A 57,263-nucleotide genomic window follows, 5' to 3' on the forward strand; every position below is an offset into this window, starting at 1 on the left:
CGGTCTGTACTGCGCTAACAGTCAGAAGCTGGCTTTGTCCCTCCTCCTCCCTTCAAGTCTAACCATACAAGCTGGCTTGCCGGCGATAGGGCCGGTAAGTCCGGCACATGACTTGGCGAGAATGATTTTCGCTACCCCGATTTTAATTTGCAGCGCCCCGCAACTTGGCTATGGTCGGGGTTTGCCCCCAGGCCCTGAGCCTGACCGCGCCATCGCAAGGACCCCGTATGAGCCTGTCACTTCTCAGCCGCTATGCCTTCTTCGCCGCCTGTGTGCTGTTCACCCTGGCGAGCCTGCCCTTCACCCACCACGAATGGTTATGGCCGTTCACCCTGACCACGGGCATCCTCAGCCTGATCGGCCTGTTCGACCTGCTGCAGCAACGCCATGCGGTCCGTCGCAACTACCCGATCCTGGGTAACATCCGCTACCTGGTAGAGGCCATCCGCCCGGAAATCCGCCAGTACCTGCTGGAATCGGACAGCGATGCCCTGCCGTTCTCCCGTGCCCAACGTTCACTGGTGTATGCGCGGGCAAAGAACGAGGCGTCGGACAAACCGTTCGGCACCCTGATCGATGTGTATGAATCCGGCTTCGAATTCATCGGCCATTCCATGCGCCCTGCGCCGCTGGCCGACCCGGCCAGCTTCCGCATCATCGTCGGCGGGCCGCAGTGCAGCCAGCCGTACTCGGCATCGATCTTCAACATTTCGGCCATGAGCTTCGGGTCGCTCAGCGCCAATGCCATCCGCGCCCTCAACCAGGGCGCCAAGCTGGGCAACTTCCACCATGACACCGGCGAAGGCAGTATCAGCCCGTATCACCGTGAGCACGGCGGCGACCTGGTCTGGGAACTGGGCAGTGGCTACTTCGGCTGCCGCACGCCGGACGGGCGCTTCGACCCCGAACGCTTCGCCACCCAGGCGCGCAGCCCGCAGGTGCGGATGATCGAAATCAAGATGAGCCAAGGTGCCAAACCCGGCCATGGCGGCATCCTGCCGAAACACAAGGTCACTCAGGAAATTGCCGAAACCCGTGGTGTGCTGATGGGCGAAGACTGCATCTCGCCTTCGCGCCACAGCGCATTCTCCACCCCGATCGAGATGATGCAGTTCATTGCCCAGTTGCGTGAGCTGTCCGGCGGCAAACCGGTAGGCTTCAAGTTCTGCCTGGGCCACCCCTGGGAGTTCATGGGCATTGCCAAGGCCATGCTGGAAACCGGCATTCTGCCCGACTTCATCGTCGTCGATGGCAAGGAAGGCGGTACCGGCGCGGCACCGGTGGAGTTCACCGACCATATCGGTGTACCGCTGCGTGAAGGCCTGCTGTTCGTACACAACACCCTGGTCGGCCTGAACCTGCGCGACAAGATCAAGCTGGGCGCCAGCGGCAAGATCGTCAGCGCCTTCGACATCGCCAGCGTGCTGGCCATTGGCGCTGACTGGGCCAACTCGGCGCGCGGCTTCATGTTCGCCATCGGCTGCATTCAGTCGCAGAGCTGCCACACCAACAAGTGCCCGACCGGCGTGGCAACGCAAGACCCGCTACGCCAGCGTGCGCTGGTAGTGCCGGACAAGGCCCAGCGGGTGCTTAACTTCCACCACAACACGTTGCGAGCCTTGGCTGAAATGCTCGCCGCGGCAGGCCTGGAGCACCCGGCACAACTGGAAGCCAAGCATCTGGTGCGGCGCATCTCGGCCACCGAGATCAAGCTGTTCTCGCAGATGCATGTGTTCTTGAAACCGGGAGAGTTACTGACCGGTGAGGTGAATGGCCAGTTCTATTCGCGTATGTGGCAACTGGCGCGGGCGGACAGCTTTGAGCCGCACAGTGAGGTGGCTGCCTGATCGAACCATGGGGCTGCTGCGCAGCCCGATCGCGACACAAGGCCGCTCCTACAGAAATACGCGGTCTCCTGTAGGAGCGGCCTGTGTCGCGATGGGCCGCAAAGCGGCCCCGGCAATTTCAGATCAGGAAGCGGTACTGGCTACGCCCTGCGCCTCTTTCGGCGCCAACCGGAACGCGTAATACAACACCGTCAGCAACACCAGGAACGCCGGGCCAATGTAAAGGGCCACGCGGGTATCCTCGAAGTACGCCATGAGGCCGACCACCAGCACCAGGAACGCCAGGGCAAGGTAGGAACTCAGCGGCCACAGCCACATGCGGTACTTCAGCGCCTTGCGCTCAGCGGTGGTAAGGCCTGCGCGGAACTTGAGCTGCGCCAGCAGAATCATTACCCAGGTCCAGATCGCGCCGAAGGTGGCGATCGAAGTGACCCAGACAAACACCTTTTCCGGCACCAGATAGTTGGCCAGCACGCCCAGCAGCAGTGCGCCAATCGACAACAACAGCGCATTGCGCGGTACACCGTTCTTCGAGGTACGGGCGAAGGCCGCCGGCGCCTGGCCGTTCTGCGCCAGGCTGTAAAGCATGCGCCCGGTGCTGAAAATGCCACCGTTGCACGACGACAATGCCGCGGTAATGACCACGAAGTTGATGATACCCGCCGCGGTCTTGATACCAAGGCGCTCGAAGGTCATGACAAACGGGCTACCCTGGCTGCCGATTTCGTTCCACGGGTAGATCGACAGGATCACGAACAATGCGCCGACGTAGAACAGCAGGATGCGCCAGAACACCGAGCCAATGGCCTGCGGGATGGTCTTTTGCGGGTTGCGTGCCTCGCCGGCCGTCAAACCGATCATTTCCACGCCCAGGTAGGCGAACATCACCATCTGCAGCGACATCAACACACCGGTCATGCCATTAGGCATGAAACCACCGTTGCTCCACAGGTTGGAAATGCCCAAAGCCACGCCGTCATTGCCAAAGCCGAAGGCAATGACGCCGATACCGCCCAGGACCATGGCGATGATGGTGACGATCTTGATCAGCGCAAACCAGAACTCGAACTCACCAAAGGCCTTCACCGCCACCAGGTTGACCGCGCCCATGCTGCCCAGCGCCGCGAGGGCCCAGATCCAGCGTGGTACATCGGGGAACCAGATGCCCATATAGATGGCCACCGCGGTGATTTCGGCAACGCAGGTCACCAACCAGAGGAACCAGTAGTTCCAGCCGGTAAGGAAGCCCGCCAGCGGGCCGAGGTAGTCTTGTGCATAGCGGCTGAACGAGCCGGCGACAGGGTTGTGCACGGCCATTTCACCAAGGGCGCGCATGATGACCAGGATGGCCAGGCCGCCGATGATGTAGGAAAGCATGATGGCAGGGCCGGCCATTTCGATGGCCTTGGCCGAACCCAGGAAGAGACCGACGCCGATACAGGCGCCCAGCGCCATCAGGCGGATGTGCCGTTCGCCCAGTTCACGCTTGAGCGGGCCGCCTTCGGTGGCAGGGCCGTGGGCAGGGTGGTTGCCGACTGGCATAGCAATACAACCTCATTTTGTTATTGGATTTGACCTTCGTGCAGCACCGGCCATGCCGATAGGCGTGGCGTTGGCTTGCCAGGCTGGCCTTGTGGGCCGGCCCGTGTGCCGGGTTAGAGCGCCCGGCAGGGCGAAGGGGGCGAGCAGTATAGGAAGACCGTTGTAGGGGTTTTCACTGTATATGTGCAGAAATTTGGCGAGAAATCCGGAGGCGTGAAGTTGTCCCCCCGCTCTCCCAGGCACCATAGCAACATCGTTGTACGAATAAACCCACACCAAAGCCGCATAGCCCTACGCTACTTTTCTCCGCGTCCTACAAATTTTTCACCTCAGCCGCTCAACGTCTAAGCTTCAGACAAGCAACACGAAAATACCTGGCCGGATAGAAGACTATGGGCGCACTGTGGCAATCGGAACCAAGCAGAACGGAAGCACCCGAGATACCTCCGGCCGAGACGCCACAGCCCAAGTCACCCCGTCAGCGTCGGCTATGGTGGCGACTGATCATTCTCATCCTGCTGGTGGCGCTGGTGGCTATCGGCTTTGCTGCGTATGACGAATTCCGCACGTCCGAACTGCAATCGCGAGAATTCAGCAAACTGGCCGGCACGCTGACTTACTCGCTGCAGCCCGGCCCCAGCGACGCCATCGTGTACCCCGGTGAAGGCCCCTTCGACAAACGCCTGGGCTACAGCGCCCTGGGCGAATTCCTGCCACGCCTGCTCAAACGCGACTACATGATCAGCGAGCAGGTGAAATTCTCACCAGCGTTGATGAACTACGTTGATCACGGGCTGTTCGTGCCCTACATCGAGAAAATCCAGGCCGGCCTGTCGATCACCGACTGCCGTGGCGACATGCTGTACCAGTACAACTACCCGCAGCACCTGTACCCGGACTTTGCAGCGATTCCGCCCGTGATGGTCAACAGCTTGCTGTTCATCGAGAACCGCGACCTGCTCGATACCCAGGACCCTCGCAACAACCCGGCGGTGGACTGGCCACGCTTTGCCAAGGCTGCCTACAGCCAGGTGGCCAAGTACCTTGCCCTGCCTGGCCAGTCTGCCGGGGGCAGTACCTTGGCCACGCAGCTGGAAAAGTACCGCCACTCACCGGACGGCCTGACCGTTTCAGGCGCCGAGAAAATACGGCAGATGATTTCCGCCAGCGTGCGCGCCTACCAGGGGGGGCCAGACACCACTGAAGCGCGCCAGCGCATCGTGCGTGACTACCTCAACAGCGTGCCGCTGTCTGCGGTGCCTGGGCATGGCGAAGTGCATGGCATGGCGGAAGGTTTGCGGGTGTGGTACGGCGCCGACTTCGACCAGGTCAACCAGGCCCTGACCTCCACCGCCAGCGACCCCGAGAGCATGGCTGCACGCGGCCTGGCCCTGCGCCAGGTACTGTCGCTGATGATTGCCCAGCGCCGCCCTTCACACTACCTGTCCAAGGGCCGCGTCGAGTTGGCCGAACTCACCGACTCGCATATCCGCGTGCTCGCCGCCAACAAGGTGATCGAGCAGTCGCTGGCCGATGCCGCGCTTGCCAGCAAAGCGGTGTACCGCGACTGGGTGGCACAACCGACCATCGTACCAATCGTCACCAACAAGGGCATCAGCCTGGCGCGCAACCGCATGGCTGCCATGCTCAACCGCCCACTGTACGACCTCGACCGCCTTGACGTGTCTGCCACGAGCACACTGCAGGCAGATTTGCAGTTGCAGGTGAGCCAGTACCTGAAGAACCTTGCCGACCCCGCGTTCGCTGCGCAAATGGGCCTGATCGGCGAGCGCCTGCTGACCAGCAAGACCACCGACCAGGTGAGCTACAGCTTTACCCTGTTCGAGCGCACTGCCGACGGCTCCCGGGTGCGAGTACAGACCGATAGCACCAACCAGCCCTTCGATATTAATGAAGGCAGCAAGCTGGAGTTGGGTTCCACCGCCAAACTGCGGGTGCTCACCACGTATCTGGAGATCATCGCCGAACTGCACGACAAATACGCCGGCAAACCCGCTGCCGAACTGAAAAAGGTCGAGGTGGCGGAGCTGGACCGCATCACCCAGTGGTCGCTGGAATGGCTGGCGCAAAACAGCAAGAACCAGAGCCTGGATGCCATGCTCGACGCCGCGCTGGAACGCAAATACTCCGCCAACACCGGCGAAGCCTTCTTCACCGGCGGTGGCATGCATGTGTTCAACAACTTCCGCAAAGAAGACAACAACCGCAACCCGACCCTGAAGGATGCCCTGCGCGAATCGATCAACCTGCCGTTCATCCGCCTGATGCGCGACCTGGTGCGTTACGTGACCTATCAGCAGCCGTTCAACCGCGTGCCGCTGCTCAAGGACGACGCCGACCCGCGCCGCCAGGAGTACCTGGCCCGTTTCGCCGACAAGGAAGGCACCAATTACCTGATGCGCTTCTGGAAGAAATACCAGCGCAAGACCTCGCAACAACGGCTGGACACGTTCCTCGACAGCATGCGCGTGACCCCGCAGCGCCTGGCTGCGGTGCATCGCTACCTGTTCCCGGATGCCGGGCAGGAAACCTTCAATGCCTTCGTGCGAGCCCACCTCAAGGGTGACAAGATTGCCTTGGGCAAGCTGACCGATGGGCGCCTGTCGGAGATGTACGACGCTTACGGCCCAGGCAAGTACGACCTGCCCGACCAAGGCTACATCGCCAAGGTTCACCCACTGGACCTGTGGCTGCTCGGCTACCTGCTGAAAAACCCCAGTTCAAGCCTGACCGAGATGGTCAACGCCAGCCGCTTCGAGCGCCAGGAGGTCTACGGCTGGCTGTTCAAGAGCCGCTACCAAGGCGCCCGCGACAGCCGCATCCGAACCATGGTCGAAATCGAAGCCTTCCTCGACATCCACCAACGCTGGAAACGCGTGGGCTATCCATTCGACCACCTGGTGCCCTCGCTCGCCACCGCCATCGGCAGTTCGGGCGACCGCCCTGCCGCCCTCTCGGAGCTGGTCGGTATCATCCAGAACGACGGCATTCGCCTGCCAACCCTGCGCATCGATACCCTGCACTTTGCTGCCGACACACCTTACGAAACCAAGTTGATCACCGACCCGGACCGGGGTGTGCGGATCCTGCCGGTTGAGGTGGCGCGTGCGCTCAAAGGCGCCATGTCGCAAGTGGTGGATGCAGGCACTGCGCGGCGTATTTCCGGCAGCTTCAAGCTGCAAGATGGCACCCCACTGGTGATGGGCGGCAAGACCGGTACCGGTGACAACCGCATCGAAAGCTTCGGCGCCGGCGGTCGGCTGATCGGTTCGCGCTCGCTCAACCGTACCGCCACTTTCGTGTTCTTCCTGGGCGACAACCACTTCGGCACCCTCACCGCCTTTGTGCCGGGGCGCTCGGCAGAGGCATTCAAATTCACCTCGGCACTGCCGGTACAGGTGCTCAAAGGCATGGCTCCGATACTCATGCCGTACCTGCAGCCGGGCAATCCGAATGAATGCAAGCCGCCACAGGTAGCGGTGAGCACCACCGCACCAAAAGGGGATGTATCGAAAGAGTAGATGATAATCATCCGCATATAAGGGCTTGTCTTTAGATATATCTTGAGTAATATCTTACGATATATCGCAAACGACGGAGCCCTGCCCCCATGCGCGAACACACCCACCATGACCCCTTTGAGCGGCGCCCCGGCCGTGGCGAACGCGGCCCGCGCGTGTTTGCCCCCGGTGACCTCAAGCTGCTGATGCTGGCCATGCTTGCCGAGCAGCCTGGCCACGGCTATGACCTTATCCGCCAGATCGAAAACCTGTTCGACGGCAGCTACAGCCCAAGCCCCGGGGTGATCTACCCCACGCTGAACTTTCTTGAGGAAGCCGAGTTGATCAGCGGCCAGGTGCAGGGCAGCAAACGCCTTTACGCCATTACCGATGCCGGCCGCACAGCCCTGGCTGAACAGGCCGTCGCGCTGGACGGCGTGCGCATGCGCATTGAAGTCAGCAAACGCGCCCTGCGCGGCCATGACCGCCCGCCAGAGATTCATGAAGCCGTCGGCAACCTGCGCCACGCGCTGCACATGCACAGCGGCCGCTGGACACCGGAAGAAATCGAACGGGTTCGCGACTTGCTCAACCAAACTGCCAAGGCCATCGCCTCAGGGCCGGCTGAACCTGCAAGGGAGACTTCCCATGAGTGACACCATCCACCGCGTCAACCACGAGATCCGCCAGCGCCGCCTGCAGGTACTGCGGGTCACCGACCTCACCCCGCGCATGCGCCGTATCACCCTCGGCGGTGATGAACTGCAAGGTTTCACCAGCGTAGGCAGCGACGACCATATCAAGCTGCTGTTCGCCGAAACGCCGGAGCAACAGCAGGCCATCGAGGCCCGGAACATGGGCCGGGACGGTGGTGCACGGCCCACCATGCGCGAGTACACGCCACGGCGCATCGACCTGGTGGCCAATGAACTGGATATCGACTTTGTACTGCACGGCGATGGCCCCGCCTCCACCTGGGCTGCGCAGGCCGCGCCGGGGCAAACCCTGAACATCGCCGGGCCACGGGCATCGCTGGTGGTGCCGGATATGTTCGACAGCTACCTGCTGATCGGTGACGAAACGGCCATACCGGCGATTGGTCGCCGACTGGAAGAACTGCCGGCAGGCCGCCAGGTGCTGGCAGTGATCCAGATCGAAGACGAACAGGAGCGCCAGCCACTGCCGAGCAAGGCACAAGTCGAAGTGATCTGGGTGCGCCGCCAGCAGGAAGATTTGTTGGCGCTGGTGAAAAACCTGACGTTGCCGCAAGGCCGGCTGTATGGTTGGGTGGCGCTGGAAAAGGCACTCACGCGCCAGGCCAAGGCGTTGTTGCTTGAGAAAGGCGTGCCGGAAGATGCGCTGAAGGCTGCGGCCTATTGGCGGGCCGACGGGACTGCGGACGACGAGTGATTGTTTTCTGCCTGTGCTGGCCTCTTCGCGGGCACGCCCGCTCCCACAGGTACTCCACTGCCCTCGGGATATGTGCAGTACCTGTGGGAGCGGGCGTGCCCGCGAAGAGGCCAGCACAGGCTAAGCAAATTTCCGCACCCCGCGCCACCGGTCCAGCCCCAGCAACACCAGCCCTATCCCCCAGAACCCCGCCAGCACCCCAAGGGCATTGAGCATCACCTGCCCATACCCCAGGCTCGCCACATCGATGAACGGGTAGGCATACACACCAATCTCGCTGCCCCGCCACAGCGCATAGCCGAAGTACAGCGCCGGGTAAATCGCCCAGACCGCCAGGTGCCATAACCGCAACGTGCCCTTGGGCACCGCGCACCACCAGTACAAGGCGTACAGCACCGGCATCACATCGTGTAGCAGTTCATCCGCCAGCCACTGCAAGCCTTGCGGCTGCCACAAATGGCGCAACAACAAGCTGTACGCCAACGCAACCAGCAGGATGCTGGCAGCAATTGCTGAACTCACCGAGGGCGACAGGAAGAACCGCTTACCACGCCCCTCCCGCCCAAACGCCGCGTAGCTGAGCACCGTCGCCACCAGGGTATTGCTCAGTACGGTGAAATAGCCGAACACATTGATCAGGCCGCCAATCAGGCTGGCCTGCTCCTGCCAGCGAGCCACAAGCACCAGGTAGATTTGAACGGTCAAACCGAACCAGCCCAGCACGGCCACGCCAGTCAGCCAGGGACGTTGCGGCATTTCAGGCCTGACGCTGCAGCTTCACATACAGCTGCTCGACCTTTTCCCGCGCCCACGGTGTTTTACGCAAGAAGGTCAGGCTCGACTTGATGGTCGGGTTGCTCTTGAAGCAGCGCACATCCACGCGCTCGGCCAGGCCTTGCCATTGGTAGTGCGCTACCAGCTCGGTGAGGATCTGTTCAAGGGTCTTGCCGTGCAGCGCGTTGTGTTGGGCCGTGCTCATGCTGTGCTCCGTAGGAAAGATGCGCACCTTACACGAGTGTAGTGGCGGGTGGGATCAGTGGTGTCGACAGAAAAACCACTGGCCATGGGCAAAACCTCTGTGCTGAAATAGATATGTTATGTTGTAACATTACAAAAGCATCTGCCAAGGAACGCCCCATCCCCATGTTGTACGCACCGCTTCGCCTCTCCCCCCTTGCCGTCGCGCTCTGGCTGGCCGCCTCACCCAGCCAGGCCGTGGAACTCCAACCCCAGGTCATCACCGCCAACCCGCTGGGCAACCAACAGCTGGCGGCTCCCAGTACCGTGCTTGAAGGCGACAGCCTGTTGCAGCAACAGCACGGCAGCCTCGGTGAAACCCTGAACAAGCAGCCCGGTGTCAGCTCCACCTGGTTCGGCCCTGGCGCCAGCCGCCCGGTAATCCGCGGCCTGGACGGCGACCGTATTCGCATTCTGCGCAATGGCGTCGGCGCCCTGGATGCCTCGTCGCTGTCCTACGACCACGCCGTGCCGCTGGACCCGGTAACGGTCGAGCGCGTCGAGATCGTTCGCGGCCCGGCCGCCCTGCTGTATGGCGGCAACGCCATCGGTGGCGTGGTCAATACCTTCGACAACCGCATCCCGGATGCGCCCATCGAAGGCATCCACGGTGCCGGCGAACTGCGCTACGGCGGCGCCGACACCACCCGCAGCAGTGCGGGCAAGCTCGAGGCCGGTAACGGCACCTTCGCACTGCACCTGGATGCCAACAGCCGCCAGTTCAACGACCTGCGCATACCCGGTTACGCGCGCAGCTCCAAGGTGCGTGACGCCGATGAGCCCGGCAGCAAACACCGCCTGGAAAACAGCGACGGTCGCCAGGACGGCGGTGCAATCGGTGGCGCCTACCATTGGGATCACGGCTACGCCGGCCTGTCGTACAGCGGCTACGACAGCAACTACGGCTCGGTGGCCGAATCCGGTGTACGCCTGGACATGAAACAGGACCATTACGCCTTCGCCTCCGAGGTGCGTGACCTCGACGGCCCGTTCAGCTCGGTCAAGGTCGATGCCGGCTATACCGATTACGAACACCGTGAGATCGAACAAGGCGAGGTGCACACCACCTTCAAGAACAAGGGCTACGAAGCCCGCATCGAAGCCCGCCATCAACCGCTCGGGCCGGTGGAAGGGGTGATCGGTGCGCAGGTCAGCCGCAACGAATTCTCCGCCCTGGGCGAGGAAGCCTTCGTCCCGCACACCAATACCGACAGCCTGGCCCTGTTCATGCTGGAGCAGTGGCAGGCCACCGAGCGCCTGAACCTGAGCCTGGGTGCACGCCTGGAGCACACGCGGGTCGACCCGGATGCCAAAGGCAACGAAAATTTCGTCGACGCCGACAGCGCCAGCAGCTTCAACGCCTTCAGCCTGTCTTCCGGGGCGGTGTACCAACTCGACCCGGTCTGGTCGCTGGCTGCCAACCTCGGCTACACCGAACGCGCCCCGACCTTCTACGAGCTGTACGCCAATGGCGCCCATGTGGCTACCGGTGCATTTGAAGTCGGTGATGCCAGCCTGAACAAGGAAAAAGCCATTTCCGCCGACCTGGCGCTGCGCTTCGACAATGGCACCCACAAAGGCAGTGTCGGGGTGTTCTACAGCCACTTCCGCAACTACATCGGGCTGATTGGCACCGGTAACATCCGCGAAGGCGGGCATGACCACGACCATGACGAAGAAGACCACGACCACGATCATGACCACGACGGGTTCCCGGAGTACCAGTACCAGGGCGTACGGGCGCGCTTCTACGGCATCGAAGCCCAGGACCGCTGGCAACTGGTCGAGAACCGTTACGGCAGCTTCGCGCTGGAACTGTCCGGTGACTACACCCGCGCCAAGAACCTCGACAGTGGCGAGCCGCTGCCACGCATTGCCCCACTGCGCCTTAACAGCGGCCTGGTGTGGGAGCTGGACCGCTGGCAGGCGCGGGTGGATGTGCAGCATGCGGCATCGCAGCACCGCAAGCCAGCCAACGAAACCAGCACCGATGGCTATACCACGCTGGGTGCAAGCGTTGGCTACCGCTTCGACATTGGCCAGAGCCAGTGGCTGGCGTTTGTGCGCGGCGAGAACCTGACCGACCAGACCGTACGCTACGCCAGCTCGATCCTGCGCGATATCGCACCGGCGCCGGGGCGTAGTGTGGAAGTGGGCTTGCGTACCACTTTCTAATTGCGAACCTGCATCTGTGGGAGCGGGCATGCCCGCGAAGAATCCAATGCGGTAGATGGCACCGGCTCCGCCGGTGTTCGCGGGCATGCCCGCTCCCACAGAGTCCTGGCAAGCTTTCAGGTTTTGATCGCCGGCATTGACTGTTGCCAGATCAGCAACAATCAACTGCGACAATTTGTCTTTTTTTCTTACAACTTCCGCTATATCCTCCCCGCCTCAAGCTGAAACGCTTCATCGAAACCATTTAGTCGCCATATCCATTGAAGGGCCCGCCCTTCGATGCGCTTGCCGTTTTTTCAATAATCAAAAGATAGCGCTATCTCATGCTCCAACTGCCCAAAACCTGTTACATCGGCCTTGCCCTCAGTGCCTTGGCCACCCCCGTCGGCGCCAGCGAAATGTTCGCCAGCGACTCCCCATGGATGCTTGGCGACTGGGGCGGCACCCGCAGCGAATTGCTGGAAAAAGGCTACGACTTCACCCTCGGCTACACCGGCGAGATGGGCAGCAACCTGCACGGCGGCTACGACCACGACCGCACTGCGCGCTACAGCGACCAGTTCACCTTTGGCAGCCACCTGGATCTGGACAAGATCCTCGGCTGGCACGACACCGAAATCCAGCTGACCATCACCGAACGTCACGGCGACAACATCAGCAACGACCGCATCAACGACCCACGCGTCGGCGGCTTCACCTCGGCCCAGGAAGTATGGGGCCGTGGCGAAACCTGGCGGCTGACGCAAATGTGGATCAAGCAGAAGTATTTCGATGGCGCGCTGGACGTGAAATTCGGCCGGTTCGGCGAAGGCGAAGACTTCAACAGCTTCCCTTGCGACTTCCAGAACCTGGCCTTCTGCGGCTCGCAGGTGGGCAACTGGGTCGGCGGCATCTGGTACAACTGGCCCGTCAGCCAGTGGGCCCTGCGCGTGCGCTACAACCTCACCCCCGAACTGTACGCACAGGTCGGCGTGTTCGAGCAGAACCCTTCCAACCTCGAATCCGGCAACGGCTTCAAGCTCAGCGGCAGCGGCACCCAGGGCGCGGTAATGCCAGTCGAACTGGTATGGACCCCACGTATCCAAGGCCTGAAAGGGGAATATCGCGCCGGCTACTACTACAGTAATGCCAAGGCACAAGATGTTCTCAAGGACAGCAACGGTCAGCCGGCAGCCCTCAGCGGCGCCGCCTACCGCAGCAGCTCGAGCAAGCACGGCATGTGGCTCGGCGCCCAGCAGCAGGTGACCTCGCTGGCGTCAGACCAGTCGCGCGGCCTGAGCCTGTTCGCCAACGCCACGGTGCACGACAAGAAGACCAATGCCATCGACAACTATGTGCAGGCAGGACTGGTATACAAAGGGCCTTTCGACGCCCGCGCCAAGGACGACATCGGTTTCGCCCTGGCCCGCGTGCACGTCAACCCTGCCTACCGCAAGAACGCCCGCCTGGCCAACCAGGCCGCCGGCCTCGACGACTACGACAACCCCGGTTACCTGCCCGTGCAGGACACCGAGTACAGCGCCGAGCTGTACTACGGCATCCATCTGGCCGACTGGCTCACGGTACGCCCCAACCTGCAGTACATCCGCCACCCGGGCGGGGTGTCGCAGGTCGATGGCGCCCTGGTCGGTGGCCTGAAGATCCAGAGCAGTTTCTAACCCCTTTTTGACCTGACGGAGAACCTACGATGAGCACTGAAAGTGCCAACAATGGAAGCCGCTGGCTACCGCGCCTGGTCGGCGCGTTGCTGTTGCTGATGGGCCTGGCCCTGCTGGCCGGCGGCATCAAGTTGAGCCAGCTGGGCGGATCGCTGTACTACCTGATCGCCGGTATCGGCTTTGCCGTTTCGGGCATCCTGCTGCTGGCCCAGCGTCGCATTGCCCTGGGCCTGTACGGCCTGGTGCTGCTGGGCAGCACGGTATGGGCCTTGCTTGAGGTGGGCCTGGACTGGTGGCAACTGGTGCCACGCCTGGCCATCTGGTTTGCCATCGGCGTAGTGCTGTTGCTGCCATGGGCACGTCGCCCGCTGATCGGCCCTGCTGTCAAAGCCAATACCGCTTTGCTCAGCGTTGCAGTGGTCGCTTCGGGTGCTTGCGCAATCGCCAGCCAGTTCACCCACCCCGGTGAAGTGTTCGGCGAACTGGGCCGCGAAAGCAGCGAAATGGCCAGCGCCGCCCCGGCCATGCCAGATGGCGAATGGCAGGCCTATGGCCGCACCGAGCATGGCGACCGCTATTCGCCACTGCGCCAGATCACCCCGCAGAACGCTTACCGCCTGGAAGAAGCCTGGCGTATTCGTACCGGTGACCTGCCAACCGAAAACGACCCGGTGGAGCTGACCAACCAGAACACCCCGCTGAAGGTCAACGGCATGCTCTATGCCTGCACCGCGCACAGCCGCCTACTGGCCCTGGACCCGGACACGGGTGCGGAAATCTGGCGCTACGACCCTCAGGTCAAAAGCCCGGTCGGCACCTTCAAAGGCTTTGCCCACATGACCTGCCGTGGCGTTTCGTATTATGACGAAAACCGCTACGTCAGCCGCGACGGCAGCCCGGTACCGAAAATCACCGACGCAGGCCAGGCCGTGGCTCAGGCCTGCCCGCGTCGCCTCTACCTGCCAACCGCCGATGCCCGCCTGATTGCCATCAACGCCGACAACGGCAAAGTCTGCGAAGGCTTCGCCAACCAGGGCGTGATCGACCTGACCACCGGCATCGGCCCGTTCACTGCCGGCGGCTACTACTCCACCTCGCCGGCTGCGGTCACCCGCGACCTGGTGATCATCGGTGGCCACGTCACCGATAACGAGTCGACCAACGAGCCGTCCGGCGTGATCCGCGCCTACGACGTGCACGACGGCCACCTGGTGTGGAACTGGGACAGCAACAACCCGGACGACACCAAGCCATTGGCCCCCGGCAAGCAGTACAGCCGTAATTCGGCCAACATGTGGTCGATCGCCAGCGTTGATGAAGACCTTGGCATGATCTACCTGCCACTGGGCAACCAGACCCCGGACCAGTGGGGCGCCGACCGCACCCCAGGCGCGGAGAAGTACAGCGCTGGCGTAGTGGCCCTGGACCTGGCCACTGGCAAGGCCCGCTGGAACTACCAGTTCACCCATCACGACCTGTGGGACATGGACGTCGGCAGCCAGCCCACCCTGGTCCACCTGAAGACTGACGATGGCGTGAAACCGGCAATCATCGTACCGACCAAGCAAGGCAGCCTGTATGTGCTCGACCGCCGCGACGGTACGCCGATCGTGCCGATCCGCGAAATCCCCACCCCGCAAGGCGCAGTGAAGGGCGATCACACCTCGCCGACCCAGGCCCGCTCCGACCTCAACCTGCTCGGCCCTGAACTGACCGAACAGGCCATGTGGGGCGCCACGCCGTTCGACCAGATGCTGTGCCGTATCCAGTTCCGCGAACTGCGCTACGAAGGCCAGTACACCCCGCCGTCCGAGCAGGGCTCGCTGATCTACCCAGGCAACGTCGGCGTGTTCAACTGGGGCAGCGTGTCGGTAGACCCGGTACGCCAGTTGCTGTTCACCTCGCCCAACTACATGGCCTTCGTGTCGAAGATGGTGCCGCGTGAGCAGGTTGCCGAAGGCAGCAAGCGCGAAAGCGAGACCAGCGGCGTGCAGCCGAACACCGGCGCCCCCTATGCAGTGACCATGCACCCGTTCATGTCGCCACTGGGCGTACCGTGCCAGGCTCCGGCCTGGGGTTACGTTGCTGCCATCGACCTGTTCACCAACAAGGTGGTGTGGAAGCACAAGAACGGTACCACCCGCGACAGCACCCCGGTGCCAATCGGCCTGCCAGTTGGCGTGCCGAGCATGGGCGGCTCGATTGTCACCGCCGGTGGCGTGGGCTTCCTCAGCGGCACCCTGGACCAGTACCTGCGCGCCTATGACGTGAACAACGGCAAGGAGCTGTGGAGTGCCCGCCTGCCAGCAGGTGGCCAGGCCACGCCAATGACCTACACCGGCAAGGATGGCAAGCAATATGTGCTGGTGACTGCCGGCGGCCATGGCTCGCTGGGTACAAAGATGGGCGATTACATCATCGCTTACAAATTGGCTGAATAAAGCTGCCGAGCCCCTCCTCAGGGGCTCATTCACCTGTACCGGCCCCATCGCCGGCAAGCCAGCTCCCACAGGTAACCCACTGCTTTCAAGGCCTGTGCAGTACCTGTGGGAGCTGGCTTGCCGGCGATGAGGCCAGTACAGGCACCCAAAGATGAAGCCTCTCCCCTGCTGCCTTGGTCTACCATTGAAACCCATCCCCCCCCGCCCCATCTAAGCACCATAGCCATTCACGCAGGTGCCCCATGAGCGACCAGCAGGATTTCCCGGAACACCCCGACGAACACAGCGAAGTCGAGCACACCACCACTCAGGCCGAAACCGGTCACGCCCTCGCCCTGCCCGGCCAGCAGTTGCCGGACAAGGTCTACGTCATCCCGATCCACAACCGCCCGTTCTTCCCGGCCCAGGTACTACCGGTCATCGTCAATGAAGAACCCTGGGCCGAAACCCTCGACCTGGTGGCCAAGTCACCGGACCACTGCCTGGCACTGTTCTTCATGGACACCCCGCCAGAAGACCATCGCCATTTCGATACCTCGGCGCTGCCGCAGTACGGCACGCTGGTCAAGGTGCACCACGCCAGCCGCGAAAACGGCAAGCTGCAATTCGTCGCCCAAGGCCTGACCCGGGTACGCATCCGCAGCTGGCTCAAGCACCACCGCCCGCCCTACCTGGTCGAAGTGGAGTACCCTCGCCAGCCCGCCGAACCCACCGACGAGGTCAAGGCCTACGGCATGGCGCTGATCAACGCGATCAAAGAGCTGCTGCCGCTCAACCCGCTGTACAGCGAAGAGCTGAAGAACTACCTCAACCGCTTCAGCCCCAACGACCCCTCGCCGCTCACCGACTTTGCCGCCGCACTTACCTCGGCCACCGGCAACCAGTTGCAGGAAGTACTCGACTGCGTGCCCATGCTCAAACGCATGGAAAAGGTCCTGCCGATGCTGCGCAAAGAGGTGGAAGTCGCGCGGCTTCAGAACGAGATCTCGGCCGAGGTCAACCGGCAGATCGGTGAACACCAGCGCGAGTTCTTTCTCAAGGAACAGCTTAAAGTCATCCAGCAGGAGCTGGGCCTGACCAAGGACGACCGCAGCGCCGACCTGGAACAGTTCGAACAACGCCTCGAAGGCAAGACCCTGCCACCCCAGGCACGCAAGCGCATCGATGAAGAGATGGGCAAACTGGGCATTCTCGAAACCGGTTCGCCCGAATACGCCGTAACCCGCAACTACCTCGAATGGGCCACTGCCCTGCCGTGGGGCGTTTATGGCAAGGACAAGCTCGACCTGAAGCATGCGCGCAAAGTACTCGACCAGTACCACGCCGGCCTCGACGACATCAAGGAACGCATCCTCGAATTCCTCGCCGTGGGCGCCTGGAAAGGCGAGATCAGCGGCTCGATCGTGCTGCTGGTAGGCCCGCCCGGGGTGGGCAAGACCAGCATCGGCAAGTCCATTGCCGAGTCGCTGGGCCGGCCGTTCTACCGCTTCAGCGTTGGCGGCATGCGTGACGAAGCCGAGATCAAGGGCCACCGGCGTACCTACATCGGCGCCCAGCCCGGCAAGCTGGTGCAGGCACTGAAAGACGTCGAAGTGATGAACCCGGTGATCATGCTCGACGAGATCGACAAGATGGGCCAGAGCTACCAGGGCGACCCGGCTTCCGCGTTGCTGGAAACCCTCGACCCGGAACAGAACGTCGACTTCCTCGACCACTACCTCGACTTGCGCCTGGACCTGTCCAAAGTGCTGTTCGTGTGCACCGCCAACACCCTCGACTCGATCCCCGGGCCGTTGCTCGACCGCATGGAAGTGATCCGCCTGTCCGGTTACATCACCGAAGAAAAGCTGGCCATCGCCAAGCGCCACCTGTGGCCCAAGCAGCTGGAAAAGGCTGGCGTGGCCAAGACCAGCCTCAGCATCAGCGACAGTGCCTTGCGCATGGTGATCGAAGGCTATGCCCGCGAAGCCGGCGTGCGCCAGCTTGAGAAGCAATTGGGCAAGCTGGTGCGCAAGGCCGTAATCAGGCTGCTGGAAGACCCTGAAGCCAAACTGAAGATCGGCACCAAGGACCTGGAGGCCGCGCTCGGTACGCCGGTGTTCCGCAGCGAGCAGGTACTGGCTGGCAAAGGCGTGATCACTGGCCTGGCCTGGACCAGCATGGGCGGCGCCACGCTACCCATCGAGGCGACCCGCATCCACACCCTCAACCGTGGCTTCAAGCTGACCGGCAAGCTGGGGGATGTGATGAAGGAGTCGGCCGAGATTGCCTACAGCTACGTCAGCTCCAACCTCAAGCAGTTTGGTGGTGACCCTGGGTTCTTCAATGAAGCGTTCATTCACTTGCACGTACCTGAAGGTGCCACGCCAAAAGACGGCCCGAGCGCCGGCATCACCATGGCGAGTGCCCTGCTGTCGCTGGCCCGCGACCAGGCTCCGAAAAAGGGCGTGGCCATGACCGGCGAGTTGACCCTCACCGGCCAGGTGCTGCCGATTGGCGGTGTGCGCGAGAAGGTGATTGCGGCGCGGCGGCAGAAGATTTTCGAATTGATCCTGCCTGAGCCAAACCGTGGGGACTTCGACGAACTGCCCGACTACCTGCGCGAAGGCCTGACGGTGCATTTCGCCAAGCGCTTTGCCGACGTGGCTAAAGTCCTGTTCTAGCCTGCACCGGCCTCTTCGCGGGCTTGCCCGCTCCCACAGGGAAATCACAGCTTTCGCGAACTGTGCTGTACCTGTGGGAGCGGGCAAGCCCGCGAAAGGGCCGGCACTGACAACACAAAACTCCTCGATCATCGGTTATCCTCAGGCCATCGCCAGCCCCCGGAGCCAACATGACCGCCCCCCGTCTGCTCGTTCCCCTGAGCTTCGCCCTGCTTTCTGCCTGCGCGCAACAACCCACGCAGCCCGTCGAACTGGACGCCGAAAGTGAATGCCCAACGCGGCTGCAGGTTGGCCAGGCACTGACCCTGAGCTTGCCCAGCAACCCGTCCACCGGTTATCGCTGGCGAATAGAGAACCCCGCCTCGAACGTATTGCGCAGTCTCGGTCCGGAGGTTTACAGCGCCCCCGAAGAGGAAGACATGGTCGGCAGTGCCGGTGTTTCAACCTGGCGTTTCCAAGCCAGCAGCACCGGGGACGCCCAACTGGTGTTGGTGTACCAGCAGCCTTGGGCAGCAGACGTCGCCCCGGTGCAAAGCTTCGACTGCAAGATTATCGTCCGCTAAGGGCGATCAACTGCGGTCGTACATCAGCTGTACCGCCTTCAGGTATTCGCACAGATCTTTCAACGCGACCGTAGCAGCTTCCAGGTCCATCGTTGTGCTGAGCCTGGACGCCTGAGATTGCCACTCCAGTTCAACCTTGCGAAGCTCGTGCAGCCACTCGCTCCTGAGTGGCACAACCCCCGATAGCGCTTTGACCGCTTCCAGTTCATCCTGCGCAGCTTCCAATGAGCGCTGCACCTGCCGTTGGTCGGCCACTGCCGCCTCGATTTTTGCATCAAGCCTGGAACGGGCCTTGCTCAGGTCGGTGAAAGTCTTGGCCCCGTCCAACGCGTCAGCATGCCTGGAGAGTTTCTGCGTTACAGCCTTGAGCAAACCGGCATCGAATTTCGGATCAGTGATCAATCCTGTTATCTGGTCGATTTCATCATCGCTAGGGATTAGCCCCTTCAGTGCGCTTGCAATTGAAGGTTTTTCAAATACTTCGATCGCATGAAGAATATCTGCCCGTTGTTGCCGCAGTTGTTCCAATCGTAAATCGAACGCAGCGGCCTGTTCTTGAAGACTGGCAGTGCGGTTTACCAACTCTGCCAATGAATCGACCAAGGCCGATAACGAAAACAGCTCCAACCGTAGAAGTTTCCCTGCCAAGCGCACATGATGCTGGCTCAAGCGCTCCAATACGCTGGCAAGCCTCGGGTGAGTATCAGTTGCCTGTACGCCCGGTATGAAATCCCGGTCTTCCAGCAATGTGATACTGCCGATCAGGCTCTCCTTGAACGCACGCTCGACAACCAGCAGCAGTGCGCGCAGTTCTCCCAGTTGCTCTTGTGCCCCCGGGAGTACTTTCATCTCCCAGTTCTCCATCAGCTGGAACATTTCATCTTGCACTTTTTGCACCCGCACAAAATCAGGCATGCTGGCGTTAATATCCGCAACACCCATATCAGATACCCTCATACTCTTCAATCAGTTCGTTGAACAACTCAGACAATGTATGGCAGATATTGCTTATCTTGCTCCACGGTTTGATGACTTCAGAGAAGTCGTGAACAAATGACTCAAGTTGAGTGATAGTGCTGAGTTCCTGGGCTTCATTGACCGACGTACTGGCATACGAGGCAAGGAACAGCCAGACGTCTGCCAATCGCTTGGTGGCCGCCGACAGGTCCTTGCACCTGAATTGCAAATCCCTGACCAATGTCGAGACACGCTCGAAGTCACTGATGGCGGGTGCAATTTTTCCCAATGCACTTGCCAACTCCTGGCGCCTCTCGATCAGCGCATTCTTGCTTGCCCTGATCTTCTCTGCCTTGCTGCCAAACACTCCACCGGTTATCACCAGCCCTACCGGCCCCAACACAATGCCCGTGAACGCATACCCCACGTGGGCATCGTAATCGGATTTCAACTGATCAATCTCTTCATCCCACTGATCAAGTTGCTGGCGTTTTTTCAGCGTATCCTCATGAGAAACCTTTTCGTCGAAGTGCTTTAACAGCCGAGCCATGCGCGGTTTCAGCTCACGCTTGATTTCACTGTTGAACCAGTTGGCGCGAGCATCGACCTCATCGATCCGTCGCCGTGTGCCTTCAATTTCCCTGACCAAATCGTTGATGCCTACTGTCAGCACGCTGGCAATCTGAGCTTGCTCGTCTTCGCTCAATTCCCGCGTATAGACATCGTCGCCCTGCATGACCTTGCGTTTTTTGATCGCCATGAAAACATCGCTGCTTTCAAGATTCTCCAGCAGGCTACCGCCACGCTGCACCAGGCTTTCGGCGAACAGTTCAATTTCAGGCCCTAACTGCTTTATGCTGCGCTCCAGTATGTCCCATTCACAGGCATGCCGATGCAACGCGACATACAGATCGTTAACCATCGTGGTATCAATACCCAAGGCCGCATAATCGACTTCCCTTTCGATGTCTGCCTGAGTGCGGGGTAACTGATTGATCGCATTGACGTACCTTTTGATGACTTTCAGATTATCAGCTGTCAGCAAACTGCCAACCTGTTGACCACCATCCAATCGGCTTTCAATAAATGAAAAGTAGCGCTCTGGCAACACTTTCACTCTGAGCACGGGGTCCAGTTCATCTATGGGTAGCTCTTCCCGCTCATTCATGACATTCATTTCCCAATCCATATAGCCAATTGAATAACGCTACGGGAGTGTCCATCCGCACCCCATTAAAATCATTCGCCCAGATAACTTAACCCTGTGGGAAACTTCACTATCCCCGGCATGAACCTTCCGACCCTGAAGCGTTGCCATGGCAAGATGCGTGGCCATTGGATAAAATGCGCCCCCGTTTCACCCTGTCTCGAGCCTGCCGTGAGCAAACAACCCGACCGCCTTTTCTCCCAACCTCTGGAGCAGGTACCCGATTTCGTCTTCAACGAAGACGTGGTGCGCGTGTTCCCGGACATGATCAAGCGCTCGGTGCCCGGCTACCCCACCATCGTCGAGAACCTCGGCGTACTGGCCGCGCGCTTCGCCCAGCCACACACCGCGCTGTACGACCTGGGTGCATCCCTGGGGGCCGTCACCCAGTCGCTGCGCCGCCACGTGCGCAGTGACGGATGCCGGGTCATTGCCGTGGACAACTCCGCCGCCATGGTCGAGCGCTGTCGCCAGTACCTCACCGCCCAGGACTCGATGTTCCAGGAGTTGCTGCCGGTGCAAGTACTGGAAGCCGATATCCTGGCCCTGCCCTTCGAGCCCGCCTCGGTAGTGGCAATGAACTTCACCCTGCAGTTCATTGCCCCCGACCAGCGCCTGGAACTGCTCGGCCGTATCCGTCAGGCGCTGTTGCCCGGCGGCGCGATGATCCTCTCGGAAAAGCTGCGCTTCGCCGATGAGCAAGAGCATGACCTGCTCAATGAACTGCACCTGGACTTCAAACGTGCCAACGGCTACAGCGAACTGGAAATCGCCCAGAAGCGCAGCGCCATCGAAAACGTGATGAGGCCCGACACCCTTGAAGCCCACCAGGAGCGCCTGCGTGCCGCCGGCTTCTCGAAGGTGGTGCCGTGGTTCCAATGCCTTAACTTTGCCTCGTTGATAGCCCTGCCATGATCGATCTGTCCCCCCTCGTCCGCCGCCTGGCGGGCACGCCCCTGGCTTCCTGGTCGCAAGGCCTGCAAGCACAACTGGAAGCCAAGCTGGAGAAAGGCCACGGTGACCTCGACCGCTGGCGCGGCGCGCTTGAAGCGCTGCCCGCCCTGCAACCCAGCGAAGTCGACCTGGTCAACGGGCTGCGCCTGGACTGCGACTGCGATGACGCAACCCGCGCGCAGATGCGCCAGGCGCTCATGGGCCTGTCGCCCTGGCGCAAAGGGCCGTTCGATCTGTTCGGCGTGCATGTGGACACCGAATGGCATTCGGACTGGAAATGGTCACGGGTAAGCCCGCACCTGGACCTCAAGGGCAAGCGCGTGCTCGACGTCGGCTGTGGCAACGGCTACTACCAGTGGCGCATGCTCGGCGCCGGCGCCGACATGGTGGTTGGTGTCGACCCCAACTGGCTGTTCTTCTGCCAGTTCCAGGCTGTGCAGCAGTACCTGCCGGAGCTGCCGGCCTGGCACCTGCCCTTCGCCCTGGAAGACCTGCCTGCCAACCTCGAAGGCTTCGACACGGTGTTTTCCATGGGCGTGTTCTATCACCGTCGCTCCCCCATCGAGCACCTGCTGGCGCTGAAAGACTGCCTGGTCAAAGGTGGCGAACTGGTACTGGAAACGCTGGTGATCGAAGGCGACGAAAACCAGGTACTGGTGCCAGAAGACCGCTACGCGCAGATGCGCAACGTCTGGTACCTGCCATCGGTACCGGCCCTGGAACGCTGGTTGCGCCGTGCCGGTTTCAGCGATGTGCGTTGCGTCGATGTTAGCGTGACCAGCATCGAGGAACAGCGCAGCACCGAGTGGATGCGCTACCAGTCGCTGGGTGACTTCCTCGACCCGAACGACCACGGCAAGACCATCGAAGGGCTGCCTGCCCCACGCCGCGCCACGCTGCTGGCGCGCAAATAAAAAAGGCGCCCGGTTGGGCGCCTGAATACACCTGCGACGAGGAGCAGTCGCAGCGCAGGTGCTGTTGCTTCAATCCTTGGCCACCTCTCGGGCCTTTTCCTGCGCTTTGCGCTCGCGTTCGGCAACGGCTTGTTGCTTGTCACCATGCAGGCGCTGCTGGTCTTCGCGGAACGCTTGCCAGAACTGCCTGGAGCGCTCCGCACCGCCCTCGGCGTAAACACTGGCACTGCCCAGGGCAAGGGTGGCCAACAGCAGGTATTTGGTCAGGTTCATCGTATTTGCCTCGTGATAACCGATCAGACACGGCCATCCTAGCGAGGGGCAGCTAACAGCAAGGTGAGGCGGGGATTACAGTCCTGCAATGTGGGCTTGTTTCGTCTGTTCCGGCCTCTTCGCGGGCACGCCCGCTCCCACAGGTACTGCACAGTTCCAAGACCTGTGGTGATCCTGTGGGAGCGGGCGTGCCCGCGAAAGGGCCGGAACAGGCAGCCAGATAACCGCAGGATTACAAATCCGTCATCTGCGCCGCGCCCTCATTCTCATGCCGTAACATCCTGCCCCTTGACCCTGATGTCACTACAGGGTCGAGAATCGCCCCCCTCTCATTACCCCGAGCCCCCTCATGCGCCTACTGATCATCGAGGACGAACTGCGTACCGCCGACTACCTGCAACAGGGCCTGCGCGAAAACGGCTATGTAGTCGACTGTGCCCATACCGGCACCGACGGCCTGCACCTGGCCCGCCAGCACGCTTACGACCTTGTCATCCTCGACGTCAACCTGCCGGAACTTGATGGCTGGACCGTGCTGCAGCGCCTGCGCGCCGAGTCAGCCACGCGCATCATGATGCTGACTGCCCACGGCCGCCTGGCCGACCGGGTCAAAGGCCTGGACCTGGGTGCCGACGACTACCTGTTGAAACCCTTCGAGTTCCCGGAGCTGCTGGCCCGTATCCGCAGCCTGCTGCGCCGCAACGACCAGCAAATGCTGCCCAGTACCCTGCGCGTCGCCGACCTGGAGCTTGACCCCGGTCGCCACCGTGCCTACCGCGCCGGGCAGCGTATCGACCTGACGGCCAAGGAATTCGCCCTGCTGCACCTGCTGATGCGCCAGACCGGCGAAGTGCTTTCGCGCACACAGATCATCTCGTTGGTATGGGACATGAATTTCGACTGCGACACCAACGTGGTGGAGGTCTCGATACGGCGCCTGCGGGCGAAAATCGACGACCCGTTCGACGACAAGCTGATCCATACCCTGCGTGGCGTAGGCTATGTACTTGAGGCGCGCTTTTGAAAAACGCCAGCCTGTCGCTACGCCTGGGCCTGAGCGTGACGCTGATGGGGGCCGCACTGGTGCTGTTGCTGGCCTGCCTGGCCGTGTTCGCCCTGGATCACGAGCTGGACAGCCGCGCACGCAAGGACCTGGCGCGCAAGATGCTGCAAGTCGAGCACAACCTGCGCGTCGACCTGCGCAGCGAGGACCTGGGCAGCCGCGCCCATCCACTGCTCGACCTGGTGATGGGGCATGACAACCTCAGCCTGAGCGTGCTGGCCCTGGAAGGCCGCCACCCGCACCTGCTCAGCCTCGGCCCGGCCCTGGAATCGCAGGTGGGTGACTTGCCCACCGATGCCCGCCTCGCTTTTCATGAATGGCGCGGCAGCAGTGGCAACCAGATGCTCAGCGTGACGCGGCTGATGCACCTGCGTGACAACACGCCAGTCAAGGTGATGATGTCGCTCAACCGGGCCGACGACAACGCCCTGTTGCAGGCCTACCTGCATTCAACCTTGCTCGCATTGCCACTGCTGCTGGTATTGATTGGCGCAGGCGCCTGGTGGCTCATGCAACGCGGCCTGAAGCCGCTGCGGCGCTTTCGGCGCATTGCAGGGCAAGTGTCGGCCCAGCACCTTCAACATCGCCTGCCCACTATCGGCCTGCCACAAGAACTGGCAGAACTGGCCACCAGCATCAACGTGATGCTCGACCGCCTTGATCAGGGTGTGAGCCAGTTGTCGCAGTTCTCCGACGACCTGGCCCATGAACTGCGTACGCCATTGAGCAATCTGATGGGCAAGGCCCAAGTGACCCTGGCCCGTGAAAGGGACAACGCCAACTACCGGGAAGTGCTGGAAGACAGCATCGAGGAACTGACCCGGCTCAACCGCATCATCAACGACATGCTGTTTCTCGCCCAGGTCAGCCAGCCCCAGACACAGATCGCTCGCAAACCCATGGCATTGGCTGACGAGACTGCAAGGGTTGTCGAGCTTTTTGCCTACAGCGCCGAGGTGAAAGACGTTGAATTGCGTGTTCAGGGCTGGGGCACGGCACTGGGTGATCGGCTGATGTTTCAGCGTGCGTTGTCAAACCTGTTGAGCAACGCAATACGACACTGCCCTGACGGTACGCCCGTGGAATTGCGTATCGAACGTTCGGGCGGCGAAGTGTGGCTATCCGTGCAGAACCAGGGGCCTGGCATTGCTGCGGAACACCAGCCGCGCCTGTTCGAGCGGTTTTACCGGGTGGGCTCGGGGCGCTCGCGGCTGGAAGGCGGGACCGGTTTGGGGTTGGCGATCGTGAAGTCGATCATGCAGTTGCATGGTGGGCGGGTTGAGGTGAACAGCAGCCCTTTGGGGCCTACTCGCTTCAGCCTGGTGTTTCCTGCCGAATAATCGGCTGCCTGTACGGGCCTCTTCGCGGGCTTGCCCGCTCCCACAAGATCTCCATAAGCCCTGAGACTTGTGCTGTACCTGTGGGAGCGGGCGTGCCCGCGAAGAGGCCGGTACAGGCGACCTTTAAATCAGCGCGAAGCCGCCACGATCAGCGCCTTCATCTCGGCCACTGCGGCCTTGAAGCCAACGAACAGGGCGTGCGCCACCAGCGCGTGGCCAATGTTCAACTCGTTGATGCCCTTGATCGCCGCCACTGCCTCGACGTTGTGGTAATGCAGACCATGGCCGGCATTCACGATAAGCCCCTGCCCCACGCCAAAGGCCACGCCATCGACAATACGCTGGAGCTCTTCAGCCACTTCAGTCGGGGTTTCGGCATCGGCGTAACGCCCGGTGTGCAGTTCGATAGCTGGCGCGCCCACCCGGCGCGAGGCCTCGATCTGCCGCTCGTCAGCATCGATGAACAACGACACCTCGGCACCGGTACGCGACAACCGCTCCACGGCCGCCTTGATCCGCGCTTCCTGCCCTGCCACGTCCAGGCCACCTTCGGTGGTCAGCTCCTGGCGGGTTTCGGGAACCAGGCAGATGTGTGCCGGGCGGATCCTCTCGGCAAAGGCCATCATCTCTTCGGTGACGCCCATTTCGAAGTTCATGCGCGTCTGCAGCACATCCTTGAGCAGCACCACGTCACGCTCCTGGATATGCCGGCGGTCTTCACGCAGGTGCACGGTGATGCCATCGGCGCCGGCCTCTTCAGCGTCCAGGGCTGCCTTGACCGGGTCAGGGTAACGCGTGCCCCGGGCCTGGCGCAGGGTCGCCACGTGGTCGATGTTTACGCCAAGAAGCATGCGGTTGCTGTGAGTCACGAAAGGCTCTCCTGAAGGTTGAGCCCCACAGCATACGTCGTGATCAGCGCTTGCGAAACAGTTCCCGGCTGACCAGCGGTTTTGCGCCCAGGTGAACGGCCAAGGCCTGGCGCATCAGGCGCTTGGCGGCGAGCAAGGCGCCGGGTGCGTCCCAGTCAGCTTCCGCCAGCGCCAGGAGTTCGGTGCCGCGAAAAAGCCCGGGTTGTACCAGTTCGACCCGCTCCAGGCCGGCATCCACACGCAAACGGTAAAGGCCGTCGAGTGCGATCGGTTGATCGTTCACGTCGTGGTTCAGGGAAAACGCATAACCGAGTTCATCCAGCAGCCGCCATTCGAACGAACGCAGCAGCGGCTCCAGCGGGCGCCCGGCTGCCAGCGCCTGCAAGGTCAGGGTGTAGTGCTCGAACAGGGCCGGGAACGGCGCCTCGGCGGGCAGCAGGCGCATCAGCAGTTCGTTGAGGTACAGACCGCTGAACAACGCATCGCCGTTCAACCAGGCAGCGATACCGGCGCTGTCCATCCGCCCGACATTTTTCAACTCGCCGCGGCCGCGCAGCTCTACCTCAAGCGGCACAAACGGCCGCACCAGGCTGCCGCCCTTGCCGCGCGCACGGCGCAGTACGGCACGCATGCGGCCCTGCGGCGTGAAGAAGTCCACCAGCGCGCTGGTTTCCTTGTAGGCACGGCTATGCAGGACGTAGGCCGGTTGGCCGACTGGCTGTTCCATAAAGTTCACTCGTTACCTGCGCCCCGGCAATACTGCTAATTGGGGCTGCTGTGCAGCCCATCGCAGGCAAGCCAGCTCCCACAGGTACTGCACATGACTTGAAGTCGATGCTGTCGGTGTGGGAGCTGGCTTGCCTGCGATGGGCCGCATAGCGGCCCCAAGAGCATTACTTAGAGGTCGCCGTAGCCCAGCGAACGCAGGGCGCGCTCGTCGTCGGACCAGCCGCCTTTCACCTTGACCCACAGGTTGAGCATGACCTTGGAGTCAAACAGCACCTCCATGTCCTTGCGCGCCTCGGAGCCGATGCGCTTCACGCGCTCGCCCTTGTCGCCAATGATGATTTTCTTCTGGCCGTCGCGTTCTACCAGGATCAGCGCGTGAATATGCAGCACGTGGCCCTGCTGCTTGAACTCTTCAATTTCCACGGTGATCTGGTACGGCAGCTCCGCACCCAACTGGCGCATGATCTTCTCGCGCACCAGTTCGGCAGCCAGGAAGCGGCTGCTGCGGTCGGTGATCTGGTCTTCCGGGAAGAAATGGTCGTTTTCCGGCAGATGCTTGGCGATCTGGGCTTCCAGCGCCTCCAGGTTATGCCCCTGCTGCGCGGAGATCGGCATCACCTCAGCGTTCGGCAGTTGCTCCTGCAGCCACTGCAGGTGCGGGATCAACTCGGCCTTCTCTTCCATGCGGTCGGTCTTGTTGACCGCGATGATCACCGGGCCGGTCACATACTGCACACGCTCCAGCACCAGTTGGTCCTCGTCGGTCCACTTGGTGCGGTCAACCACGAAGATCACCACATCGACGTCCTTCAGGGCAGCCGACGCATTGCGGTTCATGTAGCGGTTCAGGGCCTTGTCATTGGCCTTGTGGATACCGGGGGTATCCACGTAGATCGCCTGCACGTCACCCTCGGTCTTGATGCCGAGCATGTTGTGGCGGGTGGTCTGCGGCTTGCGCGAGGTAATCGCCAGTTTCTGGCCGAGGATATGGTTGAGCAGGGTCGACTTGCCCACGTTGGGGCGGCCGACAATGGCCACGTAGCCGCAGCGAGTCGGGTTGTTATCAGTCATTGCCATTCTCCACGCCCAGGGCGATCAGTGCAGACGCGGCGGCGACTTGCTCGGCAATACGCCGGCTAACGCCCTGACCACGGCTCTTGTTGTTCAGCAGCACCACTTCGCATTCTACGAAGAAGGTACGGCAGTGCGGTTCACCCTGGATATCCACTACTTCGTAACGCGGCAGCTCACAGCTGCGCGATTGCAGAAACTCTTGCAGGCGGGTTTTCGGGTCCTTGTTGGTATCGACCAGGGTCAGGCCTTCGAACTCATCAGCCAGCCAGGCCAGCACGCGCTCCCGGGCCGTGTCCATGTCGGCGTCCAGGTAGATGGCACCAATCAGTGCCTCCAGGGCGTCGGCCAGGATCGACTCGCGACGGAAGCCGCCACTCTTGAGCTCTCCCGAGCCCAGGCGCAGGTAATCGCCCAAGTCGAAACCACGCGCCAGACGGGCCAGGGTCTCACCCTTGACCAGGCGCGCGCGCAGGCGCGACAGCTGGCCTTCACGGGCCTGCGGGAAGCGCTCGAACAGCGCTTCGCCGGCGACGAAGTTGAGAATGGCGTCACCGAGAAACTCCAGGCGCTCATTGTTGCGCCCGGCGTAGCTGCGATGGGTCAGCGCCAGGAGCATCTGGTCCTGGTTCTTGAAGGTGTAACCGAGCTTTCGCTCCAGAGGTGCAAGGGAAGCACTCATGCGGCCACCCGTTCGTTGTTCAACGCGTTGTTCAAATCAACATCCTGAAAGACTGTTTGGCTGTGGCCCGCCGCGCGATCTGCGGCGAATCTCCCGATCCCTGAGAACACAGCCTATGTCAGAAATGCATTCGGCGCTGTCTGCTGGACAGCGCCGATGGGTATCAATGGATCAGGCCGACCCGCGACAGGTTGGGCAAGTGGCTGAGTTTGGGCTCTGGCCAGCTCATCCAGACTGCGAAGGCCTTGCCGACGATGTTCCGGTCCGGAACCATGCCGTGCAGTTCCTTGGGAATGTTCGGGTCATCCCAGTAACGGCTGTCGTTGGAGTTGTCGCGGTTGTCGCCCATCATGAAGTAATGGCCTGCCGGCACTGTCCACTGCTGGTCCGGCGGCATGCGATAACGGCTCATCTCCTTGCGGATCAGGTGTTCGGCCTCGCCGAGCTTTTCCTTGTACAGCTCGGCGCTGCCCAGGGTGCCCGGTTCGGTACCCACCAGTTGTTCGGCAATCGGCTGGCCATTCACGAACAGCCGCTTGTCGTTGGTGTAACGGATCTGATCGCCCGGCAGGCCGACTACACGCTTGATGTAGTTGACGTTCGGGTCGCTCGGGTAACGGAACACCATCACATCACCGCGTTGCGGGTCACCGACCTCGATGACCTTTTTGTCGATCACCGGCAGGCGAATACCGTACGAGAACTTGTTCACCAGGATGAAATCGCCCACTTCCAGGGTCGGCTTCATCGACCCCGAAGGGATCTGGAACGGCTCGACCAGGAACGAGCGCAGTACCAGTACGATGAACAGCACCGGAAAGAACGACTTGCCGTACTCGACCAGCAACGGCTCCTTGTTCAGGCGTTCGACCACGGCCATCTCGGGCTGGCTGACGCTGCCCTGGTAGTTGGCGATTGCCGCACGCCGGCGCGGGGCCAGGAACAGCAGGTCGATCAAGCCCAGCAGGCCGCAGACGAAGACGGCGATGACTAGCAACAGCGGGAAATTTAGCGACATAGGACCTAGCTATCCAACCTGAGCACGGCGAGGAAGGCTTCTTGTGGGATTTCCACGTTGCCGACCTGTTTCATGCGTTTCTTACCGGCCTTCTGCTTCTCCAGCAGTTTCTTCTTACGGCTGACGTCACCACCGTAGCACTTGGCCAGTACGTTCTTTCTGAGCGCCTTGACGGTTGTACGCGCGATGATCTGGCCGCCAATGGCTGCCTGGATCGCCACGTCGAACATCTGCCGAGGGATCAGTTCCTTCATCTTTTCGGTCAACGCACGGCCTTTGTAGGCCGCGTTGTCGCGGTGCACGATCAATGCCAGGGCATCGACCTTGTCGCCGTTGATCAGTACATCCAGCTTGACCAGGTTGGCCGACTGGTAGCGATCGAAATGATAGTCCAGTGACGCGTAGCCGCGGCTGGTGGACTTGAGGCGGTCGAAGAAGTCCAGCACCACTTCGTTCATCGGCATGTCGTAACGCACCTGCACCTGGCTGCCGAGGAACTGCATGTCGCGCTGCACGCCACGCTTCTCGATGCACAGGGTGATGACGTTGCCCAGATGCTCCTGCGGCACCAGGATGGTCGCGGTGACAATCGGCTCGCGGAAGTCGGCAACAGCAGAAACGTCCGGCAGCTTGGACGGGTTGTCGACGACGATGGTTTCGCCGGTTTTCAGTTCCAGCTCATAGATCACGCTAGGCGCGGTGGTGATCAGGTCCAGGTCGTATTCGCGCTCCAGGCGCTCCTGGATGATCTCCATGTGCAGCATGCCGAGGAAGCCGCAACGGAAGCCGAAGCCCAGGGCGTCGGAGCTTTCCGGCATGTACTGCAGCGACGAGTCGTTCAGGGTCAGCTTCTGCAGTGCATCGCGGAAGTCCTCGAAGTCGTCGGAGCTGACCGGGAACAGGCCGGCGTACACCTGCGGCTGGATCTTCTTGAAGCCTGGCAGCACTTCGACCTCTGGGGTCGAGGACAGGGTCAGGGTGTCACCTACCGGGGCACCGTGAATGTCCTTGATGCTGGCGATGATGAAGCCTACTTCGCCGGCTTTCAGATCAGCGGTCTGGGTGTGTTTCGGGGTGAACACGCCCACGCTGTCGACCAGGTGCACCTTGCCGGTGGACTTGACCAGGATCTTGTCGCCTTTCTTGACGCGGCCCTGGCGCACGCGCACCAACGAGACCACGCCCAGGTAGTTATCGAACCAGGAGTCGATGATCAGCGCCTGCAGCGGGGCATCGATCTCGCCCTCCGGAGCTGGAATGGTCTGCACCAGGCGCTCGAGCACCTCGTCCACGCCCATGCCGCTCTTGGCACTGCAAGCCACGGCGTCGGTAGCATCGATACCGATGATTTTCTCGATCTCGTCCTTGACGCGGTCCGGGTCGGCCTGGGGCAGGTCCATCTTGTTCAGGACCGGCATGACCTCCAGGCCCTGCTCGATGGCGGTGTAGCAGTTGGCCACGGACTGGGCCTCGACGCCTTGGCCGGCGTCCACTACCAGCAACGCACCTTCACAGGCCGCCAGCGAGCGCGAGACTTCGTAGGTGAAGTCGACGTGGCCAGGGGTGTCGATGAAGTTCAGCTGATAGGTCTTGCCGTCCTGCGCCTTGTAATGAAGCGTGACGCTGTGGGCCTTGATGGTGATACCGCGCTCACGCTCCAGGTCCATGGAATCGAGCACCTGGGCTTCCATTTCGCGCGCCGACAGGCCACCGCACATCTGGATGAAACGGTCGGCCAGCGTCGACTTGCCATGGTCGATGTGGGCGATGATGGAGAAATTGCGGATATGACTCAAATCACTCACGGGTCAACACTCGAAAAGGCTGCGAGCCGGACGCCCGCCGAAAAATAGCCGGGAATTGTACCTTAAGCTGCTGGGATATGGGAGATTCCTCTGTCCGACTGTACACAGCAAACACCCCTGCAATTGTGAATAATCATGAAAAAGGGCAGCCGAAGCTGCCCTTTTCTCCTTGCCAGACCGCTTATTCAGCGAGCTTGAAGGTGATGAAGCTGGCGCGGCCCTGACGCAGCACGCGCATCGACACCGAACGGTTCTTCGGCAGTTCCTTGGCGATTTCGGTGAATTCCTTGGCCGAACCGATGGCCTGATTGTTCAAATGGCTGATGACATCACCCGGACGCAGGCCGATCAGCGCTGCCGGGCCATCCTGCACTTCCTTGATGACCACACCGCCTTTGAGCTCCAGGGATTTTTTCTGCTCGGCGGTCAGGTCGGCGACCGATACACCCAGGCGGTTGCTGCTGCGCTCGGCGCTGCCGTCGGCACCGGCACCGGTGCCAATGTCGGCGTCGTCATCCGGCATCGCACCCACGGCTACATCCAGGGTCTGGCGCTTACCGTTACGGATGATTTCCAGCTTGGCCTTCTCGCCATCTTTCAGGCTGCCGACCAGGTGCGGCAGGTCGGCCGACATGACAATCGGTTGACCGTTCATGCTCAGGATCACGTCACCCACCTGCAGGCCGCCCTTGGCTGCCGGGCCGTTTTCCAGTACCTGGGCCACCAGGGCGCCGGCCGGTTTGTCCAGGCCGAAGGATTCAGCCAGGTCCTTGTTGACCTCCTGGATCACCACGCCCAGCCAGCCGCGGCTGACCTTGCCGTCTTTCTTCAGCTGGTTCGACACGTCGATGGCCACGTCGATCGGGATGGCGAACGACAGGCCCATGAAGCCACCGGAGCGAGTGAAGATCTGCGAGTTGATACCCACCACTTCGCCCTTCATATTGAACAGCGGGCCGCCGGAGTTACCCGGGTTGATGGCCACGTCAGTCTGGATGAACGGCACATAGGTGTCGTTTGGCAGGGTACGGCCCTTGGCGCTGACAATACCTTTGGTCACCGAATGGTCGAAGCCGAACGGCGAACCGATGGCCAGCACCCACTCGCCCACCTTGAGCTTCTCGGAGTCACCCAGCTTTACCGTGGGCAGGTTCTTGCCTTCGACTTTCAGCAGGGCCACGTCGGTACGTGGGTCGGTGCCGATCAGCTTGGCCTGCAGCTCACTGCGGTCCGACAGGCGGACGATGATCTCGTCGGCATCGGCTACCACATGGTTGTTGGTCAACACATAGCCATCGCTGGAAATGATGAAGCCCGAGCCGAGCGACATGGCCTCACGCTGACGGTCGCCACGCGGCGAACGAGGCTGCTGCGGCATGTTGCGCTCGAAAAATTCGCGGAACATCGGCGGCAGGCCTTCCAGGTCAGGCATCTGCCCGGAAGCGACGCGGTTCGGCAGTTTCTGCTTGGTACTGATGTTGACCACGGCCGGCGAGGCCTGCTCGACCAGCGTGGTGAAGTCCGGCAGGGCTTCTTCGGCCTGGGCGGTGAGCACCTGGCCGAGCATCAGCACGGCGGCGAACATCGATAGGTAGGATTTCAAGCGTGGTGTTGACATACGACTCCCGTCACAACGAGCGGTAGTTTAGAAAGACCCCTGCACAACGCAGGAAAGGCCAGGCTCCTGAAAGCCTGACCTATAGAAAATTTGCCGGTGGATTGCAAATGACAATGCTTTAATTTCATTTCAGCCGTATGCCAGCCCGCCTTGGCACAGCCCGGTAAAGCACGCCATCACTGGCGTGCCTGGGCATCCTGAGGGCGCATCGACAACGCGACGCGTTCTGCCGTACCCAGCGGAATTTCGCCGACCACGGTGACCATGACCTTGCCCTTTGGCGTATTCAGGCGGCGCGAAACCGCGGAGGTCGGGCCCAGCTGCGTACGCATGTCGGTACCGCCATCATCCTTCACAGGTTCAAGGAACACCGAAAAGCGCGCCAGGCCATCGTCGTACATCAGGCTGCTGACCGCGCTGTCGAGCTTGGGATCACGACGCACCGAACTGTTGACCAACTCGAACCCGGGCGGCAGCCAGTCCGAACGCCAGCCGGCGACGGCACCATTGCTGGCAGCCGCAACATGCTGCACCGGCTTGCAGCCAGCACTGGGGCGCAAGTCATCCTCGCTGGGCACCTGATCGGTATCAAGGCGGGTCATCTGGAAGCGCTCCAGCAACTGCCCTTTGTCGTTGAGCATCAACGAGCGCAGTGGCAGGCCGGTATTACGGTCCAGATGAAGTTCGAAGGCATAGCGGTGCTGGTCGCGTGGCGTGAGCGTCACGATCACGGCGTCGCGCCCGGCGACCCGTGACTTGCCCGCCACGCTCAAATCGTACCAGCCCATCAATTTCAGCGGATCAAGCACACGCGGCGCGGTGTCTGGCGGTGCCGCCACACTGCTCACCAAGGCGCCACTGACACATTCCACCTTCCCGTCCACGCGCACGACCTCTTGGGCGGCGCCATCGAGCTGCAACAGCCGCTCGCTGACCTTGCCGGCCTCTACCCGGTGCCAGATGTCATGGGAAGAGAAGCTGCCGTTGCGTTCGTAGACGAAAGAGCCTTGGTAGCTCTGCTTTTGCTCGGCCTGTGCCAGCTTGTTCAACCACTCACTCGCCTGGGGCGAAGAGTTGGCCGCCAATGCTGGCACCGTCATGCAGCTGCCAATCAGCAGCGACAGGAGAGGTAGCGCGCGCATGATCCTCCTTACTTAGCGGTTTTCCAGGCTGGCGGCGCGGGCATACGGCAATGCCGTTTCAGTGCCCTTGAGCGCAGACTCCTGGGCATGCTGGCGCAGATAGCCCGGCAGACGCTGATCCCAGCCGGCCTGGTTCTGCAGCACGCCGTTGGCCATCGGCCCGGTCGGTTGCTCACTGCTCTCACTATAGCCTGCCAAAACAGCTGGGCCCTGTGCTTGTGGCACGCTCAGACCTTGCTGGGCTGGTTGCTGGGCGGCAAGCTCCGCGCCAGTGATCTCGTCCTGGTTGTACATGCGTACCCCAGCCAGCACGGCCACGGTGACCGAAGCCGCGACCGCCAGGCGGCCAATGCTGCGCCACGGGCCTTTCTTGACCTTGGCCGGCACGGCTTCATCAGCCAGCGCCGCAGAAACCGCCGAGGCGATATCCAGGTTGGGCAGCAGCAGCTCCTTGTGCATGGCTGCCCGGGCAACCTGGTAGCGCGACCAGGTGGCACGGGTTTCAGCGTCGTCGACGGCGCTCAGCACCCGACGCAGTTCCAGTTCGTCCGCTTCGTTATCCATCACCGCGGACAGCGATTCCTGCAAAGCTTCACGACTCATGGCGGTTCCTCTCTTGGCTGTCGCCGCTGTCTCAGGTTTCCTGCAACAACGGCTGCAGGGCTTTATCTATGGCCTCCCGAGCGCGAAAGATTCGAGAGCGCACGGTACCCACCGGGCATTGCATGACGCTGGCAATGTCCTCGTAACTCAGCCCGTCAAACTCGCGCAGGGTCAGGGCCGTACGCAGGTCTTCGGGCAGTTGCTGGATGGTGCGATGGACAGTGCCTTCGATTTCATCCCGCAACAACGAGCGCTCTGGGGACTCGAGATCCTTGAGACCATGATCGCCGTCGTAAAACTCCGCATCCTCGGAGCTCACATCACTGTCTGGCGGCCGTCTTCCACGGGACACCAGGTAGTTTTTCGCCGTGTTGATGGCGATGCGGTACAGCCAGGTATAAAACGCACTGTCACCGCGGAAATTGCCAAGCGCACGGTAGGCCTTGATGAAGGCTTCCTGTGCTACATCCTGGGCCTCGTGGGTATCGTGAACGAACCGCACGATCAACCCGAGAATCTTGTGCTGATACTTCAGCACCAACAGATCGAACGCTCGCCTGTCACCGCGCTGAACACGCTCGACAAGCTGCTGATCCTCTTCCTGGGTTAGCATGAACACTCCTCAGTGAACTCGAAGGAGCGTTGCAACAGCCATCGTTCAGGCTTGCAACCATAGACTCGGGCTTTACGCAAAAGTTCTCCCCTCCAAGCAAGTTTCCTGCAGCCCTTGGTCGGCTTGCACGGAAGACGCGGCACGGTCACGGCCGGCTACGTCGATAATCAGGTTCTGAATACGCAGAAGCAGTCCGGACAGGCCTGCCACCCTGCGTCGCCGCGGCAAATTGTGACGTGCGGACAGCCTTCATAGGATTTCCGGCAATGTCGGAAAGTTCCCACAAAGGTTGTCGCGACCCGGCAAGTGGCATGGAAATTGGCCACCCGGGGCTGCTATAAAGGCATCCCGGCCAAGTTTAACGATAGTTTCACAATGCCATCTGCGCGTGACTATTGTGCCGCGCCCCCTCTAAAGATTACTAGTGTCCCGACATGAGCCAACAATTCCAACATGATGTCCTGGTGATCGGCAGCGGTGCCGCCGGTCTCAGCCTGGCACTTAACCTCCCCAGCCACCTGCGCGTTGCCGTGCTCAGCAAGGGCGACCTGGCCAACGGCTCGACCTTTTGGGCCCAGGGCGGCGTTGCCGCCGTGCTGGACAACACCGATACCGTTCAGTCGCATGTCGAGGACACCCTCAACGCTGGCGGCGGCCTGTGCCATGAAGACGCAGTGCGCTTCACCGTCGAGCACAGCCGCGAAGCCATCCAGTGGCTGATCGAGCAAGGCGTGCCCTTTACCCGCGACGAGCACTACAGCGTCGACGACGGCGGCTTCGAGTTCCACCTGACCCGCGAGGGTGGCCATAGCCATCGGCGCATCATCCACGCCGCCGACGCCACTGGCGCAGCCATCTTCACCACGCTGCTGGAACAGGCCCGCCTGCGCCCGAACATCCAGTTGCTGGAGCAGCGCGTGGCGGTCGACCTGATCACCGAACGCCGCCTGGGCCTGGCGGGCGAACGTTGCCTGGGGGCCTATGTGCTCAACCGCAACACTGGCGAGGTGGACACCTTCGGTGCCCGTTTCACCGTACTGGCCACCGGCGGTGCGGCCAAGGTCTACCTGTACACCAGCAACCCCGACGGCGCCTGCGGCGATGGCATTGCCATGGCCTGGCGGGCCGGTTGCCGGGTGGCCAACCTGGAGTTCAACCAGTTCCACCCGACCTGCCTGTACCACCCACAGGCCAAGAGTTTCCTGGTCACCGAAGCCCTGCGCGGCGAAGGCGCGCTGCTGCGCCTGCCCAATGGCGAGCGCTTCATGCCACGTTTCGACCCGCGCGAAGAACTGGCGCCGCGCGACATTGTGGCCCGCGCCATCGACCACGAGATGAAACGCCTGGGCGTGGACTGCGTGTACCTGGACATCACCCACAAGCCGGCCGACTTCATCAAGGGCCACTTCCCTACCGTGTACGAGCGCTGCCTGACGTTTGGCATCGACATTACCCGCCAGCCAATCCCGGTGGTACCGGCAGCGCACTACACCTGCGGCGGGGTGATGGTCGACGACCGTGGCCACACCGACGTACCCGGCTTGTACGCCATTGGCGAAACCAGCTTCACCGGCCTGCACGGCGCCAATCGCATGGCCAGCAACTCGCTGCTGGAGTGTTTCGTCTATGGGCGTGCCGCAGCTGCCGACATCGAGGCGAACCTGGAGCAAGTGGCCATGCCCAAGGCGCTGCCCGGCTGGGATGCCAGCCAGGTGACCGATTCGGATGAAGACGTGATCATTGCGCACAACTGGGACGAGTTGCGGCGCTTCATGTGGGACTACGTGGGCATCGTGCGTACCAGCAAGCGCCTGCAACGGGCCCAGCACCGCATTCGCCTGCTGCTGGACGAAATCGACGAGTTCTACAGCAACTACAAGGTCAGCCGTGACCTGATCGAACTGCGCAACCTGGCGCAGGTGGCCGAGCTGATGATCTTGTCGGCGATGCAGCGCAAGGAAAGCCGTGGCTTGCATTACACGCTGGATTACCCGGGCATGCTGGACGAGGCCAAGGACACCATCCTCAGTCCGCTCTGAGGTCGGCGTAACGGCCTTCGCGGACTTGCCCGCTCCCACAGGTAGCCAATGCCTTGCAGCCTTGCACAGCACCTGTGGGAGCGGGCATGCCCGCGAAGAAGCCAACCCGGTCTTGATCTATGCCCGCGGCACCTCGGCCCACCTGCGCCGACTGAACTTCAACCGCACCCGCAAGCGCCGATGCTCGTCAACCCCCAACGCATCCCGCGGTATGCACTGGCTCTCCCCTACCCATCGCCCCGCCCGCTCAAAGCGCAACACCACCAGCCCAGGCACCGCCACGCTGTCCCTGCACAACCGCACCGGCTGCCAGCCACGGGCAAGGCTGAACACCTGCCAGCCGCGCACATCACGGCGCAAGCCGACAACGGCATGCGCATGCGTCAACAGGATACGTCGGGGAATGGCCCAGCCAGCGTGGGCAATACAGGCGGCGGCAATGGCAAGGGCCAACCACCCGGGCAGCGGGCTCGCCCACACGGCAAGCCACGCCAACACCTGGCAAGCCAGGTAGGCCGCTAGCAGCAGGCGCGAGCCTTGCCAGCGGCACTCGAAACACTCACTTGGGCTGGACACGGTCCAGGATGATGCGGACCATGCGCTGCAACTCCGGGTCTTCGGACTCGGTGCGCTCCATGAACCAGCCGAACATGTCCTGATCCTCGCAGCTCAGCAGGCGCACGTACAGTTCGCGATCGGCGTCGTTGAGCGTCGGGTAGACTTCCTGGGTGAAAGGCACCAGCAGTACGTCCAGTTCCAGCATGCCGCGGCGGCTGTGCCAGAAAAGCCGGTTGAGTTCAGTTTGTTCGACCATGGGGCCCTCCTCGAATGGCCCGCCAGTATACAGCCAGGCGAGCGATGCGACACCGGGCGTTGGTCTAGTCACCTACCTATTTTGTTACTGGCGTTCTATGATGGCCGCCAGTCTTTAGCCACCGCGATGACCCATGGCCGATTCCGCTTTCTTCTGCCCCCTGTCCCACGAGGGCATCCTCGCCGTCCGCGGCTCCGATGCAGGCAAGTTCCTGCAAGGCCAGCTGACCTGCAACATCAACTACCTCAGCCAGGAACACGCCAGCCTCGGCGCCCGCTGCATGGTCAAGGGGCGCATGCAGTCGAGTTTCCGCATCCTGCCCGAAGGCAACGGCTACTTGCTGGCCATGGCCAGCGAACTGCTTGAAGCACAACTGGCCGACCTTAAGAAGTACGCCGTGTTCTCCAAGGCCACGCTGACCGATGAAAGCGCCGCCTGGGCACGCTTTGGCATGCAAGGTGGCGAAGCTGCGCTGCTGGCGCTGGGGCTCGACGTGCCCGCAGCCGCTGGCAGCACCGTGCGCCATGAAGGCCTGATCGCCATTGCCGTTTCTACAGGCCGGGTAGAGCTGTGGGTGCCGGCGGAAAATGCCGAAACGGTACGCCAGGCCCTCGCCAGAGCCTTGCCTGAGGGCAGCCTCAACGACTGGCTGCTGGGGCAGGTACGCGCCGGTATCGGCCAGGTCACGGGGCCGACCCGCGAGCTGTTCATCCCGCAGATGATCAACCTGCAAGCCGTTGACGGCGTCAGCTTCAAGAAAGGTTGCTACACCGGCCAGGAAATCGTCGCCCGCATGCAGTACCTGGGCAAGCTCAAGCGCCGCCAGTACCGCCTGGCACTGGACCAGCAGGCCATTCCGGCTCCGGGTGCAGAGATTTTCTCGCCGACCCATGGTTCGTCAGTCGGTGAAGTGGTCATAGCTGCCGGCAATGGTGCAGGCTGCGAGCTGCTTGCAGTGCTCAGCGCCGAGGCAGTGGCAGACGACAACCTGCACCTGGGCAGCCTGGAAGGCCCGCGCCTGCAAGTGCTGACCCTGCCTTACGAACTGGACCGCGACCGGGAAATCCAGCGCTGACCAGCCTGCCCCGCCTCCGTGGCGGGGCCGCACCACCACTGCGGTAGACACGCCCATGAACAAGCTGGCCGAGATGGTTCAAGCACAGTTGCTCGATGCCATCGAAAAGGATGACCTGGTCCTGCCGACCCTGCCTGAGGTTGCCTTGAGCATCCGTGAGGCAGCGGAAGACAGCGAGATCAGCGTAGCGGCCCTGAGCAAGGTGATCGGTCGCGACGCGGCCCTTTCAGCGCGCCTGATCAAAGTAGTCAACAGCCCGCTGCTACGCGCAGCGGTCGAGGTTACCGACCTGCACACCGCCATCACGCGGCTGGGCATCAACTACAGCTGCAACCTGGCCATCGGCCTGGTGATCGAGCAGATCTTCCATGCCCGCTCTTCGACAGTTGAGCAAAAGCTGCGGGATATCTGGGCAAACAGCCTTGAAGTTGCGGGCATCAGCTACGAAATATGCAGGCGCTACACGCAGCTCAAGCCCGACCAGGCCACCTTGGGCGGGCTGGTCAACCAGATTGGCGCACTGCCGGTGCTCATCTACGCAGAGGAGCACAACGAGCTGCTGTCAGACCCGGTTTGCCTGCATTACGTGATCGAGCAGATCCAGCCGGTGCTGGGGGACAAGATCCTCAAGGCCTGGGAATTTCCAGAACAGCTGGTCAACCTGCCAAGCCAGCTTCAGGACCTGGACCGGCAGACCGACAAGGTCGACTACATCGACATCGTGCAGATCGCCCGCTGCATCAGCCAGCGTGGGCGTCATCGACCCTTGGCGGCGCTGCCGGCATATCGCCACCTGGGGTTGCCGTTTGGTACTGAGCTGGAAGTGGATGAGCTGCTTGAGGCGCGGAGCATGTTGCGCTAAAGGGTCTTAGCCCTGCCGGCCTCTTCGCGGGCATGCCCGCTCCCACAGGGACCTCACTGCTTTAACGGGCTGCGCCGTATCTGTGGGAGCGGGCGCGCCCGCGAAGAGGCCAGCACAGGCAACCCATCAATCGGCAATAAAGCTCACCCGCACCCGCAACCCGCCATTGGCACCATCATGCAGGCTCACCTGCGCCAGGTGCGCCCGGCAGATCTCGCCGACAATTGCCAGACCAAGCCCACTGCCCTGGGCACTGCGCCGGTAGAAGCGCTCGAATACACGCTCGCGCTCGGCCTCGGGAATGCCTGGCCCATCGTCCTCCACCTCCAGCACCGCTGGCGCCACCACCCGCAAGATCACGTTACCGCCCTCTGGCGTATGCGCCAGGGCATTGTCTACCAGGTTGCTCAGCAGTTCGTTGAGCAGCGTCGGCTCGCCCTTGAGCCACACAGGCGCCTCGGCTTCCAGCGCCAACGCCACCCCGCGTTTGTGCGCAAGAGGCGCCATCGCCATGCCCAGCTCACGTGCCAGCTGGCTCAGGTCCAGGCGCTGTGCGCCACCTTCGGCAATCGCCCGTGCGCCATTCTCGACCCGCGCCAGCGACAGTAACTGGTTGGCCAGATGGGTCAGGCGGTCAGTGCCCTGGGCCGCAGACTCCAGCGTCTGCCGCCACTCCTGCGGCTCGGATGAGCGCAAGCCAAGCTCCACCCGCGCCTTCAGGGCCGCCAGCGGCGTACGCAGTTCGTGAGCAGCATCGGCAATAAACTGCGCCTGGCGCTCGAACTGACCGCGCAGGCGCTCGGTAAAGTGGTTCAAGGCCCGCACCAGCGGCCCCAGTTCACGCTGCACCTGCACCACGGGCAACGCCCGCAGGTCGTCCGGCTGGCGCTCTTCCACCGCCGTACGCAGCCGCTCCAGCGGCCTGAGCGCCGCACTCACGGCAAACCACACCATCACCAGCGCTCCCAGCGCCAGCATGCCCAGGCGCAGCAGGGTATCGGCCATCAGCCCACGGGCCATGCGCACCCGCGCCTCCTCGGTCTCGGCCACGCGGATTTCCGCCATGCCGTTCATGTTCGGCTCGGTCACCGCCTTCAGCAGGCTGACCACACGTACATCCTGGCCAAGGTAGGTGGCGTTGTAGAACCGCGCCAAGGCGGGGTAGTCGTCGGTACGCGGCGTGCCCGGCGGCGGTGGCGGCAGGTTCTCGTAACCGGAAATCAGCCGCTGCTTGATGTCCAGCACCTGGTAGTAGATGCGCCCGGCACTGTCGTAGGCGAAGGTATCGAGGGCCACGTAGGGCACATCCGCGCTCAGCGACCCGTCTCGCTGCGACAGGCCGGCAGCAATGGTCCGCGCCGAGGCCAGCAGGGTGCGGTCGTAGGCAGTGTCGGCCGCCTCACGGCCATTCCAGTAAGCGCTCAGGCCGCTGGCCAGCATCAACACCACCAGCAGCAGGGCCAGGTTGCCCAGCAGGCGCCCGCGCAGGCTGCCGTTGTCACGCATCGCGGTGCTCTAGCAGGTAGCCCAGCCCACGGAAGGTGACGATGGCCACCGGGTGGCCGTCGAGCTTCTTGCGCAGGCGGTGGATGTAGATTTCGATAGCATCGGGGCTGGCTTCTTCGTCCAGGCCGAACACCTGGGCTGCCAGTTGCTCCTTGCTCATCACCCGGCCCGGGCGGGCAATCAGCGCTTCCAGCACGCTTTGCTCGCGCGAGGTCAGGGTCAGGTTGTCATCGCCGAGGGTGAAGCGCCGGGTATCCAGGTCGTAGACCAGCGGCCCGCAGCGTTGCTGGCGCTCGCCACCCAGTACGCTGCGGCGCAGCAGGGCCTTCACCCGCGCCTCCAGCTCGGTCAGTTCGAACGGTTTGGCCAGGTAGTCATCGGCCCCCAGATTCAGGCCATGCACCCGGTCCTTGACGTCGCTGCGCGCGGTCAGCATCAGCACCGGCACGGTCTTGCCACGACCGCGCAGGCGCGCCAGCACCTCGAAGCCGTCCATGCGCGGCAAGCCGACATCCAGCACAGCCACGGCATATTCCTCGCTGGCCAGGGCCAGGTCGGCAGCCACGCCGTCATGCAACACATCCACGGTCAGGCCGTGGCTCTTCAAGGCCTGGGCCACGCTTTCGGCCAGTTGCAGGTGGTCTTCGACCAGCAGCACACGCATCGGATTCTCCCTGCTCGGGTGGGGCGGTGGCGCGGAGTGTACCGCTGTCACCAAGCCTGTGAAGCCCCTTGTAACAAACCTTTCTCGCTGAAAGGTTAGCGAAAGGTTCGTTGCCTAGCATCGCACCACGGTCGCGCTTCGCGCCGAAAAAAGCACCAGCAAGGTGCAACGAATAAGAACAATAAACGGAGTCATCGACGATGCTGTCATCGCAGCCGCAGGCGCTCACGCCTACCCGTTCCTTTGCCGCACGCCCCTCCGCCATCGCCAGCGCCCTTGCGCTTGCCGGTGTCGCCCCGATGAGCCAGGCCGCCTTCTTCGAAGACAGCACAGCCACCTTCGAAACCCGTAACATGTACTTCAACCGCGACTTCCGCGATGGCACCAGTGCGCAGCAATCCAAGCGCGACGAGTGGGCCCAGGGCTTCATCCTCAACTTCGAGTCGGGCTACACCGATGGCACCGTAGGTTTCGGCCTGGACGCACTGGGCATGCTCGGCATCAAGCTCGACTCCAGCCCCGACCGCACCGATACCGGCCTGCTGCCCACCCACGATGACGGCAAGGCTGCCGACGAGTATTCCAAGCTCGGCCTGACCGGCAAGGTGAAGATCTCCCAGACCGAACTGAAAATCGGCACCCTGATCCCCGAGCTGCCGACCCTGCAGCCCAACGACGGGCGCATCCTGCCGCAAACCTTCGAAGGCGGCCTGCTCACCTCGAAGGAGATCAAGGGCCTGACCTTCACCGGCGGGCGCCTGGACAAGGCCAAGGACCGCAACGATACCAACTGGGAAGACCTGGCGCTGAACAACAAGAACGGCCGCTTTGGTGGCACGTTCAGCGCGGACAACCTGGCCCTGGGCGGGCTGGACTACCAGTTCACCGACCGCATCACCGGCAGCTATCACTTCGCTCAGCTCGACGACATCTACCGCCAGCACTTCATTGGCATGGTCGCCACCCAGCCGTGGGGCCCGGGCACCTTCGGCGCCGACCTGCGCCTGGCCGTGAGCGACGACGCCGGTGCCGCCAAGGCCGGCAACATCGACAACACCACCGTCAACGGCATGCTCAGCTACGCCCTGGGCGGGCACAAGGTCAGCGCCGCCTGGCAGCAGCTGTCCGGGGATAGCGCCTTCCCTTACGTCGATGGTGCCGACCCGTACCTGGTCAACTTCGTCCAGATCAACGACTTTGCCGGCGCCGACGAGCGCTCCTGGCAAGCGCGCTACGACTACAACTTCGCCGCCCTCGGCGTGCCCGGCCTGACCTTCATGACCCGCTACATCAGCGGCGACAACGTCAGCCGCGCCGCGGGTGGCGAAGGCAAGGAATGGGAACGCAACACCGAACTGAAGTACGTGGTACAAAGCGGCCCGTTGAAGAACGTCGCCGTGCGCCTGCGCAACGCCACCTTCCGCTCCAACTTTGCCCGCGACGCGGACGAGGTGCGGTTGCTGGTGAGCTATAGCGTCGCCCTGTGGTAACCCAATAACAACAATGCTCACGGAGATAGACGATGACCTTTTCACTGCGCCGCCTCGTCCTCGCTACCGGCTGCCTGCTGTTGGCCGGCAACGCCCTGGCTGCTGAACCGAAACGCCCTGAATGCATCGCCCCCGCTTCGCCCGGCGGTGGCTTCGACCTGACCTGCAAACTGGTGCAAAGCGCCCTGGTGCAGGAAAAGATCCTCAGCAAACCGATGCGCGTCACCTACATGCCAGGCGGCGTCGGCGCGGTGGCTTACAACGCCGTGGTTGCTCAGCGCCCGGCGGATGCCGGCACCCTGGTGGCCTGGTCCAGCGGCTCGCTGCTGAACCTGGCACAAGGCAAGTTCGGCCGCTTCGATGAAAACGCAGTGAAGTGGCTGGCCGCCGTCGGCACCAGCTACGGTGCCATCGCCGTGAAAAGCGATTCGCCCTACAAAACCCTCGATGACCTGGTTGCGGCCCTGAAGAAAGACCCGAGCAAGGTGGTAATCGGCTCTGGCGGCACGGTCGGCAGCCAGGACTGGATGCAGACCGCCTTGATCGCCAAGGCTGCCGGCATCAACCCGCGTGACCTGCGTTACGTGGCCCTGGAAGGCGGTGGCGAAATTGCCACGGCGCTTCTCGGTGGCCACATCCAGGTGGGTTCTACCGACATCTCCGACTCCATGCCACACATCCAGAGCGGCAACATGCGCATCCTCGCGGTGTTCTCGGAAAACCGCCTGGACGAACCCGAGATGAAGAACATCCCCACCGCCAAGGAACAGGGCTACGACATCGTCTGGCCGGTGGTGCGCGGCTTCTACCTGGGGCCAAAGGTGAGCGACGAGGATTACGCCTGGTGGAAGCAGTCGTTCGACAAGATGCTGGCCTCGGAAGACTTCGCCCAGCTGCGTGACCAGCGTGAGTTGTTCCCGTTCGCCATGACCGGCGAAGAACTGGACGGCTATGTGAAGAAGCAAGTGGCTGACTACAAGGCACTGGCCAAGGAATTTGGCCTGATTCAGTAACCCGCCACCGCCCTTTCACCGGTCCCTGTGGGAGCGAGCGTGCCCGCGAAGAAGACACCGCGGTGCCTGGCACCGGCGTTGCCGGTGTTCGCGGGCATGCCCGCTCCCACAGGATCCGTGCTCAAAGAGGACTCTGCAATGATCCTGCAACGCATCTTCGCCCTGGCCCTGCTGGCGGTGTGCGCCGCCCTGGCCGTGATGGCCTGGCCCTACCAGGCGGCGTTTTCCTATGAACCGGTGGGCCCCCGTGCCTACCCGCTGCTGATGCTCGGCCTCATGAGCCTTGGCCTGCTGTACCTGGTGTTTCGCCCCACGCCTATCGTGCGCAAGGACGACGAACCGGAACTGGACCGCGAAACCCTGACCAAGATCGCCGCCTGTGTCGGCCTGCTGGTCGTTTTCGCCGCTACCTTCGAGCCCCTTGGCTTTATCCTCAGCGCCATCCTGGTCGGTTTGCCCATGGCCCGCCTGTACGGTGGCCGCTGGCTGTACAGCGCCATCGTGGTGGTCGGCATGAGCATCTTCCTCTACTGGCTGTTCGACCGCGTGATGGACGTGCCCCTGCCCCTTGGCCTGCTGAGCGTACTGGAGAACTGACACATGGATACCTTGAGCTACCTGGGCCAGGGCTTCGGCGTCGCCCTGTCCCCCTATAACCTGGTCACCGCCCTCTCCGGCACGTTGATCGGCACCGTGGTCGGCCTGCTGCCGGGCCTGGGCCCGATCAACGGCGTGGCCCTGCTGATTCCCATCGCCTTCGCCCTGGGCCTGCCGCCAGAGTCGGCACTGATCCTGCTGGCAGCGGTGTACCTGGGCTGCGAATACGGCGGGCGTATCAGTTCGATCCTGCTGAACATCCCGGGCGAGGCCTCGACGGTGATGACCACCCTCGACGGTTACCCAATGGCCCGCCAAGGCCTGGCCGGCGTGGCGCTTTCGCTGTCGGCCTGGAGTTCGTTCATCGGTGCCTTCATCGCCACCTGCGGCATGGTGCTGTTCGCCCCGCTGCTGGCGAAATGGGCCATTGCCTTCGGCCCGGCGGAGTACTTCGTGCTGATGGTCTTCGCCATCGTCGCCCTGGGCGGCATGGCAGGTGACAAACCCCTGAAAACCTTCATTGCCGCGCTGATCGGCCTGTTCCTTTCCGCCGTCGGCATCGATGCCAACAGCGGCGTCTACCGCTTTACCGGTGACAGCGTGCACCTGGCCGACGGCATCCAGTTCGTGGTGTTGGTACTGGGCCTGTTCTCCATCAGCGAAATCCTCCTGCTGCTGGAAAAGACCCACCATGGCCACCAGGCGGTAAAAGCCACCGGGCGCATGCTGTTCAACTTCAAGGAAGCAGCCTCGGTGTTCGTGGTCAACATCCGTTGCGGCCTGCTCGGCTTCATCATGGGCGTGCTGCCTGGCGCAGGCGCCACGCTGGCCAGTGCCGTGGCCTACATGACCGAGAAACGCATGGCTGGGGAAAGCGGCAAGTTCGGCAAGGGCGATGCCCGTGGCCTGGCCGCACCGGAAACCGCCATTGGCGCGTCCTGCTGTGGCGCCCTGGTACCGATGCTCACCCTGGGTGTACCTGGCTCTGGCACCACTGCAGTAATGATTGGCGCCCTCACCCTTTACAACATCACCCCCGGCCCACTGCTGTTCGAACAGCAGCCGGACATTGTCTGGGGCCTGATCGCCTCGCTGTTCATCGCCAACATCATGCTGGTGATCCTCAACATCCCGATGATCCGCATCTTCACCCGCATCCTTGCCGTGCCAAACTGGGCGCTGGTACCGGTGATCGCCATCATCACCGCCATCGGCGTGTACGCCGTGCATGCCACCACCTTCGACCTGTTCCTGATGGTCGGCATCGGCATCATGGGTTACATCCTGCGCAAGCTGGACTTCCCGTTGTCGCCGATCCTGCTCGGCTTCATCCTCGGCGGGCTGATGGAGCAGAACCTGCGCCGCGCGCTGTCGATCTCCAACGGTGAACTGGGCATCCTCTGGTCGAGCCCGATCAGCATGGGCGTCTGGGCACTGGTGGTGCTGATGCTCGCCCTGCCGCTGCTGCGCATCTGGCGCAAACGCAGCCAGCAGCGCAGGGCCCTGGCCGATGCCTGATAGACCGTTGCCGCTGTTTATTGCAACCGGGCTGGTCGGCCTTGCTGGTGGTTACATCGCCAGCAAGGTCGGCTGGCCTCTGCCGTGGATGGTCGGCTCGTTGCTGGCGATCATCCTGGTGCGCTGCCTCACGCCCTGGCAGTTGTCGGAAATCCCCAATGGCCGCAAGTGCGGGCAGTGCATCATCGGCATCGGCATTGGCCTGCACTTTACCCCGGCCGTGATCGAGCAGGTGGGCAGCCATTTTGCGCTGATATTCTTCGGCGCGCTGTTCACTACCCTGTCCAGCGTGATCAGCGTGTGGCTGCTGCGACGCACCGGCGAAGACCGCGCCACGGCGTTTTTCGCCAGCATGCCTGGCGGATCGGGGGAGATGGTCAACCTCGGCGCACGTAACGGCGCAGTACTCAGCCAGGTGGCCGCAGCACAGAGCTTGCGGGTACTGGCGGTGGTGCTGTGCGTACCGGCGCTGTTCAAGTTCTTGCTGGGTGACGGGGTGCCGCTGAATCACGCCGGCAGCGTCAGCTGGGGCTGGCTGGCCTTGATCGCGCCGTTGGGCGTTGCCGTCGCGCTGCTGTGGCAGCGGTTGCGTCAGCCTAACCCCTGGCTGTTCGGGCCATTGCTGGTGGCGGCTACGGTGAGCCTGGCCGGCAACCTGCAAATCGCCCTGCCCAATGGCGCCAGCCAGATTGGTCAGTGGTTGATTGGCAGTGGCCTTGCCTGCCACTTCAACCGTGCGTTCTTCCGCCGGGCACCGTCATTCCTGGGGCGTACCCTGGTGGCCACCGCGTTGTGCATGGCGATTGCCGCCAGCGCCGCATGGGTGCTTAGCGTGATGACCGCGCTGGATTTGCGCTCGTTGACACTGGGGATGATGCCGGGAGGGATTGCCGAAATGAGCCTGACGGCGGAGACCCTGCAACTGTCGGTTCCGCTGGTAACGGCGCTGCAGGTGATGCGGTTGTTGTTCGTGCTGTTTCTGGCGGAGCCGCTGTTCCGCTTGTGGAACACAACCCCGGAATAACCGTGTCGCCTGCTTCGCGGGCTTGCCCGCTCCCACAGGTTTGGCGCAAGCCGTGAGGGCGGCGCTGTACCTGTGGGAGCGGGCAAGCCCGCGAAGCAGGCGACACGGTCTGTCAGATCATCACAACGGCGGCAACGCCCAATTGATCGGCGCCATGCCCCGTTGTTCGAGGAAGCTGTTGGTCCGGCTGAAATGCCCGCAGCCCAGAAACCCTCGGTAAGCCGACAACGGCGACGGGTGCACCGACTTCAGCACAAGGTGCTTGGTCCCGTCGATCAGCTTCTGCTTGCTCTGTGCGTGCGCGCCCCACAGCAAGAACACCACGTTAGGGCACTGCTCGCTGACCACCTGGATGACCCGGTCGGTAAAGAATTCCCAGCCTTTCTTGGCATGCGAAGCGGCATTGGCACGCTCCACGGTCATGGTAGTGTTGAGCAGCAGCACGCCCTGCTCGGCCCAGCTTTGCAGGTAGCCGTGGCTGGCAATCGGGATGTTCAGGTCGCGCTGCAGTTCCTTGTAGATGTTGACCAGCGACGGCGGCGTGGCCACGCCCGGTTGTACCGAGAAGCACAGGCCATGGGCCTGGCCGGGCCCGTGGTAAGGGTCCTGGCCAAGAATCACGACTTTCACCTGGTCCAGCGGTGTCGAATTGAGTGCGTTGAAGATCAGCGGGCCAGGCGGGTAGATCTCCTTGCCGGCAGCGTACTCGCCACGCAGGAACTCGCGCAGCTGATGCATGTAGGGCTGGTCGAATTCGCCGCGCAGTGCGGCCTTCCAGCTGGGTTCGAGTTTGATGCGATCGTCGTCAGTCATGGGGCCATCCGTAATCAATGGCGCGACACTAGGTAAGCCCTCCCCGCTTGTCAAACGATCCGACCGACGACCGGCATGTTCGGCCAGGCAGGCCATACTTGAGCGATGACTTGAGCGAGGTAGTCCATGGCCATTCACTGCGAGGTACTCACCGGCGCCGATGGCGCCCGCATCGGCATTGCCACCCTGGATGCACCCAAGGCACTCAATGCCATCAACTTGCCCATGATCGAAGTATTGGGCGAACAACTGCATGCCTGGGCACACGACCCGGGCATCGTCTGCGTGTTGCTGCGTGGCAACGGCGCCAAAGCCTTTTGCGCCGGTGGCGATGTACGCGCCCTGGCGCAAGGCTGCCGTGACCACCCCGGCAGCGTACCGCCACTGGCCGCGAGTTTCTTTGCCGCCGAATATCGCTTGGACTTCTCCCTGCATACCTACCCCAAACCGCTGCTGTGCTGGGGGCATGGGCATGTGCTGGGGGGCGGCATGGGGCTGCTGCAAGGTGCCAATGTGCGCATCGTCACGCCCAGCAGCCGGCTGGCCATGCCGGAAATCAGCATCGGCCTGTACCCGGACGTGGGCGCCAGCTGGTTCCTGGCTCGGCTGCCGGGCAAGCTAGGTTTGTTCCTGGGGCTGACGGGCGCGCCGATCAACGCCCGCGACGCCCTCGACCTGGGCCTGGCCGACCGTTTTCTGGGCGAGCACCAGCAAGAGGCGTTGATCGAAGAGTTGCTGCAACTGAACTGGCAGGAACAAACGGCCCTGCAATTGAACAGCCTACTCAAGGCCGAACAGCACCGCGCCTGCGCCGAGCTACCCGAAGCCCAGTGGCTGCCGCGGCGGCAGGTGATCGATGCGTTGCTAGACGTGGCAGATGCGGCGGCGGCCTGGCGCGCGCTGGAAGGGCTCAAGCATCATGACGATCCGCTGCTGGCTGATGCCGGCCAACGGCTGCATCAGGGTTGCCCGCTCACGGCACACCTGGTGTGGGAGCAAATTCGCAGGGCACGGCATCTGTCGTTGGCTCAGGTATTCCAGATGGAATACAGCATGAGCCTGAACTGCTGCCGCCACCCCGAGTTCAGCGAAGGCGTACGCGCACGCTTGCTGGACAAGGACGACCAGCCGCACTGGCACTGGCCCGATGTGGCGCAGGTGCCCGCGGCGGTGGTCGAGGCTCATTTTGCCAAGGTATGGGAGGGGCGGCACCCGTTAGCGGATCTGGGGTAGGTTCAAGCACCTGGGGCGCCTTGCGCCCCCCGCTTTCACTCAGCTACCGCTGCCAGTTGCCCCCTTGCCCCTGACCACGCCGGCCATCCCAGCGCCCGCCGCCGTTCCCCGGCCCATTGGAATGCGAATCGCCATGCTGGTAGCGCTGGCTGCCATCGCGATAGTCATGCCGATCACGATCCTGCCTGTAGTCTTGCCGCTGGCGATTGCCATAGTCATAGCGCGGGTTGCCGTGCCACCGGTTCACCCCCGGCTGTGGGTATGGCCGGTATTGCGGCGCAGGCGCTGGCCGGTAGTAATAGCGCGGCGCCGGCTGGTAGTAATAACGTGGTTGCGGCGTCACGTAATAGCGGTCGTAGCGGTAATAGCCAGGCGAAACATAGCGGTCGGTGGAGTAGTAATCCGAACGATAATAGCCCCCGCTCTCGTAGTACGGAGCACAGGCGGAAGTCATCAGCCCTAGCAGGGCGATCAACAGGATTCGATAGGACATGGCGGCCTCCTGGACCGCTGGAGTGCCCGAACAGCGGCGCTGGCGAGCGTCGATGCGTAATGCGTTCATCGACATTGAATAAGACCGCAGCGCCGAGGTGCAGTGCCCTTTTTGCAAAAATTTGATACAGGTGCGATAACCCTGAAAAACTTGCAGTCATTTATCGGTCATCTCACTAGAATGAGCGGTCAGGCACACATCATGGGAAGATCATGCCCTTACGTTCCGCTCTGTTTTCGCAGCGCTCGCTGATCCTGACCCTGCTCACGCTACTGGCCTGCGGTTTCCTCGCCACTTCCCTGCTCAGCTACTTCGCCTCGCGCAGTGCCATACGCGACGGCATCATCAATACCGAACTGCCGCTGACCTCCGACACGGTCTATTCGGAAATCCAGAAAGACCTGATCCGCCCGGTACTGATCGCCTCGATGATGGCCCAGGACACCTTCCTGCGTGACTGGGTGCTGTCGGGTGAAAAGGACACCCAGCGCATGACGCGTTACCTTGGCGAAGTCATGGGCAAGCAGGACACCTTCACGTCCTTTTTCGTGTCTGACCGCACGCTTACGTACTACCAGGCCAAAGGTGTACTCAAGCACGTAGAGCCAGGTACCTGGCGCGATGCCTGGTATTTCCGCCTGCGCGATCTCAAGGCCCCCTACGAAATCAACGTCGACCTGGACATGGCCAACCAGGACAGCCTGACCGTGTTCATCAACTACCAGGTGCACGACTACCAGCACCGCTTCATCGGCGCCGCCGGGGTGGGGTTGAGCGTTTCGTCGGTGGTCAGGCTGATCGATCAGTACCAGCGCCGCTACCAGCGTTCAGTGCTGTTCATCGATGCCAAGGGCAAGGTATTGCTCACCGGCTCCGAAGGGGGGCCGCATGGTTTGAGGGTTGGCCAGCCACTGGGCGAAAACCCCGAGCTGAGTGACCTGCTGGCGCAGCAGCCAGTGCCCGCCGAAGGCAGCCACGAGTACCGTGACAGCGACAACCACAGCCACTTCCTCAACGTGCGCCACCTGCCCGAACTGGACTGGTACCTGCTGGTGGACAAGCGCGAAACCGGCGCCCTCGACCGCATCCGCCACTCGCTGTACCTGAACCTGGCGATCTGCGCGATGATCACCCTGGTGGTGCTGGCGCTGGTGCATGCCATGGTCCGCCGCCATCAGGCCAGCATCGAGACCTTGGCCACCCTCGACAGCCTCACGGGCCTGCCCAACCGGCGCAGCTTCGACCTGCTCGCTGCCCAAGCCTTGCATGAAGCCCAACGCGACAGCGGCCCGCTGGTGGCACTGCTGATCGACCTGGATCACTTCAAGGCACTGAATGACACCCACGGCCACCTGGCAGGCGACGAAGTGCTGCGCCAGTTCGCCAATGTGCTGCAAGTCAGCCTGCGACAGTCGGATATACTCTGCCGTTGGGGCGGCGAAGAATTCATCGTGCTGCTGCGTGAAGCCGAAGGCCGGCAGGCCATCGAAGTGGCGGAAAAAATCCGCCGCCGTACCGAACAGCTCACCTTCAGCTACGACGAACAACCGCTGCGCCTGACCACCAGCATCGGCCTGAGCAGCCTGCAGCCAGGGGACACCCTGCATGCCCTGCTGACCCGCGCCGACCGTGCGCTTTATCGTGCCAAGCAGGCCGGCCGCAACCGCGTCTGCAGTGAAACCCAAGATGAATGACAACCAACATTGCCCCGCTTGCGGCGCCCTCAACCAATGCAGCCTGGCCGACCCTCGTCGCGCCACCCAGGCCTGCTGGTGTTTCAGCGTGAGTATCGACCCGGCCGTGCTCCAGGCGTTGCCTGCCGAACTGCGAGACAAAGCCTGCCTGTGCCCGCGCTGCGCCGCCGTTGAAGAACAACTCCGATCAACCACTGCTCACTGACCTGTTGCAATGCGCCTCGACCGTTTCCTCGCCAACCTGCCCAACCACAACCGCCAGCAAGTGCGCCTGATGCTGGCGCAACGCCGTGTGCGGGTAGACGGCCAGGTGGTCAGCGACCCGCTGACTGAGGTACGCGAATTCAGCCGCGTGCAACTGGACGACCAGTTGTTGCAGGCGGGCCGCCCGGCCCGTTACCTGATGCTGCACAAGCCCGCTGGTTGCGTCAGCGCCACCCAGGATCCGCAACACCCGACCGTGCTCGACCTGCTGCCCGATACGCTGCGGGCCGACCTGCACATCGCCGGGCGTCTGGACTTCAACACCACCGGCCTGATGATCCTGACCAACGATGGCCAATGGTCACGGCGCCTGACCCAGCCTGCCACCAAGCAGCCCAAGCACTACCTGGTGCAAACCGAGGACGAGATTGGCGAGCATTACGAGGCCAAGTTCCGTGAGGGTTTCTACTTTGCCTTTGAAGACCTCACCACCCTGCCCGCCCAACTGGACATCCTTGGCCCGCGTCAGGCCCGACTGGCGATCGTCGAAGGGCGTTATCACCAGGTCAAGCGCATGTTCGGGTTCTTCGACAACAAGGTGGTGGGGTTGCATCGGGAGAGCATGGGGGCGATCCGCCTGGACCCTGGTTTGGCGCCCGGGGAGTTTCGTGAGCTGACGGCCGAGGAAATAGCCACCGTCTAGGTCGCCTGCTCGGGCCTCTTCGCGGGCACGCCCGCTCCCACAGGTACCCCACACGGTTCAGGACATGTGCTATCCCTGTGGGAGCGGGCGTGCCCGCGAAAGGGCCGGAACAGACAGCCCAGGGTCGTCATACGACCGCTCAGCGACAAAAGTCACAAAATCTCCCGAACGGCACTTGCAGGAACGCTGACCCACTGCTTGAATCCAAATCGTCAGTCTGCATGTGACTACCAAGTCACGCCCGCAGTCGAAGACACCTTTTGCCGGCTACCCAAGGCCTAGATGCCTTGGGGCACGGCAAATTGCCCGCCAAAAACAATACCGTCGACGCACGTGCCAAGGATCGACACAGGGCCCCCGGTTTCTCTTCAGGCAAATGCCTACCTGTCATAAAGAACGTGCACCCTAGGTGACGCGAATACCCTTTTTGCGCCAGGAGTCGATGACATGAGGCCAGAAATTGCTGTACTTGATATCCAAGGTCAGTATCGGGTTTACACGGAGTTCTATCGCGCGGAAGCGGCCGAGAATACGATCATCCTGATCAATGGCTCGCTGGCTACCACCGCCTCGTTCGCCCAAACGGTACGTAACCTGCACCCGCAGTTCAACGTAGTACTGTTCGACCAGCCGTATGCCGGCAAGTCCAAGCCGCACAACCGCCAGGAACGCCTGATCAGCAAGGAGACCGAGGCGCATATCCTGCTTGAGCTGATCGAGCACTTCCAGGCAGACCACGTAATGTCGTTCTCGTGGGGTGGCGCAAGCACGCTGCTGGCGCTGGCGCACCAGCCACGGTGCGTGAAGAAAGCAGTGGTGAGTTCGTTCTCGCCGGTGATCAACGAGCCGATGCGCGACTACCTGGACCGTGGCTGCCAGTACCTGGCTGCCTGCGACCGGTATCAGGTCGGCAACCTGGTCAACGACACCATCGGCAAGCACCTGCCGTCACTGTTCAAACGCTTCAACTACCGGCACGTCAGCAGCCTGGACAGCCACGAGTATGCGCAGATGCACTTCCACATCAACGAGGTGCTGCAACACGACCTGGAGCGAGCGCTGCAGGGCGCGCGCAATATCGACATCCCGGTACTGTTCGTCAACGGTGACCGCGACGAGTACACCACGGTCGAAGATGCCCGGCAGTTCGGCAAGCATGTGGGCAAGAGCCAGTTCAGCGTGATCCGTGACGCTGGCCACTTCCTGGACATGGAAAATAAAACTGCCTGTGAAGATACTCGCAGCGTCCTGCTCGGTTTCCTCAAGCCTACCGTGCGTGAAACCCGCCATCGCTACCAGCAAGTACAACAGGGGCAGCATGCATTGGCCATCTGAGCAGCTCGGCGCCCTTTGGCAGATACCCGCAGGCCACAGGGTGCCGACAAGCTTTTTTTATAACTTGGGCTTCTAATTCGTGGAAGGTTCTGGTAAAAAGTGCTGCGCAGACGCGGGTATAGTTTAGTGGCAAAACGAAAGCTTCCCAAGCTTTAGTTGAGGGTTCGATTCCCTCTACCCGCTCCACACCGCATTCCCGCATGGCGTTCCGGTAACGTCATCGCAGTCAAAAGGAGCCTTGGCTCCTTTTTTCGTTTTAGCCCCCCCCGGTTTGACCCGGCCCATGGCCAATTGCCTGTCGATCCGCTTCAATGCGTAGATGGTTACGTGAAGCATTTCGAAAGGACGACACATGTTTCTCTCCCGCTGGCTACCGGGCCTTGCCAACCTGTTGCACTACCGCCGCGAATGGCTGCATGCCGATTTGCAGGCCGGGCTTTCGGTCGCAGCCATCCAGATCCCCATCGCCATTGCCTACGCACAGATCGTCGGCCTGCCGCCGCAGTACGGCCTCTACGCCTGCGTGCTGCCCATGATGGTCTATGCGTTGATCGGCAGTTCGCGCCAGCTGATGGTCGGCCCCGACGCCGCCACTTGCGCGATGATCGCCGGGGCCGTGGCGCCGCTGGCCCTGGGCGACACGCAGCGCATTGCCGAACTGTCGGTGATCGTCACCGTGCTGGTCGGGGTGATGCTGATCGCGGCGGGCCTGGCCCGTGCCGGGTTCATCGCCAGCTTCTTCTCACGGCCGATCCTGATCGGCTACCTCAATGGCATCGGCCTGAGCCTGATCGCCGGACAGCTGTCCAAGGTCGTAGGGTTCAAGATCGAAGGCGACGGTTTTATCCTCAGCCTGGTCAACTTCCTCCAGCGCCTGGGTGAAATCCATTGGGTCACGTTGCTGATCGGCCTGGCCGCCCTGGGCCTGCTTATCTGGCTGCCCCGGCGCTACCCGCGCCTACCCGCAGCGCTAACCGTGGTGGCGCTGTTCATGTTGCTGGTCGGCCTGTTTGGCCTGGACCGCTTTGGCGTCGCCATCCTCGGCCCGGTGCCTGCCGGCATTCCGCAACTGGCCTGGCCGCACAGTAATCTGGCAGAAATGAAAAGCCTGTTGCGGGACGCCCTGGGTATCGCCACCGTCAGTTTCTGCAGCGCCATGCTCACTGCCCGCAGCTTTGCCGCACGGCACGGCTATGCGATCAACGCCAACCATGAATTCGTCGCCCTGGGCGTGAGCAACCTGGCAGCCGGGGTCTCCCAGGGTTTTGCCATCAGCGGCGCCGACTCACGCACCGCTGTCAATGACATGGTCGGGGGTAAAAGCCAGCTGGTGGGTATCATCGCTGCGCTGGTGATCGCCCTGATCCTGCTGTTCTTCACCGCACCGATGGCGTGGATTCCACAGGCAGCATTGGGTGCTGTGCTGCTGATGGCCGGCTGGGGGCTGATCGATATCAAGTCGCTGGGGCGCATCCGCCGCCTGAGCCGCTTCGAGTTCTGGCTGTGCCTGCTGACCACGGTCGGCGTGCTGGGGCTGGGTGTGCTGCCTGGTATCGTGTTTGCTGTAACCCTGGCGATCCTGCGCCTGCTGTACAGCATCTACCAGCCCACCGATGCCGTGCTGGGCTGGCTACCGGGCACCGAAGGCCAGGTCGACATCCGCAAATTCAAGGACGCCCGCACCGTGCCGGGCCTGGTGGTATACCGCTTCGACGACGCGATCCTGTTCTTCAACGCCGACTACTTCAAGATGCGTTTGCTCGAAGCCGTGCAAAGCCAGGATCAGCCCAAGGCCGTGCTGTTCGATGCCGAAGCGGTCACCAACATTGACGTCAGCGGCATTGCTGCCCTGCGCGAGGTACGCGACACCCTGGCGGCGCAGGGCATCTTCTTTGCCATCGCACGCGCCCGCGGCACTTTCTTGCGCATGCTGGTGCGCTCCGGGATGGCGCGGGAGATGGAAGACAAGCTGCTGTTCGGCTCGGTGCGGGCGGGGATTCGGGCGTATCGGGTTTGGCGTAACCGCAACCGCAGCGTGCCAGTTGCCGAACAGGGATGAAGAAGTGTTTTATTGCCACTGGCCCTATCGCCGGCAAGCCAGCTCCCACAGGTGCGACGCAAGGCTCATGGCTGTGCCGTACCTGTGGGAGCTGGCTTGCCGGCGATAGGGCCAGTGCTGGGAACACAATGCCTTTGCCCCGACACAAACCCTCGCACGCCTTGCATCACGTGCTAAAGTCGCCCCCGCTCCCCGCTCCACCCAACGGACTCCAGCATGCCTGCACTTGACGCCACCCTCACCCCCTGGCCAGAACTCGCCGCCCGCCATCCCTGCGATGCCCTGCTGCTGGGCAACGGCGCCAGTCGCGCAGTGTGGAAGCCGTTCGGCTACTTCTCGCTATATGAGGAAGCACAACGCGCAGGCCGCAAGAAAGGCCTGGCGGTCAGTGACCAGGCCCTGTTCAAGTCCTTGGGCACGGAACTGTTCGAA

Annotated in this window: 50 protein-coding genes and 1 tRNA gene (1 of these 51 running past the window's edge); 29 read left to right on the forward strand and 22 right to left on the reverse strand. The window is 62.3% G+C overall.

Annotated features, from left to right (window positions below):
• The first annotated feature begins 227 nt into the window (after nt 1–227).
• Nucleotides 228–1,847, forward strand: a complete 1,620-nt coding sequence (locus tag ACFY9W_RS16450) for a glutamate synthase-related protein (RefSeq protein WP_391132048.1) — start codon at nt 228–230, stop codon at nt 1,845–1,847.
• Between the two features lie 123 nt (nt 1,848–1,970).
• Here the strand turns inward: ACFY9W_RS16450 and ACFY9W_RS16455 are convergent, their stop codons facing one another.
• Complete coding sequence (locus tag ACFY9W_RS16455; protein ID WP_391132050.1) at nt 1,971–3,389, reverse strand: amino acid permease; 1,419 nt, start codon at nt 3,387–3,389, stop codon at nt 1,971–1,973.
• A 392-nt stretch (nt 3,390–3,781) separates the two neighbouring features.
• Here ACFY9W_RS16455 and ACFY9W_RS16460 point away from each other — a divergent pair, with 392 nt between their 5' ends.
• The 3 genes from ACFY9W_RS16460 to ACFY9W_RS16470 all read left to right on the forward strand — a co-directional run bounded on the left by ACFY9W_RS16460 (nt 3,782) and on the right by ACFY9W_RS16470 (nt 8,320).
• Nucleotides 3,782–6,931, forward strand: coding sequence for a transglycosylase domain-containing protein (locus ACFY9W_RS16460; protein WP_391132052.1), 3,150 nt, complete (start codon nt 3,782–3,784; stop codon nt 6,929–6,931).
• 89 nt (nt 6,932–7,020) lie between these two features.
• The gene (locus tag ACFY9W_RS16465; RefSeq protein WP_391132054.1) at nt 7,021–7,566 is read left to right on the forward strand and encodes a helix-turn-helix transcriptional regulator; all 546 of its coding nucleotides are present in this window, start codon (nt 7,021–7,023) and stop codon (nt 7,564–7,566) included.
• A complete protein-coding gene (locus ACFY9W_RS16470; protein ID WP_391132056.1) occupies nt 7,559–8,320 on the forward strand; it encodes a siderophore-interacting protein in 762 nt (253 codons plus the stop codon). Before ACFY9W_RS16465 ends, ACFY9W_RS16470 begins: the two co-directional genes overlap by 8 nt.
• A gap of 120 nt (nt 8,321–8,440) precedes the next feature.
• Here ACFY9W_RS16470 and ACFY9W_RS16475 read toward each other — a convergent pair whose 3' ends face one another.
• A complete protein-coding gene (locus ACFY9W_RS16475; RefSeq protein WP_391132058.1) occupies nt 8,441–9,076 on the reverse strand; it encodes a Pr6Pr family membrane protein in 636 nt (211 codons plus the stop codon).
• Between the two features lies 1 nt (nt 9,077).
• Nucleotides 9,078–9,299, reverse strand: a complete 222-nt coding sequence (locus ACFY9W_RS16480) for a VF530 family DNA-binding protein (RefSeq protein ID WP_008093990.1) — start codon at nt 9,297–9,299, stop codon at nt 9,078–9,080.
• 164 nt (nt 9,300–9,463) lie between these two features.
• On the opposite strand from ACFY9W_RS16480, the gene ACFY9W_RS16485 reads away from it, so the two are divergent.
• From ACFY9W_RS16485 to ACFY9W_RS16505, 5 genes are all read left to right on the forward strand, one after another.
• Entirely contained in the window at nt 9,464–11,512 is a 2,049-nt protein-coding gene (locus tag ACFY9W_RS16485) for a TonB-dependent receptor domain-containing protein (protein WP_391132060.1), read from the forward strand.
• Between the two features lie 323 nt (nt 11,513–11,835).
• Nucleotides 11,836–13,170 carry a carbohydrate porin gene (locus ACFY9W_RS16490; RefSeq protein WP_391132062.1) on the forward strand — a complete coding sequence of 445 codons (1,335 nt, stop codon included), beginning with the start codon at nt 11,836–11,838 and terminating at the stop codon, nt 13,168–13,170.
• Nucleotides 13,171–13,199: 29 nt separating this feature from the next.
• A complete protein-coding gene (locus tag ACFY9W_RS16495; protein WP_391132064.1) occupies nt 13,200–15,611 on the forward strand; it encodes a membrane-bound PQQ-dependent dehydrogenase, glucose/quinate/shikimate family in 2,412 nt (803 codons plus the stop codon).
• A 242-nt stretch (nt 15,612–15,853) separates the two neighbouring features.
• Nucleotides 15,854–18,274, forward strand: coding sequence for an endopeptidase La (gene lon, locus ACFY9W_RS16500; protein WP_391132066.1), 2,421 nt, complete (start codon nt 15,854–15,856; stop codon nt 18,272–18,274).
• Nucleotides 18,275–18,444: 170 nt separating this feature from the next.
• On the forward strand, nt 18,445–18,837 hold the full coding sequence (locus ACFY9W_RS16505; RefSeq protein WP_391132068.1) for a protease inhibitor I42 family protein: 393 nt from the start codon (nt 18,445–18,447) through the stop codon (nt 18,835–18,837).
• 6 nt (nt 18,838–18,843) lie between these two features.
• Here ACFY9W_RS16505 and ACFY9W_RS16510 read toward each other — a convergent pair whose 3' ends face one another.
• Nucleotides 18,844–19,779, reverse strand: coding sequence for an alpha-xenorhabdolysin family binary toxin subunit B (locus ACFY9W_RS16510; RefSeq protein ID WP_391132070.1), 936 nt, complete (start codon nt 19,777–19,779; stop codon nt 18,844–18,846).
• A gap of 1 nt (nt 19,780) precedes the next feature.
• Complete coding sequence (locus tag ACFY9W_RS16515) at nt 19,781–20,971, reverse strand: alpha-xenorhabdolysin family binary toxin subunit A (RefSeq protein ID WP_391132073.1); 1,191 nt, start codon at nt 20,969–20,971, stop codon at nt 19,781–19,783.
• Between the two features lie 201 nt (nt 20,972–21,172).
• On the opposite strand from ACFY9W_RS16515, the gene cmoA reads away from it, so the two are divergent.
• Together cmoA and cmoB are read left to right on the forward strand one after the other, a co-directional pair.
• Complete coding sequence (gene cmoA, locus ACFY9W_RS16520) at nt 21,173–21,916, forward strand: carboxy-S-adenosyl-L-methionine synthase CmoA (RefSeq protein WP_391132075.1); 744 nt, start codon at nt 21,173–21,175, stop codon at nt 21,914–21,916.
• On the forward strand, nt 21,913–22,869 hold the full coding sequence (cmoB, locus tag ACFY9W_RS16525; RefSeq protein ID WP_391132077.1) for a tRNA 5-methoxyuridine(34)/uridine 5-oxyacetic acid(34) synthase CmoB: 957 nt from the start codon (nt 21,913–21,915) through the stop codon (nt 22,867–22,869). Before cmoA ends, cmoB begins: the two co-directional genes overlap by 4 nt.
• 69 nt (nt 22,870–22,938) lie before the next feature.
• Here the strand turns inward: cmoB and ACFY9W_RS16530 are convergent, their stop codons facing one another.
• Entirely contained in the window at nt 22,939–23,142 is a 204-nt protein-coding gene (locus ACFY9W_RS16530; protein ID WP_009684756.1) for a hypothetical protein, read from the reverse strand.
• Nucleotides 23,143–23,491: 349 nt separating this feature from the next.
• Here ACFY9W_RS16530 and ACFY9W_RS16535 point away from each other — a divergent pair, with 349 nt between their 5' ends.
• Together ACFY9W_RS16535 and ACFY9W_RS16540 are read left to right on the forward strand one after the other, a co-directional pair.
• Nucleotides 23,492–24,166 (forward strand): heavy metal response regulator transcription factor, encoded by a 675-nt coding sequence (locus ACFY9W_RS16535; protein WP_391132079.1) that lies wholly within the window; start codon nt 23,492–23,494, stop codon nt 24,164–24,166.
• On the forward strand, nt 24,163–25,545 hold the full coding sequence (locus ACFY9W_RS16540) for a heavy metal sensor histidine kinase (RefSeq protein ID WP_391132081.1): 1,383 nt from the start codon (nt 24,163–24,165) through the stop codon (nt 25,543–25,545). Before ACFY9W_RS16535 ends, ACFY9W_RS16540 begins: the two co-directional genes overlap by 4 nt.
• Before the next feature lie 128 nt (nt 25,546–25,673).
• On the opposite strand, the gene pdxJ is transcribed toward ACFY9W_RS16540, so the two are convergent.
• The 10 genes from pdxJ to rpoE all read right to left on the reverse strand — a co-directional run bounded on the left by pdxJ (nt 25,674) and on the right by rpoE (nt 35,695).
• A complete protein-coding gene (gene pdxJ / locus ACFY9W_RS16545) occupies nt 25,674–26,396 on the reverse strand; it encodes a pyridoxine 5'-phosphate synthase (RefSeq protein ID WP_391132227.1) in 723 nt (240 codons plus the stop codon).
• Nucleotides 26,397–26,457: 61 nt separating this feature from the next.
• Nucleotides 26,458–27,141, reverse strand: a complete 684-nt coding sequence (gene recO / locus ACFY9W_RS16550) for a DNA repair protein RecO (protein ID WP_391132083.1) — start codon at nt 27,139–27,141, stop codon at nt 26,458–26,460.
• Nucleotides 27,142–27,311: 170 nt separating this feature from the next.
• Entirely contained in the window at nt 27,312–28,214 is a 903-nt protein-coding gene (gene era, locus ACFY9W_RS16555; RefSeq protein WP_391132085.1) for a GTPase Era, read from the reverse strand.
• Nucleotides 28,207–28,896, reverse strand: a complete 690-nt coding sequence (gene rnc, locus ACFY9W_RS16560; protein WP_391132087.1) for a ribonuclease III — start codon at nt 28,894–28,896, stop codon at nt 28,207–28,209. The genes era and rnc overlap by 8 nt, the downstream gene beginning before the upstream one ends.
• 163 nt (nt 28,897–29,059) lie before the next feature.
• Nucleotides 29,060–29,914: a signal peptidase I gene (lepB, locus tag ACFY9W_RS16565; protein WP_049276347.1), complete on the reverse strand. Its 855-nt coding sequence runs from the start codon at nt 29,912–29,914 to the stop codon at nt 29,060–29,062.
• A 5-nt stretch (nt 29,915–29,919) separates the two neighbouring features.
• A complete protein-coding gene (gene lepA / locus ACFY9W_RS16570) occupies nt 29,920–31,719 on the reverse strand; it encodes a translation elongation factor 4 (RefSeq protein ID WP_233690152.1) in 1,800 nt (599 codons plus the stop codon).
• Between the two features lie 181 nt (nt 31,720–31,900).
• Entirely contained in the window at nt 31,901–33,304 is a 1,404-nt protein-coding gene (locus ACFY9W_RS16575; protein ID WP_391132229.1) for a Do family serine endopeptidase, read from the reverse strand.
• Between the two features lie 209 nt (nt 33,305–33,513).
• Complete coding sequence (locus ACFY9W_RS16580) at nt 33,514–34,479, reverse strand: MucB/RseB C-terminal domain-containing protein (protein WP_391132090.1); 966 nt, start codon at nt 34,477–34,479, stop codon at nt 33,514–33,516.
• A 12-nt stretch (nt 34,480–34,491) separates the two neighbouring features.
• A complete protein-coding gene (locus ACFY9W_RS16585) occupies nt 34,492–35,082 on the reverse strand; it encodes an RseA family anti-sigma factor (protein ID WP_391132092.1) in 591 nt (196 codons plus the stop codon).
• 31 nt (nt 35,083–35,113) lie between these two features.
• On the reverse strand, nt 35,114–35,695 hold the full coding sequence (gene rpoE, locus ACFY9W_RS16590; RefSeq protein ID WP_003252049.1) for an RNA polymerase sigma factor RpoE: 582 nt from the start codon (nt 35,693–35,695) through the stop codon (nt 35,114–35,116).
• A 434-nt stretch (nt 35,696–36,129) separates the two neighbouring features.
• On the opposite strand from rpoE, the gene nadB reads away from it, so the two are divergent.
• Nucleotides 36,130–37,734, forward strand: coding sequence for an L-aspartate oxidase (nadB, locus tag ACFY9W_RS16595; protein WP_391132094.1), 1,605 nt, complete (start codon nt 36,130–36,132; stop codon nt 37,732–37,734).
• A 117-nt stretch (nt 37,735–37,851) separates the two neighbouring features.
• Here the strand turns inward: nadB and ACFY9W_RS16600 are convergent, their stop codons facing one another.
• Together ACFY9W_RS16600 and ACFY9W_RS16605 are read right to left on the reverse strand one after the other, a co-directional pair.
• Nucleotides 37,852–38,310 (reverse strand): protein YgfX, encoded by a 459-nt coding sequence (locus ACFY9W_RS16600; protein WP_391132096.1) that lies wholly within the window; start codon nt 38,308–38,310, stop codon nt 37,852–37,854.
• Nucleotides 38,294–38,548 (reverse strand): succinate dehydrogenase assembly factor 2, encoded by a 255-nt coding sequence (locus tag ACFY9W_RS16605; RefSeq protein WP_391132098.1) that lies wholly within the window; start codon nt 38,546–38,548, stop codon nt 38,294–38,296. Before ACFY9W_RS16605 ends, ACFY9W_RS16600 begins: the two co-directional genes overlap by 17 nt.
• Before the next feature lie 133 nt (nt 38,549–38,681).
• On the opposite strand from ACFY9W_RS16605, the gene ACFY9W_RS16610 reads away from it, so the two are divergent.
• Nucleotides 38,682–39,623, forward strand: coding sequence for a YgfZ/GcvT domain-containing protein (locus ACFY9W_RS16610; protein ID WP_391132100.1), 942 nt, complete (start codon nt 38,682–38,684; stop codon nt 39,621–39,623).
• A 55-nt stretch (nt 39,624–39,678) separates the two neighbouring features.
• Complete coding sequence (locus tag ACFY9W_RS16615; protein ID WP_391132102.1) at nt 39,679–40,485, forward strand: HDOD domain-containing protein; 807 nt, start codon at nt 39,679–39,681, stop codon at nt 40,483–40,485.
• A 126-nt stretch (nt 40,486–40,611) separates the two neighbouring features.
• Here the strand turns inward: ACFY9W_RS16615 and ACFY9W_RS16620 are convergent, their stop codons facing one another.
• Both ACFY9W_RS16620 and ACFY9W_RS16625 read right to left on the reverse strand, forming a co-directional pair.
• Nucleotides 40,612–41,991, reverse strand: coding sequence for a sensor histidine kinase N-terminal domain-containing protein (locus tag ACFY9W_RS16620; RefSeq protein ID WP_391132104.1), 1,380 nt, complete (start codon nt 41,989–41,991; stop codon nt 40,612–40,614).
• Nucleotides 41,984–42,655 (reverse strand): response regulator, encoded by a 672-nt coding sequence (locus ACFY9W_RS16625; protein ID WP_391132106.1) that lies wholly within the window; start codon nt 42,653–42,655, stop codon nt 41,984–41,986. The genes ACFY9W_RS16620 and ACFY9W_RS16625 overlap by 8 nt, the downstream gene beginning before the upstream one ends.
• A gap of 200 nt (nt 42,656–42,855) precedes the next feature.
• Between ACFY9W_RS16625 and ACFY9W_RS16630 the strand changes: the two genes are divergently transcribed.
• The 5 genes from ACFY9W_RS16630 to ACFY9W_RS16650 all read left to right on the forward strand — a co-directional run bounded on the left by ACFY9W_RS16630 (nt 42,856) and on the right by ACFY9W_RS16650 (nt 48,297).
• Nucleotides 42,856–44,145: an OprD family outer membrane porin gene (locus ACFY9W_RS16630; protein WP_391132108.1), complete on the forward strand. Its 1,290-nt coding sequence runs from the start codon at nt 42,856–42,858 to the stop codon at nt 44,143–44,145.
• 32 nt (nt 44,146–44,177) lie between these two features.
• The gene (locus ACFY9W_RS16635; RefSeq protein ID WP_201200917.1) at nt 44,178–45,158 is read left to right on the forward strand and encodes a tripartite tricarboxylate transporter substrate binding protein; all 981 of its coding nucleotides are present in this window, start codon (nt 44,178–44,180) and stop codon (nt 45,156–45,158) included.
• Nucleotides 45,159–45,296: 138 nt separating this feature from the next.
• Nucleotides 45,297–45,755: a tripartite tricarboxylate transporter TctB family protein gene (locus tag ACFY9W_RS16640; protein ID WP_391132111.1), complete on the forward strand. Its 459-nt coding sequence runs from the start codon at nt 45,297–45,299 to the stop codon at nt 45,753–45,755.
• Between the two features lie 3 nt (nt 45,756–45,758).
• Nucleotides 45,759–47,273, forward strand: coding sequence for a tripartite tricarboxylate transporter permease (locus tag ACFY9W_RS16645; RefSeq protein WP_391132113.1), 1,515 nt, complete (start codon nt 45,759–45,761; stop codon nt 47,271–47,273).
• Complete coding sequence (locus tag ACFY9W_RS16650; protein ID WP_391132114.1) at nt 47,266–48,297, forward strand: AbrB family transcriptional regulator; 1,032 nt, start codon at nt 47,266–47,268, stop codon at nt 48,295–48,297. Before ACFY9W_RS16645 ends, ACFY9W_RS16650 begins: the two co-directional genes overlap by 8 nt.
• Before the next feature lie 120 nt (nt 48,298–48,417).
• On the opposite strand, the gene ung is transcribed toward ACFY9W_RS16650, so the two are convergent.
• Entirely contained in the window at nt 48,418–49,110 is a 693-nt protein-coding gene (ung, locus tag ACFY9W_RS16655; RefSeq protein ID WP_012273947.1) for a uracil-DNA glycosylase, read from the reverse strand.
• 126 nt (nt 49,111–49,236) lie between these two features.
• Between ung and ACFY9W_RS16660 the strand changes: the two genes are divergently transcribed.
• Nucleotides 49,237–50,343, forward strand: coding sequence for a 3-hydroxyisobutyryl-CoA hydrolase (locus ACFY9W_RS16660; protein ID WP_391132117.1), 1,107 nt, complete (start codon nt 49,237–49,239; stop codon nt 50,341–50,343).
• Between the two features lie 43 nt (nt 50,344–50,386).
• Here the strand turns inward: ACFY9W_RS16660 and ACFY9W_RS16665 are convergent, their stop codons facing one another.
• The gene (locus ACFY9W_RS16665; protein ID WP_391132119.1) at nt 50,387–50,836 is read right to left on the reverse strand and encodes a hypothetical protein; all 450 of its coding nucleotides are present in this window, start codon (nt 50,834–50,836) and stop codon (nt 50,387–50,389) included.
• Nucleotides 50,837–51,048: 212 nt separating this feature from the next.
• Here ACFY9W_RS16665 and ACFY9W_RS16670 point away from each other — a divergent pair, with 212 nt between their 5' ends.
• The 7 genes from ACFY9W_RS16670 to ACFY9W_RS16700 form a co-directional block, all read left to right on the forward strand.
• Complete coding sequence (locus ACFY9W_RS16670; protein ID WP_391132121.1) at nt 51,049–52,530, forward strand: diguanylate cyclase; 1,482 nt, start codon at nt 51,049–51,051, stop codon at nt 52,528–52,530.
• The gene (locus ACFY9W_RS16675; protein ID WP_391132123.1) at nt 52,523–52,735 is read left to right on the forward strand and encodes a cysteine-rich CWC family protein; all 213 of its coding nucleotides are present in this window, start codon (nt 52,523–52,525) and stop codon (nt 52,733–52,735) included. Before ACFY9W_RS16670 ends, ACFY9W_RS16675 begins: the two co-directional genes overlap by 8 nt.
• Before the next feature lie 9 nt (nt 52,736–52,744).
• The gene (locus ACFY9W_RS16680) at nt 52,745–53,437 is read left to right on the forward strand and encodes a pseudouridine synthase (RefSeq protein ID WP_391132125.1); all 693 of its coding nucleotides are present in this window, start codon (nt 52,745–52,747) and stop codon (nt 53,435–53,437) included.
• A gap of 447 nt (nt 53,438–53,884) precedes the next feature.
• The gene (gene phaG, locus ACFY9W_RS16685) at nt 53,885–54,772 is read left to right on the forward strand and encodes a (R)-3-hydroxydecanoyl-ACP:CoA transacylase (protein ID WP_391132127.1); all 888 of its coding nucleotides are present in this window, start codon (nt 53,885–53,887) and stop codon (nt 54,770–54,772) included.
• 112 nt (nt 54,773–54,884) lie between these two features.
• Nucleotides 54,885–54,958, forward strand: a tRNA-Gly gene (locus ACFY9W_RS16690).
• Nucleotides 54,959–55,124: 166 nt separating this feature from the next.
• Entirely contained in the window at nt 55,125–56,831 is a 1,707-nt protein-coding gene (locus tag ACFY9W_RS16695) for a sulfate permease (protein ID WP_391132129.1), read from the forward strand.
• Nucleotides 56,832–57,047: 216 nt separating this feature from the next.
• Nucleotides 57,048–57,263: the 5' end (the start) of a DUF4917 family protein gene (locus tag ACFY9W_RS16700; protein ID WP_391132130.1), read on the forward strand. 795 nt of this gene lie beyond the right edge of the window; only the first 216 of its 1,011 coding nucleotides appear in the window; its start codon is at nt 57,048–57,050; its stop codon lies off the right edge, out of view.

This window comes from Pseudomonas sp. NPDC008258 (assembly GCF_042956345.1).
Lineage (GTDB): Bacteria > Pseudomonadota > Gammaproteobacteria > Pseudomonadales > Pseudomonadaceae > Aquipseudomonas.

Bases quoted from the DNA above. Each gene is read 5' to 3' on its own strand.
- ACFY9W_RS16645 (WP_391132113.1), top strand. From the start codon at position 45,759: ATGGATACCTTGAGCTACCTGGGCCAGGGCTTCGGCGTCGCCCTGTCC.
- ACFY9W_RS16660 (WP_391132117.1), top strand. From the start codon at position 49,237: ATGGCCATTCACTGCGAGGTACTCACCGGCGCCGATGGCGCCCGCATC.
- ACFY9W_RS16615 (WP_391132102.1), top strand. From the start codon at position 39,679: ATGAACAAGCTGGCCGAGATGGTTCAAGCACAGTTGCTCGATGCCATC.
- ACFY9W_RS16670 (WP_391132121.1), top strand. From the start codon at position 51,049: ATGCCCTTACGTTCCGCTCTGTTTTCGCAGCGCTCGCTGATCCTGACC.
- ACFY9W_RS16465 (WP_391132054.1), top strand. From the start codon at position 7,021: ATGCGCGAACACACCCACCATGACCCCTTTGAGCGGCGCCCCGGCCGT.
- cmoB (WP_391132077.1), top strand. From the start codon at position 21,913: ATGATCGATCTGTCCCCCCTCGTCCGCCGCCTGGCGGGCACGCCCCTG.
- ung (WP_012273947.1), bottom strand. From the start codon at position 49,110: ATGACTGACGACGATCGCATCAAACTCGAACCCAGCTGGAAGGCCGCA.
- ACFY9W_RS16480 (WP_008093990.1), bottom strand. From the start codon at position 9,299: ATGAGCACGGCCCAACACAACGCGCTGCACGGCAAGACCCTTGAACAG.
- ACFY9W_RS16675 (WP_391132123.1), top strand. From the start codon at position 52,523: ATGAATGACAACCAACATTGCCCCGCTTGCGGCGCCCTCAACCAATGC.
- ACFY9W_RS16470 (WP_391132056.1), top strand. From the start codon at position 7,559: ATGAGTGACACCATCCACCGCGTCAACCACGAGATCCGCCAGCGCCGC.
- ACFY9W_RS16635 (WP_201200917.1), top strand. From the start codon at position 44,178: ATGACCTTTTCACTGCGCCGCCTCGTCCTCGCTACCGGCTGCCTGCTG.
- ACFY9W_RS16490 (WP_391132062.1), top strand. From the start codon at position 11,836: ATGCTCCAACTGCCCAAAACCTGTTACATCGGCCTTGCCCTCAGTGCC.
- ACFY9W_RS16640 (WP_391132111.1), top strand. From the start codon at position 45,297: ATGATCCTGCAACGCATCTTCGCCCTGGCCCTGCTGGCGGTGTGCGCC.
- ACFY9W_RS16575 (WP_391132229.1), bottom strand. From the start codon at position 33,304: ATGTTCGCCGCCGTGCTGATGCTCGGCCAGGTGCTCACCGCCCAGGCC.
- pdxJ (WP_391132227.1), bottom strand. From the start codon at position 26,396: ATGCTTCTTGGCGTAAACATCGACCACGTGGCGACCCTGCGCCAGGCC.
- ACFY9W_RS16455 (WP_391132050.1), bottom strand. From the start codon at position 3,389: ATGCCAGTCGGCAACCACCCTGCCCACGGCCCTGCCACCGAAGGCGGC.
- ACFY9W_RS16625 (WP_391132106.1), bottom strand. From the start codon at position 42,655: ATGCGTGTGCTGCTGGTCGAAGACCACCTGCAACTGGCCGAAAGCGTG.
- ACFY9W_RS16680 (WP_391132125.1), top strand. From the start codon at position 52,745: ATGCGCCTCGACCGTTTCCTCGCCAACCTGCCCAACCACAACCGCCAG.
- phaG (WP_391132127.1), top strand. From the start codon at position 53,885: ATGAGGCCAGAAATTGCTGTACTTGATATCCAAGGTCAGTATCGGGTT.
- ACFY9W_RS16620 (WP_391132104.1), bottom strand. From the start codon at position 41,991: ATGCGTGACAACGGCAGCCTGCGCGGGCGCCTGCTGGGCAACCTGGCC.
- ACFY9W_RS16485 (WP_391132060.1), top strand. From the start codon at position 9,464: ATGTTGTACGCACCGCTTCGCCTCTCCCCCCTTGCCGTCGCGCTCTGG.
- ACFY9W_RS16665 (WP_391132119.1), bottom strand. From the start codon at position 50,836: ATGTCCTATCGAATCCTGTTGATCGCCCTGCTAGGGCTGATGACTTCC.
- rpoE (WP_003252049.1), bottom strand. From the start codon at position 35,695: ATGCTAACCCAGGAAGAGGATCAGCAGCTTGTCGAGCGTGTTCAGCGC.
- ACFY9W_RS16605 (WP_391132098.1), bottom strand. From the start codon at position 38,548: ATGGTCGAACAAACTGAACTCAACCGGCTTTTCTGGCACAGCCGCCGC.
- ACFY9W_RS16585 (WP_391132092.1), bottom strand. From the start codon at position 35,082: ATGAGTCGTGAAGCTTTGCAGGAATCGCTGTCCGCGGTGATGGATAAC.
- ACFY9W_RS16610 (WP_391132100.1), top strand. From the start codon at position 38,682: ATGGCCGATTCCGCTTTCTTCTGCCCCCTGTCCCACGAGGGCATCCTC.
- ACFY9W_RS16495 (WP_391132064.1), top strand. From the start codon at position 13,200: ATGAGCACTGAAAGTGCCAACAATGGAAGCCGCTGGCTACCGCGCCTG.
- nadB (WP_391132094.1), top strand. From the start codon at position 36,130: ATGAGCCAACAATTCCAACATGATGTCCTGGTGATCGGCAGCGGTGCC.
- lepB (WP_049276347.1), bottom strand. From the start codon at position 29,914: ATGTCGCTAAATTTCCCGCTGTTGCTAGTCATCGCCGTCTTCGTCTGC.
- recO (WP_391132083.1), bottom strand. From the start codon at position 27,141: ATGGAACAGCCAGTCGGCCAACCGGCCTACGTCCTGCATAGCCGTGCC.
- ACFY9W_RS16630 (WP_391132108.1), top strand. From the start codon at position 42,856: ATGCTGTCATCGCAGCCGCAGGCGCTCACGCCTACCCGTTCCTTTGCC.
- era (WP_391132085.1), bottom strand. From the start codon at position 28,214: ATGACTGATAACAACCCGACTCGCTGCGGCTACGTGGCCATTGTCGGC.
- ACFY9W_RS16535 (WP_391132079.1), top strand. From the start codon at position 23,492: ATGCGCCTACTGATCATCGAGGACGAACTGCGTACCGCCGACTACCTG.
- ACFY9W_RS16695 (WP_391132129.1), top strand. From the start codon at position 55,125: ATGTTTCTCTCCCGCTGGCTACCGGGCCTTGCCAACCTGTTGCACTAC.
- rnc (WP_391132087.1), bottom strand. From the start codon at position 28,896: ATGAGTGCTTCCCTTGCACCTCTGGAGCGAAAGCTCGGTTACACCTTC.
- ACFY9W_RS16650 (WP_391132114.1), top strand. From the start codon at position 47,266: ATGCCTGATAGACCGTTGCCGCTGTTTATTGCAACCGGGCTGGTCGGC.
- lon (WP_391132066.1), top strand. From the start codon at position 15,854: ATGAGCGACCAGCAGGATTTCCCGGAACACCCCGACGAACACAGCGAA.
- ACFY9W_RS16580 (WP_391132090.1), bottom strand. From the start codon at position 34,479: ATGCGCGCGCTACCTCTCCTGTCGCTGCTGATTGGCAGCTGCATGACG.
- ACFY9W_RS16450 (WP_391132048.1), top strand. From the start codon at position 228: ATGAGCCTGTCACTTCTCAGCCGCTATGCCTTCTTCGCCGCCTGTGTG.
- ACFY9W_RS16510 (WP_391132070.1), bottom strand. From the start codon at position 19,779: ATGGGTGTTGCGGATATTAACGCCAGCATGCCTGATTTTGTGCGGGTG.
- ACFY9W_RS16475 (WP_391132058.1), bottom strand. From the start codon at position 9,076: ATGCCGCAACGTCCCTGGCTGACTGGCGTGGCCGTGCTGGGCTGGTTC.
- ACFY9W_RS16530 (WP_009684756.1), bottom strand. From the start codon at position 23,142: ATGAACCTGACCAAATACCTGCTGTTGGCCACCCTTGCCCTGGGCAGT.
- ACFY9W_RS16515 (WP_391132073.1), bottom strand. From the start codon at position 20,971: ATGAATGTCATGAATGAGCGGGAAGAGCTACCCATAGATGAACTGGAC.
- ACFY9W_RS16460 (WP_391132052.1), top strand. From the start codon at position 3,782: ATGGGCGCACTGTGGCAATCGGAACCAAGCAGAACGGAAGCACCCGAG.
- ACFY9W_RS16505 (WP_391132068.1), top strand. From the start codon at position 18,445: ATGACCGCCCCCCGTCTGCTCGTTCCCCTGAGCTTCGCCCTGCTTTCT.